Raw genomic sequence first — 57,671 nt, 5'->3', positions numbered from 1 at the left:
ATCTATTACTCCTTCCGAAGCATCTTCTCCCATTACTGCGCCTCCTAAAACATGCGCTGTTGACGGAATACCAGCAATTGTTTCTAGCACAAATGAAGTACTTACTCCGTTTATTGCTTTACTATACTCATCTACTAGTTTACGAGACTCTTTTATAAATGGACTCGGTTTTTTTCCTGTGCTAACTTTTGAGCTCATAAAACCCAAAAAATTTCTCTTAAATAATAGTGTACTGTCTAAAGTTTGCATAAAAAGAAGTACCACTGTTTTTTTTGCCCAACTATTCGTTACGTAAATTTTAAAATACTTCGTGGGTGATTTCACTAAAGACACAAATATCATTGTTAAGCGAGATAATACATTATTATTCGTAACATAAGGTAAATGCAAAAATTTCCATGCGTTAGAACCTTCTGCGTATCTAACTATCTCTAAATGGCTATTTTCATCGGTGTCTAGAATACTTCCTATAGCTACACCTTTCGAGTAATTTTTGTCTTTTTCGAGACCAGATACACTTACCAATGTTTCATTGTTAGTTCTTATATCCTGTCCTACTCTATTTGAAATGTTCGGCAATGAACTTTCTTTTAACTTTAGTAAAAGCTTTATAGTACCTAATACACCTCCAGAAAAAATAACAGCAGTGCTTTTAATTTTATTTTTCTTTGTAAAGAATTTTGTACTAGTTTTTAGTGCTATTTCATAGCCAGTAGCTCCATCTTCAGCATTTATAGGCTTTACATCATACACCTCATTCTCTGCTATTATTTGTGCTCCATACTTTTGAGCTAAATATAAATAGTTTTTATCTAAAGTATTTTTAGAATTATTTCTACAGCCTGTCATGCAGGCACCGCAAAAATTACAACCAGTTCTTTCAGGTCCCAAACCATTAAAATAAGGATCGGGTTTTGTTACATTTTCTTCTCCAAAATACACCGCTACGTTAGTTGCATCAAATTTATTTTTGATATTTAGTTTTTGAGCAACTTTTTTTAAACCTAAATCAGCATCAAATAATTTAGGGTTCTTTGCTGCTCCAAGCATTTTTAGAGCTTCGTTATAATAAGGTGTTAATTCATTCTCCCAGTCATTAAGTTTACTCCAGCTGCCAGTTTTAAAAAAGGTTGATTTAGGTATTGGTAATGTATTGGCGTAGACTAAAGAACCACCACCAACACCTGTTCCTGAAACGATTGCAACATGCCTAAAAATGGTTAATTTCATAATACCGAAAAATCGCAAACTAGGCATCCAAAGCCATTTCTTTAAATTCCAGTTTGTTTTAGGGAAATCTTTAGGTTTAAACCATTTTCCTTTTTCGATAACTAAAACCTTATAGCCTTTTTTTGATAATCGCAAAGCACTAACTGAACCTCCAAAACCACTTCCTACAATAACATAATCATATTCTTCTTTTAAATTCACTTATAACCATTTTAAGGATCTGGTTAAAAACAGATAACATTCGATAGCAAGTTAAAAGAATTTATAGTAAGAATCAAGCTGTTTTATTTCCAATATAAATTGAATTTATACGGCTATGCTTCTTTTGTTTCTGTTTTAAAAACCTTATCCCATAGTGCCGTATAAAATCCATAGTTTTTATTATTTAACTCATGGTGTTCTTTATGAAAAGCGTTCGTTGTAAAAATTAAAAAGAATCGCCTGCTTTTTTTTACATTTAAATGTGTGATTACTCCATAAAACCAATTAAAAATCAAAAAGAATATAAAACTATAAAGGTTAAAAGAAAATAAGATAGTTATTGTAGTTAGTAACAACCCAAAAAATATAGACTCCCAAGGAGACATGTAGTACAAACTAACAACATTAAATTTAACTGAATGCTCATGATGCTTAGCATGAATACTTTTTAAGTAACTAATCGTATGAGAAAGCCAATGTAGTACATACATTAAAAAATCCATTAACAAAAAAACTGCTATAAACGATACTAAAAAGTTATTATTAGAAAATACAATTATTCCTTTAGACCATAATAAATAACCAGGAATGGCTATTAAAATATTTATGCCTAATGTTAATAAAGAATAAAAAAACTCTTTTTTAGATGTGGTTGTTTGGTGCTTGAATGTATTATCCCAAATTTTACTTATAAGTATATTTAATATGTAAGAGACTATATTAGCTACTACCAATAGAGTGAAAAATATAAAAGGTTCTTTTAGATTCATTTAGGTTAGGATATGTTCTATATCTTTTTAGTATGAGTTTAATTGATTTATCAGTGTTTAAAAGTATGGTTAGTGAAAAATTGAAACAACTGATATATCTTTTGTTTAATTTATTTCTGTCAATAATCTTAATTGACTATGACACCAGTCAGTCTCTTTCTTTATTAAGTTGTCAATTTTTCTTTCATATTCAATTTCTGATAATTTTGAAATATTATACTCATGCTCAAAATTATTTCTGATTGAAGTGATTAAAGTTAAGTGAGCTTGTTTTGCTATTGTTGTTAAATCTGAATAAATTTCACCTTTATTAATTTGATTACAAATATTTTTAAATTTATAGAAAACATGAGTATAATCGCTTGAATCAAATAAATCGTCTCCCTTAAATACTAAAATACTTGTTGATTTTAAATTCTCTATATTCACATTGATTATTGTTTTTCTTGCTTTAACTAAATGTGAAGTCAAACAACTTGGCCAAGTAGGTTCAGGAGAATACCATAAAAGAGACCTTTCTAAAACTATAGTTATAAAATTAAGCAAAACATTATTATTAGAAGATTCTATTTTTAAATCAAAATTGTTCTCTAATTCTGATTTTTGATAGCAAAATAAGTTAATTAGTTTTAAGTGAGGTTTAAATAATTTGAATTTAGAATTTTCTAAAAACCATTTTAAAACTTCTGATTTTGAATCAAAAGATATACACAGATAAAATAATCGTATAATATCATTTCTTACTGCCCATGGATAGTTTAAATTAATATCAGGTATGTAAATGCTAACCCAACTATACCTTTTTATTAATGTATGTTTCTCTATATTCAAATATGACCAATCCGAAACATTATATTTTTCTATTAATTCACTTAGCATAGAAATTGATAAGATTTTTTATTATTACCATATTTAAACAGTAGTATTTACCCAACCTCTTTAATATCAACCTTAAAAAGGTTGTCAAAAATATCAAATATTGTTTGTGCATCTTTTTTACGAACTGCAATAGTGTATTGGCAATCCATTTCTAATTTTTGTGCAATAATATTTAAGTTTCGCTCTTTTACAACACGCTGTACTTTATTCATCATATCGTAACCAAAAGATAAAACATATTCAACATCAATTGTTTTCTCTTTAATTTCAGATGCTTCTAAAGCATATTGGGCAGAAGTACGATAGGCGTTTATTAATCCTCCTACCCCTAGTTTTGTACCGCCAAAATAACGCACAGAAACGATTAAAACATTGGTAACATCAAAAGCTTGTATTTGTCCGTAAATAGGCATTCCAGCAGAATTACTAGGCTCACCATCGTCATTTGCTCGAAATCGAATTTTATCGGTACCAAATTGCCATGCATAACAAAAATGACGGGCAGAATGGTGTTTCTTTTTTAAACCTTCTATAGCTTCTTTAACTTCTTCTTCTGTAAATACAGGAAAAGCATAACCAAAAAATTTACTATTTCTGTCTTTAAACAATGTTTCCTCAGAAGGAACATCAATTGTTTTATATGTGTCTTTTATTTCACTCATTATGCCGAAGCTACTAATAAAATACTAATTATTGCTAAACCTATACCAATCCAATTCTTTTTAATCAATTTTTCCTTAAATAATAGCAGTGCAAAAACAGTAGTTAAAATAACAACAGATACGTTGTTAATAGTAAATAATGTTGAGCTTTCTAAGCCTTCTGTTTGTAATGCTTTTAATAAAAATTCCATTGAATAATAATTCGGAATTCCCAAAGCGATTCCCCCTACAACATTCTTCCATTCAAAATTAATCTTTCCTTTAATTATTTGAATTACCATAAATGATAATCCAAAAACAAAAGCACATCCGAAAATAGTAGCTAAAAACATAGGAACAGTTTCATTAGAAACATAGGTAGTCTCTACATATTTCAAGCCTGTATCAATACAACCAGACCCTAAAAATAATAACAATGGAAATAGTAAATTTTTTAATTTAACAGGCGTAACATCACTCTTTGCTGATGATAAATACACTGCGACTAACGCCATTAAAATCCCACTAATTTTCACAAACCCAACACTTTCATTATATACAATAATTCCAAAAATAATCGGAATAACAACCGACATTTTCCCTGCAACTGAAGCTACTGAAAGTCCGTTTCTTTGTGCTGTAATACCCATTACATTAAATATAGTAATGAATAAAAAGCCTAAGCAAAAAGCGCCAAAAAACCAAGGTTGTTTCGGAACTTCTACAATACTTAAAGATATATTAGATGTAAATAAACCAAAAGATAGTGCTATAGCATAGTTTATAACAATGGCCTGTGAAGTGTTAATTTTAAAAACATCAAAAAATTTAAAAATTACAAATAGTAAACTTGAAACTAAAACACTTAACATCAAGTAAACCATGTTAAAACTCTTTTCTATTTAATAAACTAACTACATCTTCTTTTCCTGGAACTAAATTCCACACGTGTATATCTAATGCTTTTGCAGCATCAGTATTTTCTTTTAAATCATCAACAAAAATTGTTTCAGAAGCTTTTAAATTATTTTCACTCAATACAAATTCATAAATATTTGTATTTGGTTTTCTAAAATTTATTTCATGAGATAAATAAAATTGCTCAAAACAGTTTTTAAATTCACCATATAAATCAGCTCCCCAATTATTCTGAATCCATGAAATGTGTAAATCGTTAGTATTACTTAATAAAAACAACCTGTAATTACCTGAAGCAGCTAATTCTTTTAAAAATTTTAATCGGTGCTTTGGGAAATCTAATAAAATAGCGTTCCAAGCATTTATTAAGTCTTCACTACTTAATTGCGGAAACTTAGTTTTATAAAAACCTACAAACTCATCAGTAGTAATTAAACCCATTTCATATTTATAATAGGTTTCGATCATGTCTTGAGAAACATTTGTTACTCCTAACTTCGCTAATTCTTTATAAGTTGCTTCTTTATCTAAATTGATGAAAATATCACCAAAATCGAAAATAATATTCTTAATCATTTATATATGTTTTTAATACATCTCCCTCGATGTTTTCTTCCTTTTCTAATTTACCTTTTAAAATAGGCCCTACTACTCCACTACCAAACACTATTTTACCTACAAAAATTTTAGCTTCATCCCATAAATTAGCATCTACAAATGTTTGTAATGTTTGCGTACCCCCTTCAATAATTACTGATTGAATGCTATGTTTTTGTAATACTTCGCAAATTTGTTCCGCTACGCGGGATGAAAAATCTATTTGCTCAAAAATTAGTTCTCGACTATGCTCAAACTGAGAATCATTTATTGTTGATTCTTCACTATTATTTCTTTTTTCAGTTATAACAATTGTCTTTACACTTTTATCAAAAACAGTTGCATTTCCTGGAATTCGTTCGTTTTTATCTAATACTATTCTAATAGGATTATTACCAGTCCAATTACGAACTGTTAATGAAGGATTATCTGCAATTACAGTATTTGTACCTACTAAAATTGCATGTTCTTCACTTCGCCATTTATGAACTAATTGTTGTGAATATTTATTCGAAATCCAAACAGGTTTTTGTTCATCCTTTGTTATCGGAGCTACATATCCATCAGTAGTTTCTGCCCATTTAAGTATAATATAAGGGCGTTTTTTATTTTGAACCGTAAAAAAACGTTTATGATGTTTTTTACATTCATTTTCAAGAATCCCCACTACTACGTTTATTCCTGCTTTTTTTAAACGTTCAATTCCTTTACCAGCAACCAAACTATTTGTATCTACACAACCAATTACAACGTTTGGTATATTATTCTTTACAATTAAATCGGCACATGGTGGTGTTTTACCAAAATGTGAGCAAGGTTCTAATGTTACATAAATTGTTGCTTGCTTTAATAACTCTTTATCTTTTACTGAATTTATAGCATTTACTTCTGCATGACTACCACCGTAAGGATTCGTATAACCTTCTCCTATAATTTTATTGTCGTATAAAACAACAGCTCCTACAGAAGGGTTCGGACGCGCAGTTCCAATACCATTACTAGCTAATTCTAAACAGCGTTTTATATATTTTTCGTGGTTCAAAAGAATTATAATTTAATTTTAATATCTTCAGTTTTATCAATAGCATACACATCAGAAAACCCTAAAACCTTATATTTTAAATCTCCTTTAAATTGAACTTTAACACTTTTATTTAATATTGAGTTAATTAAACCTCCTAAAAATCCATTTTTATTATTACCAAATATTTTATTCGCAGGTATTGAAACTTTTAAAGGAATACTAAATTCTTTACGAGCAGGAACCTTAAATTCTTCTGACGAAACTTGAGCAACTTCCACTCCATTTACAATTACCTTAATTTCATCTGTAGCTAATTTACCTCCAATATCATTCGGATTTTTAAAAAATGCATTTGCTTTTAACTGAATAGTATCTAATGCTACAGATATAATTTTAACATCATCAACTTTTATAAATATTGGCTTCTTTTTTACAGAACAGCTAACAATAAATAACACAGCGATAAAAAACATTAAATTCTTCATATAGATTCTTATTTTTTAGGTAATTTGCGGTACAAAAATAAGGTATTCCTATGACTACTTCTGATTTTATTATTCGAGAAATAAAACCTAGTGATAATGAGCAACTAGCACAGGTTATAAGAACTGTTCTTATTGAATTTGGTGCTCCTAAAGTTGGTACTGCTTATGAAGATAAAGCTACTGACGAAATGTTTGAAACTTACCAAGAAGAAAACACTGCTTATTTTGTAATAGAGCACCTAAACAAAGTAGTTGGCGGTGTTGGTTTTGCTGAATTAAATAGTTTTGAAGGCAAAATTTGTGAACTTCAAAAAATGTATTTCTTACCTATTACGAGAGGAAAAGGACTGGGAAGTAAATTAATTAATTTCTGTTTATCTAAAGCAAAAGAACAAGGTTATAAGCAGTGTTATTTAGAAACCATGCCTTACATGGATGCTGCACGAGCTTTGTATGCTAAAAATGGATTCATAAACTTAGATAAACCAATGGGAAACACAGGGCATTACTCTTGTAATGTTTGGATGCTTAAAGATTTGTAGAAATAAAAAAGCTATGATGATACCAATATTACTATTATTTAATATTAAGAAAGGCTTAATCAAGTTTGAAGAAAAATATATTGATGAGCTTTACAGAGAAAGTTTTATTACATCTGTTTTTTATGGAATAATTCTTTCGTTTCAACAAGATTTATTCAATAAGACTGAAAATTTAATTCTCAATATTTTTCTGTTTATAATCAGTATCTGTTTATTACTTTTATTAGCTATTTTGTTTAGTTACTTTACATATAAAATGATTGTTTTTTTTAAAGGTGAAATTTACTATGAAGAAACATTTTCTTTACTTGTTTATTCTTATTTCCCTATGTTTCTACTTTCTTTATTGATGTTTTTTTTGAAAAACCCCGATTTAGAACATTTTGATTTTAACACGATTCATTTTAGAAATTTAATAACTATTTTGATTAGTTTTATTTCTTTTAGAATATTATTTAAAGGTTTGAAAAGAATATGTAAAATTAGCTTTGTAAAAACAGTTATAGTTACGCTACCTATTTTATTAATACCTACTATTTTTTTTATTTATATAATATATTTATATAGTTTTAATTAAAAAGGGATGATTTTATTTAAAAACAAGATTATGAAAAAATTTATTTTCAGTTTCTTCTGTTTTATACTTCTACAAAAACCAACGTACAATCCTTTTGATAATCAATTTAAGATTGAAGAATCTTATTTCAAAAAAGATAAACTAGATACTATCTGGGATACTTGTGGGTATTATGCTTTAGTTAAGAAAGAAAAAAGATATACTGTTGAATATATTTATCTTTCTGATGATTTTTTAGCTAAAGGTTTTTCTTTCAATCTTGATACTCTAAAATTAAATAGTAAATATTCTCTTAAAAAGAGAGACTCAATTAGTAGTATTTCTTTTAACCCTGAAAATTTAAATATTGCGTTGAAAAAATTCAACTATAAATTTCATAAACAAATTCGTAATCATGTATTACTTATTAATTTAAAAAATAACCAAATAGATACTTCTGTAATTTATTCAAACAGCACTGATTATATTAATTTCTATAGAAAATTAAGTTACTATAATGAAAAGCCCTAAATTTATGACACTCAAAAACTACAAAATATATTTCACAGAGCAATTATCATCAATTTATCCTCAAACAGAAATAGATACTTTTTTCTATTATTTAATTGAGGAGTATATCGATTTACAACGAATTGATTTAATAATGCAGCCTGATTTTGAAATAAATTTTGAAAAGGAATTGCTTTTTAATAACGCTATAAAAAGACTTCAAAAAGAAGAACCAATACAATATATTATAGGAAATACTGAATTCTATGGTTTACCTTTCTTAGTTGATGAAAATACTTTAATCCCAAGACCTGAAACAGAAGAATTAGTAGAATGGATTATAAACGAAGTTAATTCTGAAGTTAAAATAAACATCCTTGATATCGGAACAGGAACTGGTTGTATTCCTATTTCACTGAAAAAAAAATTACAAAATGCAACTGTTTCAGCAGTTGATGTTTCTATAAATGCTTTAAAAAAGGCAACGGAAAATGCAACATTAAACAGTGTTGAAATTAATTTTATTGAACAAGACATTTTAAAAACAACTAGTTTAAACGTTATTGCGAGTAAAACGAAGCTGTTTTCTATAGAAAAAGAGAGTACTTCGTTGAAAATTCCTCGTAATGACCTGAAATTTGATATAATTGTTTCAAATCCACCTTATGTTAGAGAATTAGAAAAAGCTGAAATAAAAAATAATGTTTTAGAAAACGAACCACATTTAGCGTTGTTTGTTGAGGATAATAATCCGCTTATCTTTTATGATAAAATTGCTGACTTAGCAAAAAATCATCTTACTAAAGATGGATATTTATTCTTTGAAATCAATCAATACTTAGGAAAAGAGACTGTTGATATGTTAAAGAAAAAAGGGTTTACAAATATTGAATTACGTAAAGATTTTTCGGGTAACGATCGAATGATTAAAGCTTCATTATAAGTATTTAATCAAATCACTCTTCTACTCAATTTAAATAGAAAAAAAACATAAAACCTTCTCAAAATGAGAAGATTTTATGTTTTTACTTCAATTTACATAATAAATTGACAACCAACTTGTGATATTTTTTACTCTGTAGGAGGAACCAAAATACAAGCTGAATGATTTTCTGTAATAGATTCTAATCCGTAATTATACTTTAACATTTTTTCAGAAGATCGAAGTGAACCATTTACCCATCCTTGCATGTCAGACCAAGTTTCATTACAGGTAAAAATATCTTCATTATGTAATGGTTTTGTCATTCGAGAAATAACTTCTCTATCGTTAGTATTAAGCCCCCATTGATGATACGCATGAGGGAAATCATTTTCCCCGTCCCATGAGCGATAACTTGTTAATACAGGTTCAGGTACATAATGTGTGTTAAACAAACTTTTAATTTGTTTTATGGCTTCTACTACTACTTTTTTTGAAGCAGGAAATAGGGTTTGTGGTTTTTTAGAATGTTCTTTTTGCAAAGGGCTGTCAAATTTCTCACCTACATTTTGTAATCCTTGCCAGAAAATAGTATTCGTAAAATCACAATAAATAGTTAATGCTGCTGGCTTACCTTTATTTGGAGCTCCAGGTTCTGTTTGTACCGTATAAAAAGGATAAATAGAATTAATAGGTAAATCAGCAAATGAAGGACCTGCTAATACTAAAGGTTGCCCTGTAGAACCGTCTGCCCACCAAGGTCTATCAAAATAAAGATTGATTTTTAGCAAACTCATAGGTTGAATAGAATTAATATCTTTCCAAAATGTTCTTGAATTTTTATTAATATTCATCAATGGAGAGGCTGCAAATAACAAAGACATCGCTTTACTTGGAATTGCAAGAATAACTTGTTTGGCATCCATAATAGATGTCTTAGTATCTTGTTCAAAAACGTATGCTGAATTACCTTTTTCAGCGATACTTAAATTTACTTTATAAGTTCCTTTTTTACCATTAACCGTATTTACATTGATTCCTGTATGAATCACACCTCCTAGCTTGGTTACTTCATCTTCTAGTTTACGTATTAAGGAACTGAACCCACGTTTTAAAGTGAAATATTGTGGGTTTTCTGGGAAGTCTTCCAAAATTTGCCAAGCTGCACCAGCATTTGGTAATCCTTGAAAAGGACCACGAAAACCAAGTACTTCGGTTAACATCATAAGACATTCTTCTGAATATCCCATGCTTCTTATTAAACCACCAAGTTGCCATTTATAAAGAGGAATTCCAGCCCACTTAAAATCAAGCCTAAATGTTTGCCAAAACTCAGGAGTAGGTTTTGTTGGTACATTTTCGATTCCATTTACATTAAGAATTCTTTGATAAATTACCCCTAAAATTGCACCAGGACTTTGATTTTGTTCTGCAGGTTCGAGGTCATATAATTCACCCCAAATAGCATTATTATTCTCTTCAGATTCAGCGACTGTAAAACTATGGCCTCTAAAAAAATACCTATTGGTTGTCATTGGAAAGTAAACCGCATCTTTACATAATCCAAGCGCAGTGAAAAGCGACATCAATTCGGTCATTGAATCTTCAAAACGCATTCCTCCTTCCTCTTCTTTTACTATAGATTTTTTAGTATCATAAGGATCTTTAATAGCAACCAAATCGGAGTCGAGCCTACCACCTGTACGGTTTAAACGATCAAGAATAACAACCTTTCTTTTGCTATCTTGTTGAAGAAGTCTATAAGCAGTATATAAACCTGAAACACCTGCCCCTACAATTAACACATCTGTATTAGTTGTAAGTATTGAATCTGTTTTCATAAGTAATATTGTTTAAATTATTTGTGATTGTTAGTGTAGCCATTTGAATTGCTACATATTTTTGAATTAAGTTATCCTTATCCACGACGAGAATGTCCCATTGGGCAAACTACAGAACCAGTTTCTTTACTTACTTCATCCGGAGCATCCATTGGTAGCTCAATCGATTTAAAACGCTTGTTTAGCGGAATGTCCTTTTCGCGTCGTAACGTATTAACTTGAATATGCGGCCACAACGTCGTGCCTCCAGTTGAACCAAACATAAACTCAAAATCTACAATTTGCTCATATTGTAGTTGCTCAATAATATTCCCTGTTTCTTCGTCAACAATCTCTTCTAACCACATACGATAACGCATTCTAGTTACTTTACAATAACGATCAATCATTACGTTATTTATTGTACCACCTTGAAGACCTGTCTCATGAAACGTATCTAACTCGATCATATCATATTTCTTAAACTCCAATCCTTCGTTAGCATCACTCAACTTCAAATTTGGCTGAACTGTAAATGGAAACTTAGCACCAAAATCATCATAATTAAAAATACTTTCAAAATAAGCACGTCCACTATTAACACCACCATCTTCTTGCTCTTCACGAGGTAACTCAGTCCATGCTGGCTTCTCGCGAGATCCTTGAATTAAATCTTTCTCGGGGTTAATACCCATACTTGGCGATACTGCCAGATATTGTTGTTCCCAAAGATTTGCTATATGAGGAGCACTATCTTTTCCCGACTCTTTTATATTACCCGTCAAATGAATGGTTGTACCATGTGGAATTACACCTGATCGCGAAATTTGATATGGAGGTACATACTGTGGTCCAAGTTCGCCAGGTCCCATTACAGGCTCACCACCATCAGTTTCTATCGATTCTTCATCGGATGTATGCTTAAACATCGTTGGCGGGTTTTGATACGGACTATCAGAACGCCAAGGCATCTCGTGGTCGCCCAGCCAGAGGTACATACCATTTTCAAAATGTTGAAGACCTCCTTCATTATCTACGATTGCTGTTTCATATTTAACGGCAGCATTAAACTGCTCATTCGATCCTGCACGGTTACGAACTGGTGCGTTCACCTTTGTGAACTTCAGCTGCTCTCTATATTCCTGAGATTTAAAATGGAAAACACCAAAGATAGTCTCTGAAGATGTTCCTGGTGAAGGCATAGGAGTGGTATGTAACCCAGTAGGGCCACCCTTCCAATTAACCCATGTACCATGGAGTTTAGATAAAATACCGAACTGTGAATCTGTTGGAAGCCCTTCCTCCCATTCTTTATAAGGTTTCACTGATGATTTTTGTGGATTTTTCATTTTGTTAGTTGTTAGTTTATAACTGGTTACTTTATAATAATTAATTTATTTTGTTCATTTGTTGTAATAAAATACGCCTCTGAAAATTATGTTCAGATTATATCCATTTTCGGAAATTCAGTAATAACTACACTTAAATCTTCGAATGATTTTCATGAGTTTTCTTTATGTAATTTCACGAAAAAGCAAGTTGAGTTGTCCTTAATACATTAAAAATCAACTCATAATATTACCGTTCACTTTATGAACTAAAGTTAAAATTTGAAAACAGAAGAAGTAAAAAAAATGTCACGAACGTATGATTTTCCATTGTGAGCGAGTAATAATTTAGATATGAAAGTTTGACTTTATTTCATAATGCAACTTTTGTAGAATTGTTTACGTAACATTTTAGTCATTAATGGAATGGTGTTATAGCACGAAGGACTGTGCAATGGTTACGTAAGTATCTAATTCTGTTACTTACTAATAACTGATCCTGTTATTTTATAGTTAAACGATCTTCTGTTTGTTTTTCTACAGGTTCTAGAAAACTTGTTTTAGAAATGTAAGATGTTCCCAATATGGTATTTTGGTCTATTTTCTATTACCAAAAGGCATTAAAATGGGAAATTTTACTTTTATAATTCGATTATTCCTTTTTATAAAAAAACATATTGCTCACAATTATATAATTCTAACTCATTTCCGTTAACAAGCTTTTTTTATTTTGACCTCCATCAATAACCTGCGAACAGTACACAATTTTGATGCATTGTACCAAAAATAGAGTATGTTATTTACTCATTTTTATTTATTATAAATGATTGTAATGTTCTCAGAAATAAAGTTAAAACTTCAATCTAAGAACATTTACATATTGTTTTCACCTTATTAAGATATGTGAAAGATTTGAATTATTAATTTTTACATTATAATTAATAAACTATTTCTTTTTTATCAACCTCAATCTTTTCATAAGGAATAATCGGATTATCAGGTTTGCTATTAACAGCAGCAAGTTTAATATTGTCTGGGAGCAAACTTATAACTTCACTCAAGGTAAGAATATCGAAATCTTTTTTATCAAATGTAAGGTCAATTTCAAAATCTTCATTTCCTGTATTCATAAAGTAATGAAAATAACCTTGTTGTAAAAACACACTATCACCTTCTTTTAATGGATAGGTAGTCGGGATTGCTGTCCCTGGATTTCCTGGATATTTTGTATTGGGAGCTATGATGGTAACAGTTCCTTCACCTTTTATACACGTGGTAATTTCATTTGAATTTGGGTGCCAGTGTGGTGTAAGTAAATGGTTAGAAGGTATTTTAAAATCAGGATTAGGTTTCATTACGTATCGATAAGGTGCTGTGGTACCTTCTGGAGCTTTGTTTACAAATTTAAGTTTGGTTGATGTTTTCATGATATAAATCTTGAGTTAGTGATTAAATTGTTTTAATGTTGTTTTTATTATAAGAAAGAATACTTTTTCATCTATAGAATACTTTTAATTTGGCTTAGGAAGAAAATGTGAAGACCTGAATTTTAGTAAAAAAAAACTTTCTTATGCTTGATGATTTAATGATTCTCTACTGAGGTAATTAGTTGATTAAAATAATTTTAAGCGCGAAATGTTTAATGTCTACAATTGAATAGTTATAACCTTATTCATAATAATTTATTGACATGTATATTTGAAAGCAACACTTTTAAGAAGTACCGCTTTTAAATATAAAACTACCGTTTACACTTGTTTAATTAAATTTAATCATACTAATATTTTCTAATGTTACTTTTGCTTCTCCAATACCATTCTTTTTAATAATAATTTCAAAGTTTTTATTAGAATCCTTCAAATCATCTGAAATATAATAAGAGAAATTAAGTTTAACTCCATTTTCCCCAATCGTATGGTTTTCCCCTGTTCCATGATCGTGAGCAACACCAAAGAAAGTCATCGTTCCAAGGTATTCATCCTTTTGATTTGGATAACGAAGATGGACGGTGTAGTAATCACTAGGTTCTTTATAAACGACAACGTTTAAACTTAAAAAGATAAATGATTTTTTTTCTGATTTAAAATTCTTAGTTACTCTTTTAGATATTTTTTTAGTTACCTTATGTTTAAATGCATTACTACCAATAGTTTTTCCTATTTTTTGTTTCCAAATTATTTTATGAGTTGAGTCTTGAAATGAAACATTTTTATTTACAGAAGGCTTAATAGAAGCCAAAACAGGAGACTCTGATGTATATAATAAGTTATTATAACGATAACCTAAATTAAATACTATATCATACATTTCTTTAATAGTATATGTTATTTCTTTTCCATTTGGCTCAATAAAATTGTATTCCCAAGGACTTGCTTCTAATTGCGCTAAAGTTGGACGTTGTTCTAAATGATTTACCTCCCAAGATTCCCAAATACGATCTATCATACTATGATGTAACCAAAATACAGAATCAAAACCAGCAGAAGGCACATTAGCCATTAATCCAGGAAAATCTTTTTTCTGGTAAATTTGATTATAAAATGTTTCTTTGGGATTCGCATACTCTCCACCAATTAAATCATGCATGTAACCATGAGGAGATTTTTCCAATTCAGGACTGAATCCAAAATATTCTTTTTCACCATCTTCATTAGTTCTTTCTCTTAAAAAAATAGGCGAATTTATTATTTCTCTTAGTGTTCTTTTTATGTTTTTTAAATTGGTGGGAGGTATAGGTTCACCGTTATTAAGAACACTGTATCTAGCCGCCTCATATAAATACCCTTTTGGGTCTCTGATTTTTTGAGGCATTATATTTTCATCTAAAATATTACTTCCATAATTCCAATAAGGTAAAGCAAAATCTTTTTTACCAGATAACTCTCTAATAATTTTTTCAAAATGCCAAATGTACATTCTGTGCCATAGAAGAAAATGCAACTTAGCACTTATACCGCTTTTATGAGTACAATCTCCCCATGCAAATAATTTGTCCTTACTCGTTTGATATTGAGAACAAAGATTATTTTTTCCTTTAATTTCACTAGGAATATTATGTATTGCCCCTTGGTAATACCATGCTAAACCATTCTCGCAGTCCATTTCTCGCATTTTTTTGAAAGCTACATTCATAGCTTCTAAATCGGCTTGAGCTTCTGGAGTACTAGCATTTAACCGGACGTATTTTGCATTGTTTTCATTTTGACTATAGCATAGACTAGTAACCAAAAATATAGATAATAAAAGAATAACGTTTTTCATTTTTGTTAGTTTGTTAGTTTGTTAGTTTGTTAGTGGTGAATATGTACTTTTTATTAGAGTATTTCAACTTCAAAAGTGAGAATTTCAGAATGGTTTGGGTTTTCTTTATCATAAATTTTAAACTTAACCACTCCTACTCCTCTTGTATTCACAGGAAGAACATGAATTGCTATAAACCCTTGTTGATCGGGGTTCAGTTTCTTAAAGAATGATCCTTTAGGAATTCCTATTTGACAAGCTCCATATTGACACATAGAACAGTCCCATTCTTTTGGAAAAGAATTCGATATCGTTTCCCATACCAGATATATTGGTTTGTTAGAAATGTTTTCTACTTTAATTTTAGAAATCTCTAAACGTTTTTCTTTCGATAAACTTTCTTTATTTATGGCATTACCTACAACTGAGAAAGTAGGTTCGCTTTGTGCCAACATAAAAGAAAATGGCAAAAGAATAATGAGGTGGAATAATATTTTTTTCATAATTATTTGTTTAAATATTAATAAAATACATTAATGTTTGCTTTATGTTTAACTTCTTTATTTATTGGATCTATATACCGATAAACAATATGATCTCTTTTATCCATATCTTTAAGAGAAACAGATAATTCTACACATTCTCCTTTATTTAACATCACTTTAAAATATTTTATAGATTTGATTAAATTAGCAGACTTACCAAAAATAAGTTGTGGATTCATTTTTAATGGAAATTCTATTTCATGGTGATACAATCCTGCATTAACTAAACGAACAAGTAAAGTGGTATTATTTTTCCTGTTCTTTAAAGGTTGCAATCCTTTTAGCTTTTTTGCTCTTTTACCATTAATTAAAAAATAGTTAGGTAGATAATCAGGGAGTATAATTTGTTCATTTATTTCATTATGTTCTACATTCATGATTGCATCAGTATGCCATTCAGTATCTATTTCATTACTACACCATAATACTTCATTATTTGTTTTTTTATTCAAATAATCACTTTTTTTATCACGAATAATAATGGTTCCAAACATACCTGCCTGAATGTTAAATGGATAATTTTCAGGACTATAATAAAAGTAAGTTCCAGGTTTTTTAGCTGTAAAAGAATAAAAACCATGCTCCATATGATCAATTACCTCCTGGTTTGGTAGTTGTTCTTTGTTCTCATTATATTGTAAAAAGGTTATATTATTACAGGTTAATGAAACTGGATTTCCTTGTGAAATATTCCAGAGATCAATATTTATACTATCATTAACTACGACATCAATACATGGGCCTGGTAATAAAATTTGCCCAGAAAGAGAATTGCTAAACCCAAAAACTCTTAATCCCATATTTTTTTTAATAAAAAGGTTACCTGTTGTTCTTCCTATAATTAATTTATCATTTTGGGAAAAAATGGTATTACTAATGAGTAAAAAAGAAAATATAAGTATGATTTTATTCATTTTTTTTTGTTTCAAAACTATATTTATTTAAATTCATTTATTCTTTTAGCTAAAAACTGAATTCAGTCATTAATCACAATTCACAAGATTCATAAAACCCTATAAAACAAAACATTAATATATCTTTGTTTCTGTAATAAGCCTCAAAAAAAACTCATCACACTATCTTCAAGTTCTTTGAAATAAAATTACTATTAGTATATCAGAGAAGTAAAAAAAATGTCATGAACGTTCTTTTTTCTGTTGTTAATGGGCTCAATTTAGATATGAATGTTTGACTTTATTTCATAATGCAAATTTGTGGACTATTTAACCAAGACTTAATATGAAATTTTATTAATATAGATTCAACTTTTAATTATCACGTTAGAAAAAAATTTGTTATTATTTATACCTAAATAGTTTAATACGATTGATTAAATGGAGGTAATGACTAAGGAATATATTTTGTTCCTAATAGCTCAGAGCTATTGAATAATCAGCTTGTAGGCAAAAATGTAAAACAGCTAATTGTTTGCATAACATTTTTGTTAATAACTGGGTATTGAAGTACTTGGTTCTTCTAATGGTTATAGGTTTCTTAATATTTGAATCTTACACGTAGCTTTTAGTCCCTAACTCAAGTGCTTTACAAAAATGTAGAATATTGAATTACATAAAAAAAATTCAGGTAATAACAGAATGATTAAAGCTACTGCATAAGTAATTTCATTGTGTTTGTTAATAATCTGTAAATAACCTTTATCATTAAGTAATCTACAGGCTTTCATTTGATTCTGAATATTATGTACAGAAGCTTTTGTTAAATCGAAGTGTTTAGAAAATTTTATTTATATTCGCGGCCACAAAAAAAAATCGTAAAAAATGAAAACAAAAACAGTAATATTTTTATTATTTATTTCTACATTTTTAAATGCTCAGAAAAATAAAGAATTCTCTCAATACTTAAATAAAAAAAATGAAATAAAAATTAACCTGGTTAACTTAATTGATTCTAAATTTATTGATATTTCTTATGAATATTTAATTAATGAAAAATCTTCAATTGGAATAGAGACTTTGTTTAATTTTAATTCAAGAAATAAAGATATTTCTAAATTAAATAATCTCACAAAATTCTCTTTAACGCCTTACTATAGACGTTATTTTTCAAAAAAATATGCTAGAGGTTTTTTTATCGAAGGGTTCAGTGTATTAAAATCATATGAACATTATTCTTTTAATGAGACCGAACATCATCCTTATAAGTATATAATTAGAGATAAAATAGAGTTTAGTTTAGGTTTATCTATTGGAGCTAAGTTTGTAATAAAAGAAAAATTTGTTGCTGATATTTTTTTAGGAGTTGGTAAGAATTTTATAAATTATAATGATTACTATTTTAAAGATATTGGTAGAGGCGGTATTTCTTTGGGTTATAGATTTTAAGCTAATATTGACTTAAAAATATTTTTATGGCATTGGAGTTATCTTCTTAGATATTTCTCTCATTTTATTTATACCTGACAAAACTGATTAATAAATGTTAATGGGCTAAACTAAAAAGAGGGTAATAGATATTTTGTGCCATTTTTGAAGTAAAGCCAATATAATATTATTTGGTTTTACCTTAATAAGAATTGAGTTATCTTATAAATTATACTTTATTATAATTAATCTAAAATTGCTATGATTTTAATAAAAATGAAAATAAACAAGAAAATGAAAATAATAATATTATTAATAATATCATCTACCTCTATTTTTGGTCAAGTAAAAATAAGTAAAGAATTTGCTTCATATAATATTAAAGGAAGCACAACTATTTATGATCTTAAAAATGATAGATACTATTACAGTGATAGTCTTGATGCTAATAAAAGAACGTTGCCTGCTTCTACTTTTAAAATAATAAACTCTTGTATAGCTCTAGAAGAAGGAGCTATAAAAGATGAAAATGAGGTGTTTAAATGGGATGGGGAAATAAAATATTTTAACGGAAAGGTTATTGACACTTGGAATACTGATACAAATCTTAAAAGTGCGTTTAAAAATTCTACAATTTGGTTTTATGAAGAACTTGCTAAAAAAATTGGAAAAAATAGGTATAAAAATTATCTGAAAAAATGTAAGTATGGTAATCTAGATTTATCAGAAAAAGGAGTAGATTTTTGGAATTATGGTAACCTAGGAATCTCTCCTAAAAATCAAATCAAATTATTAAAATCTTTATATAAAGAGGAACTACCTTTTTCTAAAAGCACTTATACTATTGTAAAAAAAATAATGATTTCTCATGAAATGGACAACTATATAATAAGAAGCAAAACAGGTTGGGCTAACACTAGTAAACAAAGTATAGGATGGTGGATTGGATATGTAGAAAAGAAAAATAACACATACTTTTTTGCAACAAGACTAATCAAAGATGTAAAAGAACATAATCCAAAATTTTCTTCTCTTAGAAAAGAAATAACCAAATCAATGTTAAAACATATTAAAGCAATTGAATGAAAAGGGTTTTAAAAACGTACTTCATTTAATCCTGCTGTAGCATTAATTATGTTCTTTTAAATATTCTTAAATTTAGGGTTTCAAAAATTACTTTATGTACAAAGGACCATCGATATTCAAAGATAGTTACTGAGCAAGTAGTATCATAGAAACACATTCCTTCCTTGTACAAGGAAGGAATTTTACATAAATATACAGTCATTAATTTTTTTTCTCCAGTAATAAATTGAGCTAAGAAGAACAATATTCCTAATAATCATATTTGTTGATAATATTTAAAGCTACTCTATATAAAGGATTCTTATCTATGTTCATTTTATTGGGTGCTCATAGGGTTTGAATTTACCAAGTACTAGCCTAAGAAAAGGATAAACTGCATTAGTATTTTTGTATGCTGCAAAAAATTAGCTTACCCAACGTTCTCCAATAATCTCTTGAGTAATCATTTCAGCGACGTAAGATCCTTCTGAGGCTGAGCCAATAACTCCTGTAAAATTGTTTTTTGCATCTCCCACTATATAGACTCCATCCACTTTTGACTTCCCCCATTCATTTGTTAAGTATGTTCCACCCCAATCTCCAAATTCAACTCCTAATTTTGCTGGAATATCTGTTGATTGCTTTTCTCCAGTACTAAATAAAAACCCTCCTGTTCTTTTAATACTATTTCCATCAGCAAGTTTAATTTCTTTTAGATTTCCATTTTCAGAAATTAATTTTAATATTTCTTGTTCAACAACTTTAATGTTGTTCTTTTTTAAATTTTCTTTCTCTTCATTTCTTATAGGTTTTTTACCATTAGTAAAAATAATTAAATCGTCTGTCCAATTACTTATAGTTTTAGCAAAGTGTCCAACACCTTCATCTTTTCCAAATAAAGCAAGAGGTTCGTTCCGTCTTTCCCATCCATCACAAAAAGGACATGGAAATACCGTTTTTCCGTATACTTTTTCAATTCCAATTAATCCAAGTTTAGACAAATCATCTTTATAACCAGTAGCAAAAACAATTCGCTTTGTTTGATACTCTGTACCATCATTAGTTTTTACTTTAAATCCTATTTCTGTTTTATCTACTTGTTTTACAACATCCATTTTATAATTTACTGTAACATACTGCTCTAATTGTTTTTTAGCAACTTGAAGAAATTCGCTTGGATGAAAACCATCACGAGTGAGAAAACCATGCGAGGCTTGTGTCACAAGATTTCTAGGTTTTTCCTCATTTACTATTACAGTATTCATAAGCGCTCTTCCAAAGACTAATGCTGCATTCATTCCAGCTGGGCCACCTCCAACTACTAAAACATCTAAGTTTTTATTTTTTGTCATATTCTTTTTATTTTGACTACAACTTTCAATTGCAGTCGTTGGTATTAGCGAAAATAATATTGCGAATTGTGAGTTTATTTTTATAAATTTCCTGCGCTTCATATTTATTCACTTTTAGTAATCATTCCGTTTGAAAAAGCATTCCATGCTAGTTCATTTACTTTGTTTGGTGCAATTACACCTTTTTTCAGCGCTTGATTGGCACTCCTAACCAACCCCATCCAAACATATGATAACCATTCATTTGACAACTGTTTATCTATTATTCCATTTGACTTTAATTTATCTAAAAGACCATAAAATAAATCGCCCATTTCTTTGAATGAAGCTTGAATATCTTCTTCTGAAAAATGATGCGAAAATTTTTGAACGAATTCAAAATGTTGCCCTTTTTTAACATCATCTTCAAACATTTGTTTCAACTTATCAATAAGCTGCATCTCTGTATCAAGAACCATTTTTACATCTATTAATATCCTTAACACAATAATCTCTACACATTCCTTAATCATATGATCTCTAGAACTGAAATAGCGATGTAGTGTTCTTCTTGTAACAGCTGCTTTTTCAGCTATAACATCCATATTACTTGATGGGTTTTCAATAAGTACCTCAATTGCAGCTTCTATTAAATTATTTTTTGTTTTCACGTCTCTAAATTAAGTAATTTGTCATATATTTGAGTCAAATATACAATTAATATGACAAATAGAATAATAGAATTGTACAATAAATATTATACATATAGAAAATTTGAAAGAGAAGAAGTTTTTTCTGTACTAAGGGAAAAATACGGTATCAAAAACACATTGTACCCAGGAAGTTATGTACATATTACTCCAAGCTTCATTTTCCCAACAACAGTTTATGTTGATTGCGATAAAGGAGCTAAGTTTTTTTTTAATGATATGAAGATTGTAAAAGAAATAATTGAATCAAGAAAGAAATATAGTCAAGAATCTAATATTGAGTTTTTAGGAAAAAGTTACAATGCGCCTCTATCTTTAGAAGAAGAGTCGTTTGATTTATTAATTTCTCATTACGCTGGAATAATCTCACAGCCATGCAAAAAATACTTAAAAACAGGTGGCTTATTACTAGTAAATAATAGTCATGCAGATGCTGGCGTAGCTTCATTTGATACTGATTTTAAACTAATAGGCACAATAAATATTCACCGTAAAAAATTAATTTCTGAAGAAAATTTGGAAACTTTTTTCATTCCTAAAAAAAAGCAGAATGTTACTATGGAAACATTAATCAGTACTCAAAAAGGAATTAGATATTTAAAAACAGCAGATTTGTACATCTTTAAAAAAACAAAATAAAAATCATATAACGCAAGCAACGTACAGTCTTTACATTTGATTTTGAATATCTTTCAAATAATGAATATCATGTACAGATATTTTTAAATAATCAACGTGTATACCACATATCATTATAACTAGCAAAAGTTACTTAAATTTTAGTTGCTTCAGTATCCACATGGATCTAATTAAAAAAGGTTTTATAAATATTAAATTGCGTAAATATTTTTTGAGCAATAGCAGAATGATTAAAGCTAATTTGTAAACAACTTCATAGTGTTTGTTAATTTATAAATAAGTTCTTGTATCTCGTTGTTATTATAAGCAGCAAATCCAATTCTTATTCCGTTGTGTTTCGTATTGGCAAAATCATAACGTTCCCATTGCCCTATTGCTAATTTCTGTGTTCTTGCTATTTCTGAAACTTCTTTCCATGAATATTGTTTGTTTAAAATAAGCCATACTGCCATTCCTCCTTTAGGAATATCAAAATGAAAATAGCCTCCTAAATGTTCCGTCAACAAAGAACAAAATAAATCGCGACGCTGTTTGTAAATTTTCATCACTTTTCTAATATGCCTATCTAAATCACCCGATTTAATAAATTCAGCAAAAGTAAGCTCCAATAAAGCATCTCCCTGCCTATCTACATAGCGTCTGTGATTAGAGGCTTCATCTATAAATGTTTTTGAAGCTATTAAATAGCCAATTCTAAAAACAGGAGCAACCGTTTTACAAACAGAACCTATATAAATAACATTTCCGTTAACATCATGACTCGCTAATGGTAAAATTGGTGAATGATTATAGTTAAAATCATAATCGTAATCATCTTCTATAATTGCAAATTGATAAATATTAGAAAGGTTTAATAAATGAATTCGTCTTTCTGCTGATAATGTTACTGTAGTTGGATGGTGATGATGAGAGGTAACATACAGCGCTTTTATCACCTGTTTTTTACATAATTTTTCTAATTCAGAAATACATAAGCCATCTTTATCTACAGGAATACGCATAATTGTTGCTTTTCGCTCTATAAAAGTTATATCTGCCGAAGGATAATTTGTTTCCCCTACCACTATAACATCTTCCTTTTTTAATAACAATTGAGCACTAAGCCATATTCCCATTTGACTTCCTCTAGTTATCAGTAAATTATCTTTTGTTATTTGTAAACCTCTTGTTTCATTTAAGTATGTTACTAAAACTGCCCGTAAATTATCGTTTCCATAAGTAGAACCATAAGATAAATGCAGATGAATATCTTTTTTACCAGCTATTTTCCTGTAAATTCTAGCTATTTCGATAGTTGGTGTTAATCTTCCATCAGAAATCCCATCATTTAAAAACAACGTATCGTTCTCTTTTTTATCTAGTAACTTTAAATTTTCAAATCCATTACTGTAAAAAGAAAACCCTGTTGTAGTATTTTTTTTACTCTCATTAATTTCTTCATTATTTTCACGCTGTAGTAAAGGTAAATCAGCTCTTACAAAGGTTCCTTTTTTAGGTACAGATTCAATCCAACCTTGTAAATCTAATTCTTCATATGAAGATACAATTGTTTTTCGATGTACATTTAAAAGTTCTGCTAAACTCCTCGTTCCAGGTAATTTAGTGTTTGCAGGAAGCTTACCTTGGTTTATAAAATAAATAAACTGATTAGATATCTGTATATAAATTGATTGACTATTATTTCTATCTATTTTAAAACTGGTTTTGTAAGGAAACATCTGGACTACTAGTTATTTTAATTCTGGATTACTTAAACACTCCATAAAACTACTAATTTTGATGAAATAAAATTATCATTACTTTTAAAAATAACAAATTTTAATAAAAGTGTTTAATTAGCTTTTAAAGAAATGAAGCCTTTTACACCTGTAGTAATAAAAAACAATAACATAATGATTAAAAAAGATTTACAACAAACAGAATATAACGAGTACTTTGGAAGGTACCTTGGTAAAGTTTCTGATAATACCGAATTAATTACTGGTTTAGAAAACGATAAAAAAATGGTTATCGATTTCTTCTCTACCGTACCTAAAAACAAATTAGAATATCGTTATGAACTAAAAAAATGGAGTGTTAAAGAGGTTTTACAGCATATTATTGACACTGAACGTATATTCATGTACCGTTTGTTAAGAATTGCTAGAAAAGATACAACTGCCTTAGCTGGATTTGACCAAGATATTTACATAGATCCTTCTCAAGCGAATAATAAAAAATTAGAAACATTAATTCATGAATTTACAATAACAAGAATGTATTCATTAAACCTAATTAATAGTATTTCTGATGAAAATTTACAAAACATAGGTACTGCTAGTGATAGCAATGTTTCTGCAAGAGCTTGTGCTTTTATTTTATTAGGACACAGTATTTGGCATATAGATATTATTAAAGAGCGCTATTTATAATGCTAGCTATTAGACCCAATTGCGAACATTGCAATAAAGATTTACCAAACACCTCTACCGAGGCGATGATTTGCTCTTTTGAATGTACTTATTGTAAAGCATGTGCTATTGAAGTTTTTAAAAACGTATGTCCTAGTTGTACTGGTAATTTTGTTGAACGTCCAATTCGTCCATCAATACTAATTAAAAAATATCCTGCTGCTACAAAACGAATTTTTAAGCCAAAAGATTTAGAAAAAACTAAAGTAAATTCAGAAGAGTTTAAAGGTATTCTTCCAGAAAAAAGATAAATGATTAATATAAAAACAGCAAAAATAGCTGACACAGAAGTCTTAGCGCTATTGGGAAGAATAACATATTCTGAATCTCACGGGCATTTTATAGATGATAAAAACGATTTATTAAAATTCTTAAATAACTCTTTCTCTATTACTGAAATTAAAAATCAACTTAAAAACACCAATAATCTTTTTTACATTTTATATGTTGATGATTTTCCTGTTGGTTACACAAAATTAGTATTAAATGAATTACATGAAAGTGTAAAAGTTAACAGTTCTTGCAGATTAGAAAAAATTTACATTTTGAAGGATTTTTTGCCTTTAAAATTAGGTCAAAAGTTATTTGATTTTATAGTAGGAAAAGCTATTGAACATCAATTTAAAAACATTTGGCTTTCAGTGTACATAAAAAATATTCGAGCAATTAATTTTTATAAAAAAAATGGGTTCGAAATATCAGGAAAGTTAGATTATCTAGTGAATAATAAAAAATATGAAAACTTTGTTTATGTTAAAAAAATATAAGCATGAAAGATCTAATTAATAATAGTATTTAAAAGAATGAAAAATATAAGTATTAGAAAAATAACAGTAAATGATATCAACCAATTAAAAAAGATTGGAGAACAGACTTTTTTCGAAACATATTCTTCAGGAAATAGTAAAAAAAACATGAAAGAATATTTGGGAAATGAGTTTTCAATTGAAAAACTAAAAACCGAATTAACAAATCTAAATTCTGAATTTTATTTTGCTGAACTTAAAAATGATCCTATCGGATATTTAAAAATTAATTTTAATCAAGCACAAACTGAAATTAAAGATGGAAATTCACTTGAAATCGAGCGAATTTACGTGCTAAATAAATTTCAAGGAAAAAAAATTGGTCAAATACTTTATGAAAAAGTTTTAGAAGTTTCAAAACAAAAAAACGTTGCATATGTTTGGTTAGGTGTTTGGGAAGAAAACCCAAAAGCAATCAGATTTTACACAAAAAATGGGTTCGTAGCATTTGATAAGCACACTTTTACAGTAGGAGAAGATAAGCAGACAGATATTATGATGAAATTAAAAGTAAATCAATAGAAATAATTAAGGAGTATAAAAGTAAAGTATTCTTTAAAAATATATAAGCATGAAAGAATATTCAAAATCTAAATTAAATAGGGTAAAACGTGGTCAAAACAGAGCAACTTATGATGTTGAAAAAATTAACACCATTTTAGACACTGGGTTTATTGGCTACATAAGTTATGTCTATCAAGATCGTGCAATTACATTACCTATGGGGTATGGTCGAAAAGATGATAAAATTTATTTGCATGGATCTCAGGCTAACAGAATGTTACTCACTTTACTAGAAGCTAAAGAAATGAGTATGACTGTAATGCATTTAGATGCATTGGTTTTAGCAAGATCTGGATTACATCATTCTGTAAATTATCGTTCTGCTACATTATTTGGAACTGTAAAAAAACTAGAAGACTCTAAAGAAAAATATTTAGCTCTTTTTTGCTTTATGGAGCACATGATGAAAGGTCGTTGGGACGGAATTAGAAAAATGCATAAAGAAGAACTAGACAGAACTTTAGTTATTGAAATGACTATCGAAACTGCTTCTGCAAAAATTAGAGATGTTGGCGTTGCTGATGAACCTGAAGATTATGATTTAGATATTTGGGCTGGTTTGGTTCCTTTAAAACAAATAACCCTACCTCCTATTTCAGATGAAAGGTTAAAAGAAAAAACAGCAATTCCTAAACATGTTATTGATTATTATGAAATAAATAAATAGTACATTCGTTCGTCTTATTTAAACCCCTTAAATTAATTAATTATGACCTTAAAAAACACAATTCTAGCGCTATTTACTACAGTTTTATTTATTTCATGTAGTAGTGATTCTTCAACTGATGATTTAAATTTAGAAGAAAATTTAACAATCACACAAGAAATACACAAACTAGTTAATGAATATAGAGTAAGTAAAGGAAAAGCAACCGTAGAATTTAATGATGCTGCAGCCAAAATTGCTTTAACTCATACAGAATATATGATAAGTATAAATAAGATAAATCATGATAAATTAAGTGAACGCTTTAAAGAATTACAAGTTTTAGATAATGCTAAAGCAATTGCTGAAAATGTTGCTTCTCGTCAAAAAACTGCTTTTGATGTTGTACAAGGTTGGATAAATAGTGATGGACATAGAAAAAATATAGAAGGTAATTACACACACACAGGTATTGGTGTAAAAAAAGGAGCTAATGGGCATTACTTTTTTACTCAAATTTTTTATTCAAAATAAAATTATAGAGGTCAATAGATAATTACCTATACTTTAATTAAAACACCTTGAGGAATGTCAGATTGAGCACAACTTTCAATAAGCTAATAGCTCTTGGTTGCCCTCGAACTAACAATAAGAGTTTCGATACTCTACTTAAAGTCAGATGTCTAATTAAATTTATTTAACTACTGACCTCTATAAAATTAATTGTTTTAAAAAATAAATCATGAAAAATTATGATGTTGTAATCCTTACTGATAAAGACCATGTACAACCAAAAGAGATTACTGTTTACAAGCAAAATGTCTTAGATGAAGATAATTATGTAAAAAATGCTCTAGAAAAATTAAACTTAAAAGTAGGACGATTTTCTTGGGATGATACTACTTTCGATTGGACAACCACCAAATATGTACTCTTTAGAAGTACTTGGGATTATTTTAATCGATATGCTGAATTTTCTATCTGGCTTAATAAAATAAGCAAGCAAACCACTTTATTAAATTCAGAAAAAACCATTCGTTGGAATATAGACAAACACTACTTATTAGATTTACAGAAAAAAGGAATTCATATTTGTGAATCTTATTTTATTGAAACTTCAGAAATTAAAAGTTTACAAGAATTAGCTACTGATTATGAACTTACAGAATTTGTTTTAAAACCTTGTATTTCAGGAGGTGGAAGACACACCTATAAGATTAACCAGAACAACATTCTTAAATACGAAGCTGTTTTTTCAGAATTGATTGCTAAAGAAGCGATGATTATTCAACCTTTTCAACATAACATAGTTACAAAAGGAGAAATTTCATTAATGGTTATGAATGGAAAGTTTACACATGCTGTTTTAAAAATTGCAAAAAAAGGAGATTTTAGAGTTCAAGATGATTTTGGAGGAACAGTAAGTGATTATTCACCTTCACAGATTGAAATTGACTTTGCTGAAAGTGCAATAAAAGCATGCAAAGAGCTTCCTATTTACGCTAGAGTTGATGTTTTTACAGATAACAATGGTAAATTAGCAATTGCAGAACTAGAATTGATAGAACCTGAATTATGGTTTAGGAACAATTCAAAAGCTGCTGATGAATTAGCAAAAGGCATTAAACTATTAATAAATGAAGAATAAATTACTTAAAGCACTAGGAGTTATAATAGTAATTATAATTGTTACAATCGGTATATTTTACATTACCAATGATGAGAAAATGCCAATAGGTAATAAAGGTTCTGAAGCAGATACTTTAGCTAATAAAATGCTAAATGCCTTAAATTATGAAGCATATAAAAGCACACGTTTTATAGAATGGAGCTTTAGGGGCAAGCATTTTTACAAATGGGACAAACAACAAAATATAGTTGAAGTTTCTTGGGATAAAAATAAAGTAATCTTACACACAAAATCACCAGAAAAAAGTAAAATTTTCATTGATGGAAAATTAACGAATGATTTAGCTATTTTAAAAAAAGCTACTGATTATTTTAATAATGATAGCTTTTGGCTAATTGCACCTTATAAAGTTTTTGAAGATGGTATAGAACGAAAAATCATACAACACAAAAACAAAGATGCATTAATGATAACATATACAACTGGTGGTTCTACTCCTGGAGACTCTTATCTATGGATTTTAGATGATACAGGAAAGCCTACCGCCTTTAAAATGTGGGTTTCAATAATCCCTACTGGAGGAATGCAAGGTTCTTGGAGTGATTGGATAACAACTAAATCTGGAGCAATTTTACCAACAAAACATAAACTACCTATAGGAATTTTAGATATGGGAGAAGTAAAAGGATATAATTAATTTTGAATACAATTATTTTACAAAAAGAAATTCAGCGTTTTATAAACGAGAACTTAAAATCTGATATCAATAAACTTATTTTAAAAGGAAGTCCTTTTAAAGGTGTTTCGATTCAAGAATTAGCTAATCAGATTATTGCTAAACAGAAATCAGAAATAAAACTCCCTACTTGGTTTAATGCTGAAAAAATTTATTACCCCCAAAAAATAAGTATTGAGCAAACTTCATCTGAAATTACTGCTGAATATAAATCGAAACTAATTACTGGTGACACTTTTATTGATATTACTGGTGGTTTTGGTATAGATTGTTATGCTTTTGCTAAACAATTAAAAAAAGTTGTTCATTGTGAAATAAATGTAGCGCTATCTGAGGTTGTAGCTTATAATTATCAACAACTAAAAATCACTAACATTGCAACTGTTGCTAAAAACGGAATAGATTACTTAAAAAGTACTGATCAAAAATTTGACTGTATTTATATTGACCCATCAAGAAGACATGATATAAAAGGTAAAGTATTTTTATTAAACGACTGTTTACCTAATGTGCCTGAAAATTTAGATTTTTTTTTTACAAAATCAGATACAATACTTATTAAAAATTCGCCAATACTAGACATTACATCTACAATTAATGAATTAAAATTTGTTAAAGAAATACATGTTGTCTCAATAAAAAATGAGGTAAAAGAATTGCTTTTTTTATTAAAAAAAGAACACAAAGGGTTTATTGAGGTAAAAACACTTAACGTATTAAAAAACAATAACGAAGAATTTAATTTTAAACTTAACAGAACTCTTAATACAACATACTCAGCACCTTTAAATTTCCTATACGAACCTAATGCTGCCATTTTAAAATCAGGGGGATTTAATGAGGTCTCAAATCAGTTAAAAGTAAATAAACTCCATCAACATTCCCATCTTTACACTTCTAAAGAATTAATAGAATTCTTCCCAGGTAGAACATTTAAAGTTAACACCATCATTCCATACAATAAAAAGAAAATAAAAAAACTTATAACAAAAGCAAACATAACAACACGAAACTTTCCGAAAACTGTAGCTCAAATTCGAATAGAAACAAAACTAAAAGACGGAGGTGATACCTATCTTTTTTTTACGACAAATGTTAATAATGAGTTAATTGTAATCAGTTGTACTAAAATCAAATAGCAAATACCACAATATATATAGATACTTCCCGTTAAAATTAGAGTAAACACAAAAGATTAGTGTGTTTTATTAATTAGGGGAAATAAAACACACCATAAAGCCTTGTTGCAAAACAAGGCTTTTCATTTAACTTACTTTTAAGTACATTTGTTTACAACATGAAACAAGCAAGTATTTATCAGTCTATAAAATTATCTGAAAACTCTTCTCAAAAAGTTGAAGATAATCTTGTTATTGAAGCCCCTTTACAAATAAATATAAACAGTGAATCTTACACCGTAGTAATGAGAACTCCTGGTAACGACAAAGAACTTATTAGAGGTCTCTTATACGCTGAAGACATATACAAAAGCAATGATCAATTAAGAATTGAAACTATTGAAATAAATAGTGATTCTTCATCAATTCTAAATGCTATCATTCCTAAAGAAAAATTACGAAAAGGATACTTAAATAAAAGAACACTTTTATCTGTTTCGTCTTGTGGTATTTGTGGAAAAAAAGAATTGAAAGATTTAGAACCAAGCGGCAAACCTCTAAATATAAACAGTAATGAATCAATTGATATAACATTCGATATGTTTATAAAAATGAACAACTTACAGTTTCTTTTTAAAAACACAGGCGGTAGTCACGCTTGCGCATTATTTGATAAAAAAAAAGAACTATTAACAATAAAGGAAGATATAGGTCGTCATAATGCAGTTGATAAATGTATTGGTGATTTAATTAATAAAAACAGCTTAAAAAAAGTAAGCTACATGCTTGTTAGCGGACGCGTTTCTTATGAAATTGTATCCAAAGCTTTCTTTGGTAAAATCCCTATTATTATTGCTGTTTCTGCTTGCTCTTCTCTAGCTGTTGATTTTGCAAAAGAATTTGGAATCTGCTTAATAGGTTTCAGTAGAAATAAAAAAATGACTATTTATTCAAATCCTCAATACATTAACTATGAGCGATAAAAAAACACATGCTCAACCCCCAGAAAAATTAACAGGTATAAAACTTATAGACATCCCTAAAAAAGCTGTAGGTACAAAAGCAATACAATCTGCCCTAAACCATGTTTTTTCTGAAACAGGAATATCGAAAGGGATTAGTTTACTAAAAAATATTAATCAGTTAGATGGTTTCGATTGCCCAGGTTGTGCATGGCCAGATCCTGATGAAAAAAGAGCTTTTTTAGCTGAATACTGTGAAAATGGAGCAAAAGCAGTTGCTGAAGAAGCAACTAAAAATAGAGTATCCCCTTTATTCTTTGCGACACATTCCGTTCAAGAAATGTCAGAATGGTCTGATTATGAAATAGGAAAAAGTGGACGCATTACACACCCAATGATTTTACGTGAAGGTTCTAATAATTATGAAGAGACAACATGGGAGGAAGCTTATAAACTCATTGGAGAAGAATTAAATTATTTAAAATCTCCTAATGAGGCTATTTTTTACACTTCAGGTAGAACTAGTAATGAAGCTGCTTTTTTATATCAACTTTTTGTTAGAAAATTCGGAACAAATAATTTACCAGACTGTTCTAATATGTGTCATGAAAGTAGCGGTAGCGCACTTTCTGAAACATTAGGTATAGGTAAAGGCTCTGTTACTTTAGATGATTTTAATCATGCCAATTTAGTTATTGTTATGGGGCAAAATCCAGGAACTAACCATCCTAGAATGCTTACAGCTTTAAAGGATACTAAAAAGAATGGAGGAAAAATAATAACAATAAATCCACTACCAGAAGTTGGTTTAATGAATTATGTAGATCCTCAGAATCCTTTAAAATGGATGGGATCGGGTGATAAATTAACAGATTTGTTTCTTCAAGTGAAAATCAACGGAGATGTTGCTTTGTTAAAAATCATCTTAAAATTGATGAAAGAAAAAGAAATGAAGCAACCTAATACTGTTTTCGATCATCAATTTATCAAAGAAAAAACACACGGAATAGATGAGTTTTTAAGCCAATTAGATAACTATACCATTAATGAATTACTCCCTCAGACAGGACTTTCTTTAGAACAAATTGAAGAGGCTACCGAACTGATTATCAAAAATGATAAAATTATTATATGTTGGGCAATGGGACTAACTCAACATAAAAACGGCGTTGATAATATTCGTGAAATTGTTAATTTGCTTTTATTAAAAGGAAGTATTGGTAAAAAAGGCGCTGGTACATGCCCCGTAAGAGGTCATTCAAACGTGCAAGGAGATCGTACCATGGGAATATGGGAAAAACCAAAAGACAGTTTTTTAGATAGCTTAGAAAAAGAATTTCAATTTAAAGCTCCTCGTAAACACGGCTATGACGTTATTGATGCTATTAAAGCAATGCATCAACAAAAAGCAAAAGTATTTATAGGTATGGGTGGAAACTTTATTTCTGCAACACCTGATACTGAATACACAGCTGAAGCTTTAAAAAACTGTAGTTTAACTGTACAGATTTCGACAAAACTAAATAGAAGTCACTTAATTCATGGTAAACAGGCATTAATTCTACCTTGTTTAGGTCGCTCAGAAAAAGATACTCAAGAGACAGGAGAACAATTTGTTTCTGTAGAAAATTCGATGGGAGTTGTACATCAATCTAATGGTCATTTAACTCCCGCTTCGAAACAATTACTTAGTGAACCTGCTATTGTAGCTGGAATTGCCGAAGCAACATTAATAAATACTAAAGTTAATTGGTCGTCGTTAATAACGAATTATGATCTAATTCGTGATAAAATTGAAGCTACCATTCCTGGATTTGAAAACTACAATCAAAGAGTTCGAGAAAAAGGAGGTTTTTATTTACCAAATAACGCTAGAGAAAACAGCTACACTCCTACTTCAACAGGAAAAGCAAATTTTTCTACAAACTTACCTTCAGATATTATTCTAAAAGATAACCAGTTTATGATGATGACGATTCGTACTCACGATCAGTATAATACTACTATTTATGGTTTAGATGATCGTTATAGAGGTATTTTAAATGAACGCAGAGTTATTTTCATGAATTCTGATGATATGAAAGAACAAGGTTTATCTAAATTAGACAAAGTGAACTTGACTAGTCATTTTCAAGGAGAAGAAAGAAAAGCTATCGGTTTTTTAGTAATTCCTTACAGTATACCAAAACAATGTACAGCAACTTACTTCCCAGAAACTAACGTATTAGTACCTTTAAATAATAAGGCTAGAATTAGTAATACTCCTGCTTCAAAGACAGTAACAATTACTATAAAAAAGCAGTAGTAAAAAAAGAATTGTACTTTCGTATAATATTTCTAATAAAAATCAATCCATAATTATGCCTTTCATAGAAGAAGAAAAGTTTAAGTTAATGCAAGAAGACTTAGATAATGCTAAACTAAAAAGAGAAGAATCTGAAAATGAATTAAATAGCGTTAACGAAAATTTCACTTCTTTCAAAAAAAAATCTAAAAGAACCCCAATATTATTAGGATTACTATTAGGTTTAGCTTTAGGAGCTTCTTATTACCTATACACTAATAATGGTGTTGTGAAAACTACTTCAACAACAAGTAGCGACATTGTTCTTATAAAAAAGAATGAAAGTCTAAGAATTTTAGATAGCGTTAAAAGAGCACAAGTAAAAATAAAAAAAGTAATTAAAAGTGGTGTTAATGAAAACAATTTAGATTCGACCATTTTGAATGTAAGTGAAAATACAACAGGAGAAACAATGTATTCTGTGCAAATAGGTGTGTTTTCTAAAAATAAGTATGCTTTATTATCATCTAAAACAATTCCATCTATAGTAAATAGTGCCGATGGTTATTTTAAGTATTCATTAGGGTTGTTTACAACTTTAAATGAAGCTAAAAATTTAAAAAATGAATTAATAAAAATTGGTTTTAAAGATGCTTTTGTAGCTTCTTATATTGACGGAAAAAGACAAAAAATACACAATTAAATTTTATAACTAATGCTATTAAAAATTAGTAAACGAGCACTTATAATATGTTTTATTATGAGTGTTCATTTTTTTTACGCGCAAACTACAACTCCTCAAAAGGAAACTCAAAATGGTTTTGGTCAAATAGATTTCTTATCCATTAAAATGCCTGGTAATGAAAAGAATATGGACTTTACAGGTATTCATTATAACTTAAAAATTAATGACTGGAGTTATGCAGGTGTTGGAATATATGGTGCTGTTGGTGGAATTCGCGGTGGTTTTTTTACTTTAGGTATTAACGCTGGAATTCAACAAAAAATAACGGATAACTTATTTATAGATACAGGTTTTCATTTTGGTGGCGGTGGCGGTGCTGCAGCTCCAGATGGTGGTGGTGCTTTTATCTTGCCTCACTTAAATTTAGGTTATAATTTTAAGTATTTTTCTACAACTGCGGGTTATAGTTATGTCAACTTTTTTGATAAAGGAGCTATTAAAAGTAGTCAATTTAATGTAGCTCTTCAAATACCACTATCTTTTGAAAATGCGAACTTTAAAGAACGTGAAAACTCTTTTAAAATAGATGATTTTAAAAATTCTTCATGGAACACACGTAGCAACAGAATTTCTTTATTAATGCATTTAAATAATTTATCTGTAACAAAAGGTAATTATAAAGGCAAAACAATAAGATTAGCTGGTTTTGAGTTGAATTCATATTTAACTGATAATATATTTTTCTTTGTAAAAGCTGATGGTGCATACCATGGTATTAAAGCTGGATACATGGATGTTCTTTTAGGTGGTGGTTATCATTTATCTATGAATAAAAACCGCACAAACATACTCGCTAAATTTGGTATTGGTGCTGGTGGCGGTGGAGGTGTTGAAACTAAAGGAGGTTTTTTAATTTACCCAGATATTTCGATAGAACAAAAATTATTTGAGAATATTTACGCTTCAATCAATAAAGGTTATTTAATGAGTCCAGATGCTCACTTCTCCTCTTCTACCCTAGGTTTTGGATTGAAATATTATATTGATAAGGACGGTACTACATCAAAAGAAAACGATTTTTCAATAGGTAAGTTTAAAGGCCTAGAAACTATTATAAAACAAGATTTATATTTTAATGCCTCAAGAAACACAGGTATAAATGAAAATATGCATCAAATATCATTACAAATAAATTTTTTCCTAAATAAATACGTGTATGCCTCAGGACAAACATCATTTGCTAATTTTGGTGATGCTGGTGCCTATGCTGAAGGAATTGTAGGGCTAGGAATACAATCAAACTCATTTTTTAATAATACAACATCAGTATTTGCACAATTATTAGGAGGTGCTGCTGGTGGTGGTGGTATTAGTACAGGACAAGGTTTAATAGCAAAACCTAGTATAGGTGTTAATTATAGATTAGGTAATAAATTAAATTTACGCGGTGGTTTGGGATATGTTAAAGCTCGTGGCGGAAGTTTAAGTAGTGCTTATTTAAATTTTGGAATAAATTATGACTTTTCATTTTTAAGTGTTAAATAATTCATCGTGCAAACATATTTTCAATACTTTTCGAGCTCTATAAAAGATATTAAAGTTCCAACCAAGTTTACTTTTCCTTTTTACTATGAGCCACATCCGCTATGTAAATTAGCCACAATAGAGGTTCAAAATTATTTAAAAACACAAACTGATTTTAAACATAATTTTGGGTTAGATAAATCTAATAAAGGATTGCCTATTGGAAAAATGTTCGGGGTTTTAATTGTTCAGAATCACCAGAATGAAATAGGATACATCACAGCTGTATCAGGTAAATTGGGCGAAAAAAATAATCACATAAAATTTGTTCCACCAGTTTATGATATGCTAGCTAAAGATTCTTATTATTTAGAAGAAAAAAAAGAATTAAATGATATTAATACATCTTTAGAAAATTTAACCATAAATAGAATGTACTTAATCTTAGCCGCAGAACACAAATCAACAACTAAAAAAGCGACTGATGATATTCAAAATAAAAAGGAAGAATTAAAAATTGGTAAAAAAGAGCGTAAAAAACGAAGAGAAAAAGCACAATCTGAATTATCCGTAGATGATTATCTAGTGTTTAAAGAATCTTTGAGTAAAGAAAGTATGGAGGCTAAACATTTTTTTAATAATGTAAATCGCTATTGGCAACATACTTTAAAACCTTTGGAAGAAAAACTTTCAGTTTTCACAAATCAAATAGAAACATTAAAAGAACAACGTAGAGCAAAGTCAGTTGCATTACAACAATATATATCTGATCAATATCAATTTTTAAATCAAAAAAAAGAAGTTAAAGGGTTGTCAGATTTATTTGTAAATACTTCTGTTCAAAATTTACCTGCTGGTTCTGGTGAATGTGCAGCTCCTAAATTATTGCAGTATGCTTTTTTGAATGATTTGATACCCATTGCAATGTCCGAATTTTGGTGGGGAGAATCGCCTAATAAAGAAATACGAAAACACCAACAGTTTTATCCTGCTTGTCAAGGAAAATGTAAACCTATCTTAACACATATGCTGTCTGGAATAGAAATGGATACAAATCCATTACTACAAAACCCTGCTATCGGAAAAGAACTTGAAACTATTTTTGAAGATGATCAATTAATTGTTATTGATAAACCTACAGAATTTTTATCAGTTCCTGGAATCCATATTCAAGATTCAGTATATTCACGAATCAAACAACAGGTAAAAAATATTTCTGGGCCAATTATTGTTCATCGTCTAGACATGTCTACTTCTGGATTATTGGTTTTAGCAAAAAATAAAGAGTCACATAAGTTTTTACAAAATCAATTTATTAATAGAACTGTTAAGAAGAGATATACTGCTTTGCTAGATGGTATTATTAAAGAAGATAGTGGAACTATAGATTTACCGCTGCGTGTTGATTTAGATGATAGGCCAAGGCAATTAGTATGCTATGAACATGGTAAACCTGCAAAAACTAAATGGAAAGTTATTGAACGTAAAAACGGTAAAACAAAAGTTCACTTCTACCCTATTTCTGGTCGAACACACCAATTAAGAGTTCATGCTTCTCATTCATTAGGTTTAAACACTTCTATTGTTGGTGATGATTTATATGGCGTAAAATCTGATCGCTTACATTTACATGCAGATACTTTAGCGTTTTCTCATCCTACAACTAAGCAAAAAATGATATTTAAGAAAAAATCAGATTTTTAACTTCTTCACTCCTATTACAATCATAAAACACTAATTTTATTAACCTAGTATAAACAAGGTGGTTTTAAATTATCGAAGTCTATCTATTTTTATTTATTTTGCATGTTCTATTAACTTTTATTACGCCCCCGAAATGTTATGTTAAAATATCTTTATTTTTCTTTAGTCCTCCTTTTTTCTTACACTTTATGTCATTCACAAGTTCATACTAAAAAAGAGCTAGAGCAGTTTAAAGAAAAATTTTACTTAAATAGTAAAATAGGTGTAGATAGCTCTTTATACTATATGAATAAGATGTTAAATACTAATATAGCATCTTATAAAACATTTGCTTTTTCTGCAATAGAATATTTAAAAACAAGGGAAAAACAATTTGTTGATCTACAATTTTATAAGGATAGTATTCAAAATTATCTTCCAAAGATATCAGAAACGAAAAAGAATCATACAATACTTTTCGATATACATATATTATTAGGAAATACTAATAAAAGAAGAGAACTTATAAAACCAGCATTAGAAAACTATATAAAAGCTGAAAATTACGCTATCGCAGCAAATGATATTGAACGAATTATTAAAATAAAAGGAAATATTGCTTTAATACACCAAAACATAGGTGAGCTTAGCAAAGCCTTAAACGAAGCAAAAAAAACACTTAGTCTTATAGAAAAAAACAAAGACTTTTTAGCAGACAAATACCAACTTAGAAAATATAAAACAGTATTAAATGTAGGAGCAATATATACTACATTATTAGATAACACAATGAATCACCAATATGCAGATTCAACTTTGTTCCACTACAATTCATTACTTAAAGATAAAAATATTGAACTTAGTTCTTATCGTTATGCCAGAATCTATTATAGCTTAGGAACCGTTTATACTTTGAAAAAAGAGTATTCAAAGGCTAGTTATTTTCTTAAAAAGAGTATAGCACTTTTTAAAAAAAATAATTCGTTTTCCTACTTATATAAAAGTCATTATAATATTGGCTATAATTATTTAATGGCAAATAACTTAGAAAAAGCAAAAAAAAGTTTTTTTTCGGTACTTCAAATAAAAAAAGACACCCTTTTAGATACTAAATATGTAAACACACACAAATATCTTTTTGAAATATATTTAAAACAGAATAAAAATGATTCTGCTAGTTATTATTCAAATCGTTATCACAAATTGCTTAACCTAGCATCAACAAAAGAGAATAAACAAATTATAGGGGCTGTTAAAGTAGACGCTGAAAATAATTATAATAAGAAAATTGATACATTAACAAAAAATACTACTAAAAAAACCTACTATTATATTGCTATTATTTTAGGTTTAATATTAGCACTAGTAGCAAGTATTTACTTAATTATTAAAAATACTAAAGAAAAAAAGGAAACTAAAAAAAGATTAAGTGAGTTATTAAGTAAGGTTTCAAAAAACGAAAAATTAAAAGACAAAAACTTTTCACTTCCTAAAAACTTAAACATAAAAAATGAGCAACACCAACAAATTATCAATGGTTTGTTAAAAATAGAAGACAAATTATACTATTTAAAAGAAGAATTTAATTTATATAATGCTGCAAAAAAAATAGGTACTAATACTACCTATCTCTCTAAAGTAATAAAAGAATACAAAAAGATGAGTTTTAGCGAATACACTAATGAGTTAAAAATAAATTATATTGTAAATGTAATGAGTAACGATAAAAAAGTAAGAGCTTATACTACTCAAGCTATAGGAGAAATTGGTGGCTATAAAAATGCGAAGTCTTTTACTAGAATCTTTAAAAATTACACAGGAATAACTCCTTATCAATTTATAGAAAAAATTAATAAGGAGTTATAATTTAATTGCTCTAAATACAATCTATAAACATATTGCAGGTTCTCCTTTCTTATTAATATATGTAGATCCTAATGGTAATTTAAAACAATTTTCTTCTCCATCTGTATCTGGTCCTCCTTTCAAACTAGGACCTTCAGCTTTAACATTATACTGCTCTTCCCTTGTTAATTGATAAGCCTTTAAAGTATCAATAAATAATAGTTTCATAATTTATCTGTTTTAGTTAGGTGAAGTTATGTTTTTTATTAAATAATTTTCACAAATTAACCCCCTTCAAAACAAAAGCAACATAAGTAACTGATAGATAATTACTTAAACATGTTTTTAGTTACCACAATTTTAAAATAATACCTCCCTTTTTTATAAATAACAACCTTCGATACTTCTTTTATCTTATTAAAAACTCAATATTTGGAAAAAGAAACACCTAATAAATAGATGTTATTTTAAAAATATAAAGATTTAATAAAACATATTAACATGGTTAAATATCTATAGGAAGCTGAAAATATAGGTATCATTTTTTTACAAAAACTATAGAGTAAGCATTTAAACTAAAAACTTATAAAAATGAAAAAAGCATTTTTTTTATCAAAAGGATTGGAGAAATTTTCAAACTTAGAAATTAACGATTTAGCACCTATTAAAGGGGGGGCGCTATATATTGAAGAGAAGATATATTACCCTACTAGTGGTGGTGGTAAATTATGTCCTTCTGGAATGGTTTGGAGTAATAGTCTAGGTAAATGTGTTACTGTTATTCTTAAAGATGTAAATCACGCAGTAAGATAATATTTCTTTTAAAATACTCAAGGAAATTGTAAAAACACAATTTCCTTGTTGTTATATTAATAAATCATAAATCATGGATTTTAACTCATTAGCTATCAAAGTAGCTAGTCGATGCAACCTAAATTGCTCATATTGCTTCATGTACAATTTAGGAGACACTACTTATAAAAAACAACCTAAATTCATGTCGTATGAAACAGTTGATCATATAATTGAAAAAGCAAAAAATCATATAAAAAAATATAATAAAAAAGAGTTCTCTTTTCTATTTCATGGAGGTGAACCTTTGTTAGCTCCTAAAGAATTTTATATTGATTTTATTAATAAAGTTAAAAAAATACAAAACGAACTTAATGATGTATTTTTTTCTTTTGACTTACAAACAAACGGGGTTCTACTGGATGAAAGCTGGATTCAATTATTTAAAGAATTAAACATTTCTCCTAGCGTTAGTGTTGATGGTACTAAAAAAGCGCATGATATGTTTCGAGTAGATCATAAAGGTAATGGTAGTTATGATACTGTCTTTAAAAGCATCGGATTATTAATAAAAAAAATGACTTTTGCTGATATAGCATGTGTTATTAACATTAAAGAGACTCCAAAAGAGATATATGAAAGTTTTAAAGAAATGAACGTTAGTTATGTGAATTTTTTAATCCCTGATTACACTCATGATAATTTTCCTTTTAATAGTAAAGAAGGCTTAATGGGAGATTGGTTAATTAAATTATTTGACATTTGGGTTAATGATGCACAACGATATAAAATTCCATTATTTATAGGTTTATTAAATACTTTAATGAGAGTTAATGAGAATACAAAAAACGAGTCGACTGTTTTAATTATTGAAACTAATGGCGAAATTGAAGCTATTGATTCTTTAAAAGCCTGCGGTCATGGGTTTACTAAAACTGGCTTAAATATTAAAGAAGATAGTTTTCAAGATATTGAAAAAACATCTTTAGGTAAGTTATATTTTAATGATTTTAATTCTAAACTTTGTAAGCAATGTTTAGAGTGTCCTTTAAAAGAAGTTTGCAAAGGAGGTAGATTAGTTCATCGTTATAGTAAAGAAAACGGATTTAATAACCCTTCTATTTACTGCAATGATTTGATTAAATTGATAGCTCATATCCAGAAATTTTTTATCTCATGTTACCCTGATTTAAACAAAAAAGAGAACATAGAGGAAATATCACCTGATGAAATCATAAACTACCTTACTTCTATTCATGAAAATTCTGAATCTATCTACAAAAAAGAATTAGAGCTGTTTTCTGAAATAAATATGAGAAGTGCGTCATAATAATTGTGAGGTAAAAAATTCTAAAATATTTCTGACCAGCTCAATATATTAATTAATGCGAAACCTGAAAAGCATATAATAGAGTAAGGAACAAAAAAATAGAAAACATGTTAGAATCAATTTCAAAACTAGGTACTGTTTTAAACAAAAAAACGCAAAAAACAATTAATGGAGGAGCAGGCGCACCTTGTAAATTACGTTATTGCCCGCCAAAATCTGGAGGTAAAATCTATATGCTACCTGATGGCACTTGTAGATGTGGATGGCATGACAACTTTCCTGTAGGCCTTTAATTAGACTATAAAAAGCCGCTAGTTAATCTACCATAAACTTAATTATGTGAATTCTATCCTTAATATTTTATAAAAACTGTATTTTCTTATGCTTTAGATTACAGTGAAAACCTGTTTAAATAGTGTAAAAAAGAACAAAAAAAATTAAAGATAGACAGATACAATGTCCCTAAAATCACGTACTCGTTTGTGTTTTTTCTGGTTGCTATTGTATTTAAACCAAGTAAACCTCTTATAAACAAGGTAAAATAACTTAATCATATTGAAAAACTCCTAATTAATATAAAAATTAGTTAGGAGTTTTTTATAATTAAATTAAAATTTCTATTACACTAACTTCTTTGCATTTTTTACTTTTTGCTTAGTAAGTGCAATATCAATTACTTCATGCATTTCGGTTACATAATGGAATGTTAATCCTTTTAAGTAACTTTCTTTTATCTCTTCAATGTCTTTTTTATTATCAGCACATAAAATTAGTTCCTTAATATTTGCACGTTTTGCTGCTAATATTTTTTCTTTAATTCCACCTACTGGTAATACTTTACCACGTAACGTTATTTCACCAGTCATGGCTAATCTATTTTTAACCTTACGCTGTGTAAATACCGATACTAAAGAAGTTAACATCGTAATACCAGCACTTGGCCCATCTTTAGGTGTTGCTCCTTCAGGTACGTGAATATGTACATCATATTTTTCTAACACTTCAGGTTTAATTCCAAACTCTTCAGCATTTGCTTTGATGTATTTCATAGCTATTGTAGAAGACTCTTTCATTACTTTACCTAAATTACCAGTAATAGAAAGATTTCCTTTTCCTTTAGACAAAATAGATTCTATAAATAAAATATCTCCACCAACACTTGTCCATGCTAACCCTGTTACTACACCTGCAACGTCATTATTTTCGTATTTATCACGTTCTAAACGAGGAGCTCCTAAAATACTCTCAATATCCTCATTTGTTATCGCAATATTATACTCTTCTTCCATCGCGATAGATTTAGCAGCGAAACGAACAACTTTTGCTACTTGCTTCTCTAAACCACGTACACCAGATTCACGAGTATACCCTTCAACAATTTTTTCTAATTGCTTTTTAGCTACTGTTAAATGCTCAGGCGTTAATCCGTGTTCTTTTAATTGCTTTGGAAATAAATACTTTTTAGCGATTTCAACTTTTTCTTCAATTGTATATCCAGTAACATTAATAATCTCCATACGATCACGTAGTGCCCATGGAATTTGCCCTAAATTATTCGCTGTAGCAATAAATAATACTTTAGATAAATCATAACCTACTTCTAAGTAATTATCATAAAACTCAGTGTTTTGTTCAGGATCTAATACTTCTAACATTGCTGAAGAAGGATCTCCTTGATTACTCTGACTTAACTTATCAATTTCATCTAATACAAATACAGGATTTGATGTTCCAGATTTTTTAATATTTTGAATTAAACGCCCTGGCATTGCACCAATATATGTTTTACGATGCCCTCTAATTTCAGCCTCATCACGTAAACCACCTAATGACATACGTACATATTTACGCCCTAATGCCTCTGCTACCGATTTACCTAATGAAGTTTTACCAACACCTGGAGGTCCGTATAAACAAAGAATCGGTGATTTCATATCTCCACGTAATTTTAAAACAGCTAAATGTTCTATAATACGTTCTTTAACTTTTTCTAACCCAAAATGATCTCTATCTAATATTTTCTGAGCTCTTTTTAAGTCGAATTTATCTTTAGAATATTCATTCCAAGGCAATTCTAACATTAACTCTAAATAATTACGTTGTACACCGTATTCTGCCATTTGAGGATTCATTCGTTTTAAACGACTTAATTCCTTCTCAAATGTCTCAGCAACATCTTTATTCCATTTTTTTGTTTTAGATTTTATTCTCATTTCATCTAACTCCTGATCATGAGAAACACCACCTAATTCATCTTGAATAGTTTTTAATTGCTGATGTAAATAATATTCACGCTGTTGCTGATCTAAATCAGAACGAGTTTTAGACTGAATATCATTACGTAATTGTAATTTTTGGAGTTCTTTATCTAAATTTTTTAATGTTAATAGTGCACGCTCTTTTAAGTTGTCTTTTTCAAGTAAAACTTGTTTTTTAGCAACACTTAATTCCATATTAGATGAAATAAAATTCACCAAAAACGAATTAGACTTAATATTTTTAATCGCAAAAGAAGCTTCTGAAGGTAACATTGGGTTTTCTTTAATAACCTCTAACGCTAACTCTTTAATAGATTCTATAATTGCATCAAATTCTTTTTCATCATCAACTTCTTTATCATCTATTGCTTCATGAACCTTTGCCTTTAAATATGGTTCTTCTTGCGTAATTTCATCAATTTCAAAACGTTTTTTACCTTGAATAATTATTGTTGTATTACCATCAGGCATTTTAAGAACACGTAAAATTTGCGCTACAACTCCTGTTTTATGAATATCATTTAAGCCAGGATCCTCAACATCGCCATCTTTTTGTGCTACTACTCCAACTATTTTGTCACCTTTATTTGCATCCTTTATTAACTGAATAGATTTGTCTCTACCAGCAGTTATAGGGATTACAACACCTGGAAACAATACCGTATTTCTTAAAGGTAAAATAGGTAACTCAGCAGGTACCTTTTCTTTATTTATTATCTCTTCATCTTCAGGTGTTAATAATGGAATTAATTCTGAATCTTCATTAAAAGCATCTTGAAGCGACAAATTGTCTAAATGTATTATTTTTGATTTACTCATATCTTTTATATCTGTCATAGTGACATTTTTATAATGTATATAACATTACAAAACGCACTTTTTAAACTGTAAATATTTGATAAATAGTCAACTATATTGATTTCAACTATTTCAACTACTTTTATAAGTCAATTGTTATGCCAAGTAAAAATTTATTTATTTTGTAACTAATTACTAAATGAATCGTCATAATTAATATGTTTTACAAAAAAGCGAACTAACAATGAAAACTAAATTACTATTTTTTTCTATCATTTTACTTATAATTAGTTGTTCTACAAGTAAAAATTCAGATGATTTTATAAAAAGCGCTACAGGGCGTTATTTTTTTAATGCTGATGAAGTTATAACCGTTAAATTTAATGACAGTAAACTACTGTTAAAATGGCGTAACCAAAACTTAACACCTTTAAAAATAAATGACACCACTTTTTATGTTAGTGAATTAAATGAAAAACTAATTTTTAATACTTTTAAAAATAAAATTGAATTAGCAAAAAAACGGGAGCATAAAGATAAATTATATGTTTTTAATAAGTTAAAAAATGGAGAAAAAACACCTAGTGAATATCTTGCTTTAAATAACTTTAAAGCTGCTTTAAATGGTTATAAATCGATTAAACAAAAAGACAGCTTAAACCCTGTAATCAAAGAAAACACTTTAAACCGTTTAGGATATAGCTATCTTTCTAGAAAAGAATATGAAAAAGCAATTAATATATTTAAAATTAATATCGAGTTATACCCAAAAAGCTCGAATACTTACGATAGTACAGGTGATGCATATTCTAAAATGAATGACACTTTAAAAGCCATAACATATTATAAAAAATCGTTAGCTGTAAATCCTGAAAATAGAGGTTCTAAAAGAGCCTTAAATAAATTAACGAAAAAAGAATAATTTTAATGGAGCATTTAAAATTTCCGATTGGTAAACCTAATATTCCTAATGAAATAGCTTCTATTCATATTTTAGAATGGATTGAAACTTTAGAAACCTTCCCAACCAAGTTAGGCACTTTGGTTGAATATTTATCTGAAGAACAATTAGATACTTGCTACAGAAAAGAAGGTTGGTCTATAAGACAGGTTATTCATCATTGTGCAGATAGTCATCATAATTCATATACTCGTTTTAAATGGGCATTAACTGAAGATACTCCTGTGATTAAGGTATATTATGAAGATCGTTGGGCAGAATTATTTGATTCGAAGTTTGCTCCTATTAAACTTTCTCTAGATTCACTAAAAGCGTTGCATGCTAAATGGGTATACCTTTTAAAAGGATTAACAAATGATAATTTAAATAAGTGTTTCATTCATCCTGATGGGCTTGAAAAAATTAGTTTAAAAGAAAATATTGCTATTTACGCATGGCATTGTAATCATCATTATGAACACATAAATCAGTTAATAATTAAAAAGAAATGGTAATAAAAGTTAACTAGAATTAATAATATTGATTTGGCTGTAATTATCAATAATTATTATTTTAATAAACTTTATATCTAATATTATAGGCATTCATTACATTGAAAATGAAGTTTATTTGTAAATGAATTATTTTAAAAACTATAAATATTTTTTAAAGGTATTTATAGTTTTTTCTTCTTTAAAAAGTTACGATTATTCATTTCACAGTTTCTTAACTCGTTTCAATTCAATAATTCTTATTTTTGCTTTATGCAAAAAACATATTTATTTCTTATCGTATTTATATTTGTATCAATAACTGGGTACTCTCAAAATCAAAAATTAAAAGGTCAGGTTGTTCATGCTGACACCAAAAAACCTTTAAGTGCAGCACATATTTTAAACTTAAACTCTGTTACAGGTACCATTACTAATGAAAAAGGTGTATTTGAGCTAACATCAAAAGCAAACGATACTATTTTAGTTTCATTTTTAGGTTTCTCATCAATCAAACTAAAAGTTACAAATGACCTTTTAAAAGGAAATGAAGTTGTAATATCTTTAATAGAAAAAGATGAAGAAGTTAAAGAAATAGTTATTAAATCTACAAAACTTATTGGTGTTTTAGAAGTTGATGTTAAACAAGTTCCTAAAGATAGGTTTACAAGAATACATATAAATGGTTTACCACAAACTTATGAAATTGGTAGACCTCAAAAAATATCATCTCCAATCGCAAAATTATTAAATCCTGTTGATTTAGTTTATAATCTCTTCAGTAAAAAACCAAAGCAACTTAAAAAACTTAAGAAGTTGAAAAAAGAAGACGACTTACGTAAAATGTTAGCAGGTAAGTTTGATAGAGAAGTTATGATGGAATATCTAGAAATGGATAGGCAAGAACTGAATAAACTTTTATCAGACTGTGATTATTCTGAATATTTTATAAAAAAAGCAAGTGATTTACAAATGATTGAAGCAGTATTAAATTGTTACGAAAATTATAAAGCTTTGAAAAAAGGTAAAATTGAAATAAATAGATTACCTGAGAATAGGAATTAACTAATAAAAAGCAGCAAAAAAATGCTGCTTTTTTTATACAATTATTTCGCGCAAAAAAAGTAAATTTGCATTTTTACAACAATAAGCAAACACAACACTAAAAATGATTCATTTCTTTGGAAACAAAAACAGTAAAGTATTCGCTGTTCAAACAATAAAAGAATTAACTACAGAAACAACTTCTAAATTGACTTGGCTTTTTGCCAATCAACCTAAAATAGAACAAGCATCAATAGATGCTTTTTTTGTTGGTCCTAGAGCTGCTATGATTACTCCTTGGAGTACAAATGCTGTAGAGATTACTCAAAACATGGGTATTTCTGATATTATAAGAATTGAAGAGTTCTCTGTAATTACTGAAGATTTTTCTGATTTTGACCCAATGATTTCTGAGAAATTCAATGGTTTAAATCAAGATTCATTTAAAATTGAAATTCAGCCCGAAACTATTTTAGAAATAGATAATATCGCTGAATATAATGCACAAGAAGGTTTATCTTTAAGTGACGAGGAAGTAACATATTTAGAAAGTGTTGCAACTAAAATTGGAAGAAAATTAACCGATTCTGAAGTATTTGGGTTTAGTCAAGTAAACTCTGAACATTGTCGTCATAAAATATTTAACGGAACTTTTGTTATTGATGGAGAAGAGCAACCTACTTCTCTATTTAAAATGATAAAAGAAACATCTAAACAATTTCCTAACGATATTGTTTCTGCATATAAAGACAACGTTGCTTTTATAAAAGGTCCAAAAGTGGAACAGTTTGCTCCTAAAACAGCAGACAAACCAGACTTTTATCAAACAGAAAATTTTAATTCTGTTATTTCTATAAAAGCAGAAACACATAATTTCCCAACAACTGTTGAGCCTTTTAATGGTGCAGCAACAGGTTCTGGAGGAGAAATCAGAGATAGACTTGCAGGAGGAAAAGGTTCTTTACCTTTAGCAGGAACAGCTGTTTATATGACTTCTTACTCTCGTTTAGAAGCTTCTATAGATACTGTTAAGAATATAAGATATTGGGAAAATAAATTTGAAGCTAGAGATTGGTTATACCAAACTCCAATGGATATTTTAATAAAAGCATCTAATGGGGCTTCAGATTTTGGAAACAAATTCGGACAACCTTTAATCACAGGTTCTGTATTAACTTTTGAACATGAAGAAAACTCTTCTTCTAGTGAAGCTAAACCTAGAAAATTAGGGTTTGATAAAGTTATTATGCAAGCTGGTGGAATTGGTTATGGAAAAGCAGAACAAGCTTTAAAAGATACTCCTAAAAAAGGTGATAAAATTGTAATTCTTGGTGGTGAAAACTACAGAATTGGAATGGGTGGAGCCGCGGTTTCATCTGCTGATACAGGGGCTTTAGATTCAGGAATTGAATTAAACGCTGTACAACGTTCTAATCCAGAAATGCAAAAACGTGCTGCTAATGCAGTTCGTGGAATGGTAGAAAGTGAAGAAAATTTTATTGTTTCTATTCATGATCATGGTGCTGGTGGACATTTAAATTGTTTATCAGAATTAGTAGAAGATACTGGAGGTAAAATTGATTTAGATAAATTACCTGTTGGAGACCCTACCCTATCTGCGAAAGAAATTATTGGTAACGAATCTCAAGAAAGAATGGGGTTAGTTATTGCAGAAAAACATATAGATACTTTACAAAAAATTGCAGAACGTGAGCGTTCACCAATGTATACTGTTGGTGAAGTTACAGGTGACGATCGTTTTACTTTTGAATCTGAAACCAAAGGCGATAAGCCAATGGATTTAGCTTTAGAAGATATGTTTGGTTCTTCTCCTAAAACTGTTTTAACTGATAAAACTGTAAAAAGAAACTATAAGAACTCAAGATATAAAGTTAAAAATTTAAACAACTATTTAACACAAGTTTTACAGTTAGAAGCTGTTGCTTGTAAAGATTGGTTAACAAATAAAGTAGACAGATGTGTTGGTGGTAAAGTAGCCAAACAACAATGTGTTGGCCCGTTACAAATTCCGTTAAATAACGTTGGTGTAATGGCGTTAGATTATAATGGAAAAGAAGGTGTTGCAACTTCAATTGGACACGCTCCTATTGCAGGATTAATTGATCCTGCTGCAGGAAGTAGAAATGCAATTACAGAATCTTTAACCAATATTATTTGGGCTCCTTTAAAGGATAATTTAGATTCAATTTCATTATCTGCAAACTGGATGTGGCCTTGTAAGAATGAAGGTGAAGATGCTCGTTTATACAAAGCTGTAAAAGCTGTTTCCGAATTTTCTATCGATTTAGGAATCAATGTACCAACAGGAAAAGATTCTTTATCAATGAAGCAAAAATATGCTGATGATGAAGTAATTTCTCCAGGAACTGTTATTATTTCTGCTGCAGGAAACTGTAGTGAAATAACTAAAGTTGTTGAGCCTCTTTTAAAAATTGATGGAGGAAATATTTATTATATTAATATTTCTCAAGATGAATTTAAATTAGGAGGAAGTTCTTTTCACCAGGTTTTAAATACCATTGGAAATCAAGCTCCTGATGTAAAAGATCCTGCTTTTGTAAAGAATACTTTTAATACCATTCAAGAATTAATTAAAGGTGATAAAATTACTGCTGGGCATGATGTTGCTTCTGGTGGTTTAATTACAACTTTATTAGAAATGTGTTTTGCCAATGTTAATTTAGGAGCAGATTTTAATATTTCTGCCTTAAATGAAGAAGACTCTATAAAAGTATTATTTGCTGAAAACTCAGGAATTGTTTTTCAAGCAGATGCTTCAGTTGAAACTATTTTATCAGAAAATAAAATTGAATTCTTTAATATTGGAACTGCAAATAATACAGGAACTGTAAATATTGAAAATAACGAAGATACTTTCTCTTTTGATGTAACTGAAACGAGAGATGTTTGGTATAAAACTTCTTATTTATTAGATCAAAAGCAAACAGCTAACAATTTAGCTAAAGATCGTTTTGACAATTATAAGAATCAACCTTTACAATACACCTTCCCTACTCACTTTACTGGTAAGTTACCTGTAAATTCAAATGAAGGAAAGCGTCCGAAAGCAGCAATTATTCGTGAAAAAGGTTCTAACTCTGAACGCGAAATGGCTAATGCAATGTATTTAGCTGGTTTTGACGTAAAAGATGTTCATATGACCGATTTAATTTCTGGTCGTGAAACATTAGAAGATATTCAATTTATTGGAGCTGTTGGTGGTTTTTCTAATAGTGATGTTTTAGGTTCAGCTAAAGGTTGGGCAGGAGCATTTAAATACAATGAAAAAGCGAATACTGCATTAAATAATTTCTTTAAAAGAGAAGATACCTTATCTGTTGGTATATGTAATGGTGCACAATTATGGATGGAGTTAGATTTAATTAACCCTGATCATAAAGTTCATGGTAAATTAGTTCATAATGACTCTCAAAAACATGAAAGTTCTTTTACATCTGTTAAAATTCAAGAAAATAATTCTATAATGTTATCTTCTTTAGCTGGAACAGAATTAGGTGTTTGGATTTCTCATGGTGAAGGTAAATTTAACTTACCAGAAGCAGAAAGTAATTATAGTATTGTTGCTAAGTATGGTTATGAAGGATATCCTAATAATCCAAATGGTTCAGATTTTAATACTGCAATGATGTGTGATACAACTGGGCGTCATTTAGTTACAATGCCACATATAGAACGTTCTACTTTTCAATGGAATTGGGCAGATTATCCTACTGGAAGAAAAGATGAAGTTTCTCCTTGGTTAGAAGCCTTTGTAAATGCTCGTAAATGGGTTGAAAACAAATAATTTTCAGCTTTAGTTTATATATTTAAAAGGGCTTTTCTTAAAGCCCTTTTTTTTGTTCTTATATTAGAAAAATAAAATTATTTATAAATGAAAATTCCAAAAAAATATCAATTTATAGTTGAACTAGGAAAAGCTCTTCATATATACGGTATACCTTCATATAAAATTGAATCTTATTTAATCGAAGTTGCAAAGACTAAAGGAATTGTAGGTAGCTTCATGGATTTTCCAACATGGATAAATTATGTTTTTTACGAAGATCAAAAATCTTATAACTATATTGAATGTATCCCTCCTGGTCAGCTAAACTTAGGAGCATTTTCTAAAATTGCAGAACTCACTAATAAAGTAATTAATTCTGAAATTGATAACGATTCTATAACTAACGAATTAAATATTATTCATTCTAAAACTAAAGAGGTAAATCATGTATTTTTAACCTTTTCCTATGCATTTGCAGCTGGTAGTTTTAGCCTATTAATAGGCTCAAATTGGGTGTCTTTTGGAGTTTCTTTATTTTTAGGGGCATTTATATACCTTCTAGTATATTTAGCTACAAAATCAAAATATATAGAAAATATATTCGAATCTTTCAGTGCGTTGATTGCAACCATTGTAAGTTGTCTTTTAACTTTAGTTTTTCCAGAACTTAATTTAGGTTTAACCATATTAGCTTCCATCATTATTTTTATTCCGGGATTAGCAATTACTACTGCTTTAGAAGAAATAACGTCTAAAAATTTAGTTTCTGGAGGAGCAAAGCTTTTAGACTCAATTCTCTTATTATTTAAACAGTTTTTTGGTGTATTACTTGGTTTAGGCTTAATGACATCTTTCATTGATATCGATTTAACTTATCATGTTTCTGAAACACCAAAATGGACTATCTTTTGTGCTGTACCACTGCTTTCAATTTCTCTCTTCCCCATATTTCAGGTACGAAAGAAAGATATGTTTTTTGGTGTATTAACAGGAGCTTTAGCTTTTTTTATAACTGTTTTATTATCAGGATATGGAATATTAGTGAGTACTTTTATTGGAACCTTGGCTGTAGTTGGAATAAGTCGTTTATTTGGTAGAATTTCTAAAACACCAAAAACAGTATACTTAACGCAAGGTATTATAATGCTTGTACCTGGAAGTAAATCTTTTATGGGATTAAGTAATTCATTATTAAACTCTTCTATTGCAGGTTCTGTAAACTTATTTGAACAAGTCGCTTTTATACTAATGGGTATAATTGGAGGGCTTCTTTTTGCAGGTACATTTAGAGAAAGAAGTAATAAAAAACACTAAATCACAATTTGGTCAGAAGCTTTTGTAAATGAGCTGAAAGAAACCAGTTTTTGAAATACTTCAAAAACTGGTTTTTATTTTAAAATTAAGTCCTTTACTCTTTCTAATAAAAAAGCCAATTCCTTCCTCTCTTCTTCTTCTAAATGGTCAGTAGTTGATAACACTAATTCTGCAGACAGCTTATTTAATTTTTCATATACTTCTCCCCCTTTTTCTGTTAAACTTAATAAATATATTCTTTTATCCTGTAAAGATTGCTTTTTAGTGATCAGTAATTCATTTGTTAATTTTTTAACGATACGACTTAAATACCCTTCATCTAAATTTAATTGTTCATTTATAACAGTTGCAGATGAGTTTGGATGAAAAGACAGTTCGCTTAAAATATGAGCTTCCGTAAATGAATAATTACTGTCGAGAAAACTGGTTTGAAGCATCCCTATCAATCTAGCATACTTTTTATTAAAATCTATTATTTTATTTATATCATTTATTTCCATAAATCAAATATAAACATTTTACTTGCTTAAGTCAATTAAATTTCAATATATTTGACTTAAGCAAGTAATTTAGATTATAATGAAATATAAAAACGGTACTGGAATATTATTTTCATTTCTTTGGGCAACAGCTGCTATAGCTATGAAAATTGGTATTTTATCAGTAGATCCATTAATTTTAGCTATCATTAGGTTTCTAATTTCAGGGTTAATAATGATCATTATATCAACGTTTTTATTAAAAGAAAAAATATCAAAGAAAAATGACTGGTACCAAATATCTATTTTGGGTTTGCTTAATATTACCATTTATCTAGGTTGTCTTTTTACTGCTATTATGACTATATCTGCAGGACTATTAAATTTATTTATAGCTATAAATCCTATTTTAATCACTTTATTTACCAGTTATTTTCTTAAGAGAAAAATTTCAACCAATGAAAAATTAGGTTTCTCTATTTGTTTTATTGGCTTACTTATAGCCACAATACCAACGCTAAAAGAATCTAAATCAAATTTTTTTGGTATCTGTTTATTAATTTTAGGAATGACATCCTACTCACTAGGAAGTGTATATTATAAAAAAAATGAATTGAAACTATCTAATTTAACAATTAATGGTTATCAGACTTTTATTGGTGGTTTATTTTTACTTCCAATAGCGTATTATTACAAGTCTCAGACTATTCTCTATGACACTAATTTTTATGTATCCTTAGTTTGGTTAACTGTTGTAATTTCAATTTTCGCTAATAACATTTGGTTTAGTTTATTAAAAAAAGATACAGTAAAAGCTAGTAAATGGTTATTCTTAGCTCCTATTTTTGGATATTTTTTATCATTTGTTTTACTAGGTGAAGAAATAACTATATATGCTTACCTTGGAATAGTATTGGTTCTTTTGGGTTTAAAAATAAATAAGTAATGTAATATAAGTAACTAGTTGTTTCATAATTAATTACATAATAAAATAAGATATACTACATGAAATTCCCCCTAATTAAGAAAAAGTAAAAGTGTTTTTAAATAGATTGAAAGTAAAATTTAGTGTTTTATTAACAAATGTTTATAAAAAAGTTACTTATTTCATCGTATATTTGCAGTACATTAATACTATTAATCTATTTTTGAAGGGGTAGATTAAAAAAAATAAGAAGGCACATTGTAATAATGTGTCTTCTTTGTTTTTACTGTATATTTAAAACTTTGCGTTATATTGTAACTTTTACAAATAAAACATGACCAAAATAAATACTCTTCCTCGTACTTTAAATGATTTAAAAACACCAAAAGGTAGTTTTATTCTTGGCAATTTAAAAGATTTTAAAAAGAAAAATAAACATCGAATTTTAGAGGAATGGGCTAAACAGTTTGGAGAATTATATACCATAAGACTAGGGCCATTGAAAGTTTTAGTATCTGCAAACACAGATTTAAATACTACCATTTTACGCCAAAGACCTACAAAATTCAGACGCCTTTCTAAAATTAATGAAGTATTTGTTGAAATGGGGTTTCATACTGTGTTTAATGCAGAAGGAGATCATTGGAAAAAACAACGTAAGCCTGTAACTGAGGCTTTAAATGTAAAAAAAGTAAAAGGATACTTCCCTGTAATTCAAAAGAAGACAGAAAATTTTATCTCCAAAATTAAAGTATATAGTTCTACTGAAGAGACTGTTGATATTATACAAGATTTTATTGCATTTACGATTGATGTTACAACAGAAATAGCTTTTGGTTATAAATTAAATACAATTCAGAATAAAGAGGATAGTTTTCAAAATCATTTAGAAATTATATTTCCAATGATTAATGATCGAATTACAGCCCCTTTTCCTTTATGGCGTATATTTCCTAAAACTAAAGATAAGCAATTAAAAAAATCATTAAAAGCTATAGAAAACATTATTCATCAGTTTATTAAAGATGCAAAATATAGATTAGAAAAAAATGAAGAATTACGAAATAATCCTTCCAATTTTTTAGAAGCATTATTGGTTGAAAGTGAAAAAGAAGATAGTGTTTTTGATGAAAAAACTTTATACGGAAATGTTATTGCTATGCTATTAGCTGGTGAAGATACTACTTCTAATACCTTATCTTGGACTCTTTTCTACCTTGCCCAAAACCCTGAAGTAGTTGAGAAAATAAGAAATGAATCTAATCTTACTTATCAAGATGCTATTCCTGAAAATTATGATCAATTAAGTCATTTAAAATACACCAATGCCGCTATACAAGAAGCTATAAGGTTAAAACCTACTACTCCAATATTATTTTTTCAAGCAAATGAAGATGTAGTTTTAAATGATTTATCTATTCCAAAAGATACTAGTATTATTCTACAGAATAGCTTTGCTTCTATGCAAGAAAATAATTTTTCTGATCCCACAAAATTTGATCCTAATCGTTGGATAAAATCAGAATGTCCTTATCAAAATCATAAACCAAAAACAATAAAAGCTTTTGGAGGTGGTGCTAGGCTTTGCCCTGGTATGCATTTATCTATGATTGAAATGACAACTGTAATTGCTAGTATCTGTAAGCAATTTGATATAAGTCTTGCTGTTTCACCTTCTGAAATCAAAGAGAACTTTGCTTTTACAGTACACCCAGAAAATTTAAAGGTTCAATTTAAAAAAGTAAAAACTTAACGAATATCTTTTTTAGCCTTTTCTAGTAAACCTAAAGCTACAGAATCCATAGCATTATTTTCAATTAATTTAGCATTAGAAAAAGTATTTTTAAAAAGTTCTTTTATAAATGGCATTTTACTAGTTCCTCCTGTTAAAATGAGATAATCAATACCTGTTTTGTTTACCCCTGCTTGTTTACAACATTCACTAGCTGTGTTAAGAATTTTTTGTATACTGTTTTCTATTGAATCTTCTAAAATGCTTTTTGTAATACTTAAATCAACTGTATTAGGTATAAAATTACTATTAAAATATAATGATTCTTTTTCAGACAACTTAATCTTTGTATTTTCTATTTCACCTAATAGTGAATGTGCATTCTTGTCGTTAATTAATTTTTGAAACTGGATGATTTTTTCTGGATATTTTGAATTTGCTACCATTTTTCTCACTAACATTTCTGTTTTTTTTGAGTATAATGATGTTGTTATTTTATTCCAATCAGCAGCATCTCTATAAGGTGTACTTGGTAATGTTATTCCTTTAAATTTGTCAATACTATTATAACCTAATTCTGGAAAAAATACTTTTAAAGCAAACTGACTATCAAGATCAGTACCTCCTAAAGAAATACCAGATGTTGATAAAATGTTTAATTCATTCTCTCCTTTATTAACCTCTACAATTGTAAAATCACAAGTTCCTCCTCCTAAATCTGCTACAATAGCTAACGATTTATCTTTTAAATTCTTTTTATGGTAGTAAGCTGCTGCAATGGGCTCTTCTAAAAAAGAATAATTTTTATAACCTACTTTTTTTATAATAGCTTCTAATTGAGCTATTCCAGAATTAGCTCCACTACTATTTTCAGAAAGACGTACAGGTTTTCCTATTACTACATAATCTGTTTCTTTTGCTGTAAATTTTTCGGTTTTATTTTTTACATACTTTATATAATTAATAATAATATCTTGAAAAGAAATATTGTATCCAGGTCTTAAAACTGTTCTTTGTTCAAAAAAAGTGGTTCCTAAAATTCTTTTAAAGCTTTTCATGTACCTACCATAACCATTATTTATGTAAGTATTTGTTGCAATGTCTCCGTAAATAGGATTTTCTATTTCATTAAAAGGAAAAAACACACAACTTGGTAATGATTTATTATTTTTCTCTAACGGAACCATTATATCTTTTCCGTCTTTATAAATTGTACTAATAGTATTAGAAGTCCCAAAATCTAATCCGCAAACATTATTCATAAAACTAATTTAAAAAACCTGCAATTTAAATGAATATTTATTGTAATGACTGCTAATGTTTCTTTTTTTTAAAGCATACAAGAATTTTATAACATGTAAATAAGAAAAGCTTATGTTACACAATAGTGTTACATAAGCTCCTTATAATAAACTTTCAACAATTAATTTATATTATTAATTATAGATTCACCTATAATAATTCCTTTTTTCAACTCAGCTTTTCCTTTATAATTTATCCTTGATTCACCATATGAGGTTACTTTTATTCTTTTAGATACATTAAATTGAAAGGTTCCATCTCCGTAGGCTGTTATTTTAGTTTCTTTTGATAAAACATTTAAAGCCATTATTTTACTCGCACCATAAGCTGTTATTTTTTGTTTATCAACAGTTCCTTTTTCTATATTTAAAAAACTATCCCCATAAATAGTTACATTAAGTTTATCTACATTAATTTTATTTATAGTAACTTCAGATTTACCATAAATACGTAATTTACATTCTTCTTGTATTAATGGACTCTGAAATGTTATTTTTTCTTCTCCTCTTAAAGAAAACGTTTTAACATCTGAATAAGTAATAATTAGTTTAACAACTCTACCTTTATATAAAGGTACCTTTCTTCTAGAATAACTATTAACTATCTTCTTATTTTTTGTGTAAGTTTTAGCCCCTTCCAAATATATTTGTAATGTTCCGTTAACTATTTCATACTTAAACTTCTCTTTAGAAACATTTATGTCTTCAATTTTAATGCTAGACTTAGTTCCTTTTTTAAAAATTGTTTCTATATGTGGACTTACAATGATTTTATTAAAACTTTGATTTAGTTTTATTGTTTCTTGTGCGTTTATACTATTATCTATAAATAATAAGAATATAAAAAAAGTAAATAATTTAAATTTCATAATTTTTATTTTTAAAATTAGTTTTGAATAGGTGTTTATTATACAAAAGACTTCATAATTTTTTGTCTGTGACTGTTTTTATAATTTATTCAAATTTTAAATATTTTATTAAATCTATTTTAGTTGCTCTATATGCTTTTAAACCAACCACTACAAAAACTAAAACAATTAAAATAATTGGTGTTATTATATAAGGAAGCAATGGCATTTCAATTCTATACACAAAATTATTTAACCAGTTTTGCATAAAATAATAGGCTATTGGAATTAAAACTATTGATGAAGTCACAACAATTTTTAAGAAGTTTTTTAATAGTTGAAACATTATTTCTTTAACAGAAGCTCCTAATGTTTTTCTTATTGCAACCTCTTTTAATCTTTGT

At 28.6% G+C, this 57,671-nt stretch carries 55 protein-coding genes (2 of these 55 cut by a window edge); 32 read left to right on the top strand and 23 right to left on the bottom strand.

What is annotated here, in order from left to right; translation table 11 throughout:
- The 8 genes from CXF68_RS14075 to CXF68_RS14040 form a co-directional block, all read right to left on the bottom strand.
- A protein-coding gene (locus CXF68_RS14075) for a GMC family oxidoreductase (protein ID WP_101045709.1) crosses the window boundary here: on the bottom strand, positions 1-1,431 show its 5' portion. The gene continues 147 nt to the left of window position 1, outside the view; 1,431 of the gene's 1,578 nt are visible here — the first part of the coding sequence; it begins with the start codon at positions 1,429-1,431; the stop codon falls past the left edge of the window.
- A gap of 113 nt (positions 1,432-1,544) precedes the next feature.
- The gene (locus CXF68_RS14070; protein WP_101045707.1) at positions 1,545-2,201 is read right to left on the bottom strand and encodes a sterol desaturase family protein; all 657 of its coding nucleotides are present in this window, start codon (positions 2,199-2,201) and stop codon (positions 1,545-1,547) included.
- A 105-nt stretch (positions 2,202-2,306) separates the two neighbouring features.
- On the bottom strand, positions 2,307-3,080 hold the full coding sequence (locus tag CXF68_RS14065; RefSeq protein ID WP_101045706.1) for a hypothetical protein: 774 nt from the start codon (positions 3,078-3,080) through the stop codon (positions 2,307-2,309).
- A gap of 47 nt (positions 3,081-3,127) precedes the next feature.
- Positions 3,128-3,742 (bottom strand): YigZ family protein, encoded by a 615-nt coding sequence (locus CXF68_RS14060; protein WP_101045704.1) that lies wholly within the window; start codon positions 3,740-3,742, stop codon positions 3,128-3,130.
- Positions 3,742-4,593 (bottom strand): EamA/RhaT family transporter, encoded by an 852-nt coding sequence (locus CXF68_RS14055; RefSeq protein WP_369800513.1) that lies wholly within the window; start codon positions 4,591-4,593, stop codon positions 3,742-3,744. Before CXF68_RS14055 ends, CXF68_RS14060 begins: the two co-directional genes overlap by 1 nt.
- Before the next feature lie 13 nt (positions 4,594-4,606).
- A complete protein-coding gene (locus CXF68_RS14050; RefSeq protein WP_101045700.1) occupies positions 4,607-5,215 on the bottom strand; it encodes an HAD-IA family hydrolase in 609 nt (202 codons plus the stop codon).
- Positions 5,208-6,278 carry a bifunctional diaminohydroxyphosphoribosylaminopyrimidine deaminase/5-amino-6-(5-phosphoribosylamino)uracil reductase RibD gene (gene ribD / locus CXF68_RS14045; RefSeq protein ID WP_101045698.1) on the bottom strand — a complete coding sequence of 357 codons (1,071 nt, stop codon included), beginning with the start codon at positions 6,276-6,278 and terminating at the stop codon, positions 5,208-5,210. Before ribD ends, CXF68_RS14050 begins: the two co-directional genes overlap by 8 nt.
- A gap of 5 nt (positions 6,279-6,283) precedes the next feature.
- Positions 6,284-6,745 (bottom strand): LEA type 2 family protein, encoded by a 462-nt coding sequence (locus CXF68_RS14040; protein ID WP_101045697.1) that lies wholly within the window; start codon positions 6,743-6,745, stop codon positions 6,284-6,286.
- Between the two features lie 50 nt (positions 6,746-6,795).
- On the opposite strand from CXF68_RS14040, the gene CXF68_RS14035 reads away from it, so the two are divergent.
- Genes CXF68_RS14035 through prmC form a run of 4 tightly spaced genes read left to right on the top strand, consistent with a single transcriptional unit; the run spans position 6,796 to position 9,296 of the window.
- Positions 6,796-7,287, top strand: coding sequence for a GNAT family N-acetyltransferase (locus CXF68_RS14035; protein WP_101045695.1), 492 nt, complete (start codon positions 6,796-6,798; stop codon positions 7,285-7,287).
- Entirely contained in the window at positions 7,262-7,864 is a 603-nt protein-coding gene (locus tag CXF68_RS21210) for a YIP1 family protein (RefSeq protein ID WP_101045693.1), read from the top strand. Before CXF68_RS14035 ends, CXF68_RS21210 begins: the two co-directional genes overlap by 26 nt.
- A gap of 30 nt (positions 7,865-7,894) precedes the next feature.
- Positions 7,895-8,374, top strand: coding sequence for a hypothetical protein (locus CXF68_RS14025; protein WP_157821937.1), 480 nt, complete (start codon positions 7,895-7,897; stop codon positions 8,372-8,374).
- Positions 8,375-8,378: 4 nt separating this feature from the next.
- Positions 8,379-9,296, top strand: coding sequence for a peptide chain release factor N(5)-glutamine methyltransferase (gene prmC / locus CXF68_RS14020; RefSeq protein WP_101047543.1), 918 nt, complete (start codon positions 8,379-8,381; stop codon positions 9,294-9,296).
- A gap of 128 nt (positions 9,297-9,424) precedes the next feature.
- Here the strand turns inward: prmC and CXF68_RS14015 are convergent, their stop codons facing one another.
- The 6 genes from CXF68_RS14015 to CXF68_RS13990 form a co-directional block, all read right to left on the bottom strand.
- The gene (locus tag CXF68_RS14015; RefSeq protein ID WP_101045689.1) at positions 9,425-11,116 is read right to left on the bottom strand and encodes an FAD-dependent oxidoreductase; all 1,692 of its coding nucleotides are present in this window, start codon (positions 11,114-11,116) and stop codon (positions 9,425-9,427) included.
- Between the two features lie 77 nt (positions 11,117-11,193).
- Complete coding sequence (locus CXF68_RS14010) at positions 11,194-12,444, bottom strand: peroxidase, FMP-type (protein ID WP_101045687.1); 1,251 nt, start codon at positions 12,442-12,444, stop codon at positions 11,194-11,196.
- 917 nt (positions 12,445-13,361) lie between these two features.
- The gene (locus CXF68_RS14005) at positions 13,362-13,850 is read right to left on the bottom strand and encodes a cupin domain-containing protein (protein WP_101045685.1); all 489 of its coding nucleotides are present in this window, start codon (positions 13,848-13,850) and stop codon (positions 13,362-13,364) included.
- A gap of 331 nt (positions 13,851-14,181) precedes the next feature.
- Positions 14,182-15,684, bottom strand: a complete 1,503-nt coding sequence (locus CXF68_RS14000) for a tyrosinase family protein (RefSeq protein WP_101045683.1) — start codon at positions 15,682-15,684, stop codon at positions 14,182-14,184.
- Between the two features lie 53 nt (positions 15,685-15,737).
- Positions 15,738-16,166, bottom strand: coding sequence for a hypothetical protein (locus CXF68_RS13995; RefSeq protein WP_101045681.1), 429 nt, complete (start codon positions 16,164-16,166; stop codon positions 15,738-15,740).
- 17 nt (positions 16,167-16,183) lie between these two features.
- Complete coding sequence (locus CXF68_RS13990; protein ID WP_232771661.1) at positions 16,184-17,122, bottom strand: multicopper oxidase domain-containing protein; 939 nt, start codon at positions 17,120-17,122, stop codon at positions 16,184-16,186.
- Positions 17,123-17,986: 864 nt separating this feature from the next.
- Between CXF68_RS13990 and CXF68_RS13985 the strand changes: the two genes are divergently transcribed.
- The gene (locus tag CXF68_RS13985; protein WP_101045679.1) at positions 17,987-18,550 is read left to right on the top strand and encodes a DUF3575 domain-containing protein; all 564 of its coding nucleotides are present in this window, start codon (positions 17,987-17,989) and stop codon (positions 18,548-18,550) included.
- A 273-nt stretch (positions 18,551-18,823) separates the two neighbouring features.
- On the top strand, positions 18,824-19,615 hold the full coding sequence (locus tag CXF68_RS13980; RefSeq protein WP_101047539.1) for a penicillin-binding transpeptidase domain-containing protein: 792 nt from the start codon (positions 18,824-18,826) through the stop codon (positions 19,613-19,615).
- Between the two features lie 404 nt (positions 19,616-20,019).
- Here CXF68_RS13980 and CXF68_RS13975 read toward each other — a convergent pair whose 3' ends face one another.
- Together CXF68_RS13975 and CXF68_RS13970 are read right to left on the bottom strand one after the other, a co-directional pair.
- Entirely contained in the window at positions 20,020-20,946 is a 927-nt protein-coding gene (locus CXF68_RS13975; protein ID WP_157821935.1) for an NAD(P)/FAD-dependent oxidoreductase, read from the bottom strand.
- 104 nt (positions 20,947-21,050) lie between these two features.
- Positions 21,051-21,596, bottom strand: coding sequence for a TetR/AcrR family transcriptional regulator (locus CXF68_RS13970; protein ID WP_101045675.1), 546 nt, complete (start codon positions 21,594-21,596; stop codon positions 21,051-21,053).
- Positions 21,597-21,647: 51 nt separating this feature from the next.
- Here CXF68_RS13970 and CXF68_RS13965 point away from each other — a divergent pair, with 51 nt between their 5' ends.
- A complete protein-coding gene (locus CXF68_RS13965; protein ID WP_101045673.1) occupies positions 21,648-22,274 on the top strand; it encodes a hypothetical protein in 627 nt (208 codons plus the stop codon).
- 236 nt (positions 22,275-22,510) lie between these two features.
- Here CXF68_RS13965 and CXF68_RS13960 read toward each other — a convergent pair whose 3' ends face one another.
- Positions 22,511-23,992, bottom strand: a complete 1,482-nt coding sequence (locus CXF68_RS13960) for a PLP-dependent aminotransferase family protein (protein ID WP_101045672.1) — start codon at positions 23,990-23,992, stop codon at positions 22,511-22,513.
- A 132-nt stretch (positions 23,993-24,124) separates the two neighbouring features.
- Between CXF68_RS13960 and CXF68_RS13955 the strand changes: the two genes are divergently transcribed.
- The 15 genes from CXF68_RS13955 to CXF68_RS13885 all read left to right on the top strand — a co-directional run bounded on the left by CXF68_RS13955 (position 24,125) and on the right by CXF68_RS13885 (position 39,228).
- Positions 24,125-24,685 (top strand): DinB family protein, encoded by a 561-nt coding sequence (locus tag CXF68_RS13955; protein ID WP_232771660.1) that lies wholly within the window; start codon positions 24,125-24,127, stop codon positions 24,683-24,685.
- Positions 24,685-24,975: a DUF1272 domain-containing protein gene (locus CXF68_RS13950; protein WP_101045670.1), complete on the top strand. Its 291-nt coding sequence runs from the start codon at positions 24,685-24,687 to the stop codon at positions 24,973-24,975. Before CXF68_RS13955 ends, CXF68_RS13950 begins: the two co-directional genes overlap by 1 nt.
- Positions 24,976-25,491 carry an N-acetyltransferase gene (locus CXF68_RS13945; protein WP_101045668.1) on the top strand — a complete coding sequence of 172 codons (516 nt, stop codon included), beginning with the start codon at positions 24,976-24,978 and terminating at the stop codon, positions 25,489-25,491.
- Positions 25,492-25,527: 36 nt separating this feature from the next.
- Entirely contained in the window at positions 25,528-26,052 is a 525-nt protein-coding gene (locus tag CXF68_RS13940) for a GNAT family N-acetyltransferase (RefSeq protein ID WP_101045666.1), read from the top strand.
- A gap of 49 nt (positions 26,053-26,101) precedes the next feature.
- The gene (locus CXF68_RS13935; protein ID WP_101045664.1) at positions 26,102-26,761 is read left to right on the top strand and encodes a pyridoxamine 5'-phosphate oxidase family protein; all 660 of its coding nucleotides are present in this window, start codon (positions 26,102-26,104) and stop codon (positions 26,759-26,761) included.
- A gap of 42 nt (positions 26,762-26,803) precedes the next feature.
- Positions 26,804-27,274, top strand: a complete 471-nt coding sequence (locus CXF68_RS13930) for a CAP domain-containing protein (RefSeq protein WP_101045662.1) — start codon at positions 26,804-26,806, stop codon at positions 27,272-27,274.
- Positions 27,275-27,482: 208 nt separating this feature from the next.
- Positions 27,483-28,388 carry a RimK family alpha-L-glutamate ligase gene (locus CXF68_RS13925; RefSeq protein ID WP_101045660.1) on the top strand — a complete coding sequence of 302 codons (906 nt, stop codon included), beginning with the start codon at positions 27,483-27,485 and terminating at the stop codon, positions 28,386-28,388.
- Positions 28,378-29,067: a hypothetical protein gene (locus CXF68_RS13920; protein ID WP_101045658.1), complete on the top strand. Its 690-nt coding sequence runs from the start codon at positions 28,378-28,380 to the stop codon at positions 29,065-29,067. The genes CXF68_RS13925 and CXF68_RS13920 overlap by 11 nt, the downstream gene beginning before the upstream one ends.
- A gap of 2 nt (positions 29,068-29,069) precedes the next feature.
- Entirely contained in the window at positions 29,070-30,245 is a 1,176-nt protein-coding gene (locus CXF68_RS13915; protein ID WP_101045656.1) for an RsmD family RNA methyltransferase, read from the top strand.
- 158 nt (positions 30,246-30,403) lie between these two features.
- Positions 30,404-31,207, top strand: a complete 804-nt coding sequence (fdhD, locus tag CXF68_RS13910; protein WP_101045654.1) for a formate dehydrogenase accessory sulfurtransferase FdhD — start codon at positions 30,404-30,406, stop codon at positions 31,205-31,207.
- Positions 31,197-33,491, top strand: a complete 2,295-nt coding sequence (locus CXF68_RS13905) for an FdhF/YdeP family oxidoreductase (protein ID WP_101045652.1) — start codon at positions 31,197-31,199, stop codon at positions 33,489-33,491. The genes fdhD and CXF68_RS13905 overlap by 11 nt, the downstream gene beginning before the upstream one ends.
- Before the next feature lie 55 nt (positions 33,492-33,546).
- Positions 33,547-34,173 (top strand): SPOR domain-containing protein, encoded by a 627-nt coding sequence (locus tag CXF68_RS13900; RefSeq protein ID WP_101045651.1) that lies wholly within the window; start codon positions 33,547-33,549, stop codon positions 34,171-34,173.
- A gap of 57 nt (positions 34,174-34,230) precedes the next feature.
- Positions 34,231-35,700, top strand: coding sequence for a hypothetical protein (locus CXF68_RS13895; protein ID WP_101045649.1), 1,470 nt, complete (start codon positions 34,231-34,233; stop codon positions 35,698-35,700).
- A 6-nt stretch (positions 35,701-35,706) separates the two neighbouring features.
- A complete protein-coding gene (locus tag CXF68_RS13890) occupies positions 35,707-37,383 on the top strand; it encodes an RluA family pseudouridine synthase (RefSeq protein WP_101045647.1) in 1,677 nt (558 codons plus the stop codon).
- Between the two features lie 138 nt (positions 37,384-37,521).
- On the top strand, positions 37,522-39,228 hold the full coding sequence (locus tag CXF68_RS13885) for a helix-turn-helix domain-containing protein (protein WP_101045645.1): 1,707 nt from the start codon (positions 37,522-37,524) through the stop codon (positions 39,226-39,228).
- A 21-nt stretch (positions 39,229-39,249) separates the two neighbouring features.
- Here CXF68_RS13885 and CXF68_RS13880 read toward each other — a convergent pair whose 3' ends face one another.
- Positions 39,250-39,435: a hypothetical protein gene (locus CXF68_RS13880; RefSeq protein ID WP_101045643.1), complete on the bottom strand. Its 186-nt coding sequence runs from the start codon at positions 39,433-39,435 to the stop codon at positions 39,250-39,252.
- Between the two features lie 363 nt (positions 39,436-39,798).
- Between CXF68_RS13880 and CXF68_RS13875 the strand changes: the two genes are divergently transcribed.
- From CXF68_RS13875 to CXF68_RS13865, 3 genes are all read left to right on the top strand, one after another.
- Entirely contained in the window at positions 39,799-40,020 is a 222-nt protein-coding gene (locus CXF68_RS13875; RefSeq protein ID WP_028889118.1) for a hypothetical protein, read from the top strand.
- Positions 40,021-40,093: 73 nt separating this feature from the next.
- On the top strand, positions 40,094-41,329 hold the full coding sequence (locus CXF68_RS13870; RefSeq protein WP_101045641.1) for a radical SAM protein: 1,236 nt from the start codon (positions 40,094-40,096) through the stop codon (positions 41,327-41,329).
- Positions 41,330-41,436: 107 nt separating this feature from the next.
- Positions 41,437-41,622 (top strand): hypothetical protein, encoded by a 186-nt coding sequence (locus tag CXF68_RS13865; RefSeq protein ID WP_101045639.1) that lies wholly within the window; start codon positions 41,437-41,439, stop codon positions 41,620-41,622.
- Positions 41,623-41,949: 327 nt separating this feature from the next.
- Here the strand turns inward: CXF68_RS13865 and lon are convergent, their stop codons facing one another.
- Positions 41,950-44,424, bottom strand: a complete 2,475-nt coding sequence (gene lon / locus CXF68_RS13860; protein ID WP_101045637.1) for an endopeptidase La — start codon at positions 44,422-44,424, stop codon at positions 41,950-41,952.
- 205 nt (positions 44,425-44,629) lie between these two features.
- On the opposite strand from lon, the gene CXF68_RS13855 reads away from it, so the two are divergent.
- From CXF68_RS13855 to CXF68_RS13835, 5 genes are all read left to right on the top strand, one after another.
- Positions 44,630-45,307 carry a M48 family metallopeptidase gene (locus CXF68_RS13855; protein WP_101045635.1) on the top strand — a complete coding sequence of 226 codons (678 nt, stop codon included), beginning with the start codon at positions 44,630-44,632 and terminating at the stop codon, positions 45,305-45,307.
- Positions 45,308-45,312: 5 nt separating this feature from the next.
- Positions 45,313-45,840: a YfiT family bacillithiol transferase gene (locus CXF68_RS13850; protein WP_198553824.1), complete on the top strand. Its 528-nt coding sequence runs from the start codon at positions 45,313-45,315 to the stop codon at positions 45,838-45,840.
- Between the two features lie 249 nt (positions 45,841-46,089).
- Positions 46,090-46,881 (top strand): carboxypeptidase-like regulatory domain-containing protein, encoded by a 792-nt coding sequence (locus CXF68_RS13845; RefSeq protein WP_101045631.1) that lies wholly within the window; start codon positions 46,090-46,092, stop codon positions 46,879-46,881.
- A gap of 103 nt (positions 46,882-46,984) precedes the next feature.
- Positions 46,985-50,686, top strand: coding sequence for a phosphoribosylformylglycinamidine synthase (purL, locus tag CXF68_RS13840; protein ID WP_101045629.1), 3,702 nt, complete (start codon positions 46,985-46,987; stop codon positions 50,684-50,686).
- Between the two features lie 87 nt (positions 50,687-50,773).
- A complete protein-coding gene (locus CXF68_RS13835) occupies positions 50,774-51,982 on the top strand; it encodes a threonine/serine exporter ThrE family protein (RefSeq protein ID WP_101045627.1) in 1,209 nt (402 codons plus the stop codon).
- A 74-nt stretch (positions 51,983-52,056) separates the two neighbouring features.
- On the opposite strand, the gene CXF68_RS13830 is transcribed toward CXF68_RS13835, so the two are convergent.
- Positions 52,057-52,482, bottom strand: coding sequence for a MarR family winged helix-turn-helix transcriptional regulator (locus CXF68_RS13830; protein ID WP_101045625.1), 426 nt, complete (start codon positions 52,480-52,482; stop codon positions 52,057-52,059).
- Between the two features lie 79 nt (positions 52,483-52,561).
- Here CXF68_RS13830 and CXF68_RS13825 point away from each other — a divergent pair, with 79 nt between their 5' ends.
- Positions 52,562-53,407 (top strand): DMT family transporter, encoded by an 846-nt coding sequence (locus CXF68_RS13825; protein WP_101045623.1) that lies wholly within the window; start codon positions 52,562-52,564, stop codon positions 53,405-53,407.
- Between the two features lie 313 nt (positions 53,408-53,720).
- A complete protein-coding gene (locus CXF68_RS13820) occupies positions 53,721-55,139 on the top strand; it encodes a cytochrome P450 (RefSeq protein ID WP_101045621.1) in 1,419 nt (472 codons plus the stop codon).
- Here the strand turns inward: CXF68_RS13820 and CXF68_RS13815 are convergent.
- The 3 genes from CXF68_RS13815 to CXF68_RS13805 all read right to left on the bottom strand — a co-directional run.
- Positions 55,136-56,380 carry an Hsp70 family protein gene (locus CXF68_RS13815; RefSeq protein ID WP_101045619.1) on the bottom strand — a complete coding sequence of 415 codons (1,245 nt, stop codon included), beginning with the start codon at positions 56,378-56,380 and terminating at the stop codon, positions 55,136-55,138. The two genes, CXF68_RS13820 and CXF68_RS13815, sit on opposite strands and share 4 nt — an antisense overlap.
- A gap of 161 nt (positions 56,381-56,541) precedes the next feature.
- Positions 56,542-57,288 carry a head GIN domain-containing protein gene (locus CXF68_RS13810; protein ID WP_101045617.1) on the bottom strand — a complete coding sequence of 249 codons (747 nt, stop codon included), beginning with the start codon at positions 57,286-57,288 and terminating at the stop codon, positions 56,542-56,544.
- A gap of 85 nt (positions 57,289-57,373) precedes the next feature.
- Positions 57,374-57,671 carry the final stretch of an ABC transporter permease gene (locus CXF68_RS13805; protein WP_101045615.1) on the bottom strand. It continues 2,114 nt past the right edge of the window, so only the last 298 of its 2,412 coding nucleotides appear in the window; its start codon lies off the right edge, out of view; it ends in the stop codon at positions 57,374-57,376.

Origin of the sequence: Tenacibaculum sp. Bg11-29, from assembly GCF_002836595.1 — a bacterium.
Classification (GTDB): Bacteria; Bacteroidota; Bacteroidia; order Flavobacteriales; family Flavobacteriaceae; genus Polaribacter.
Note: the sequence above shows the minus strand (reverse complement) of the source record. Positions and strands in the feature narration are given on the sequence as shown.

Coding starts and splice junctions, on each gene's coding strand:
- CXF68_RS14060 (WP_101045704.1), bottom strand. CDS start 3,742: ATGAGTGAAATAAAAGACACATATAAAACAATTGATGTTCCTTCTGAG.
- CXF68_RS13930 (WP_101045662.1), top strand. CDS start 26,804: ATGACCTTAAAAAACACAATTCTAGCGCTATTTACTACAGTTTTATTT.
- CXF68_RS13980 (WP_101047539.1), top strand. CDS start 18,824: ATGAAAATAATAATATTATTAATAATATCATCTACCTCTATTTTTGGT.
- CXF68_RS13820 (WP_101045621.1), top strand. CDS start 53,721: ATGACCAAAATAAATACTCTTCCTCGTACTTTAAATGATTTAAAAACA.
- CXF68_RS14025 (WP_157821937.1), top strand. CDS start 7,895: ATGAAAAAATTTATTTTCAGTTTCTTCTGTTTTATACTTCTACAAAAA.
- CXF68_RS13955 (WP_232771660.1), top strand. CDS start 24,125: ATGAAGCCTTTTACACCTGTAGTAATAAAAAACAATAACATAATGATT.
- CXF68_RS13885 (WP_101045645.1), top strand. CDS start 37,522: ATGTTAAAATATCTTTATTTTTCTTTAGTCCTCCTTTTTTCTTACACT.
- CXF68_RS13900 (WP_101045651.1), top strand. CDS start 33,547: ATGCCTTTCATAGAAGAAGAAAAGTTTAAGTTAATGCAAGAAGACTTA.
- CXF68_RS13895 (WP_101045649.1), top strand. CDS start 34,231: ATGAGTGTTCATTTTTTTTACGCGCAAACTACAACTCCTCAAAAGGAA.
- CXF68_RS13960 (WP_101045672.1), bottom strand. CDS start 23,992: ATGTTTCCTTACAAAACCAGTTTTAAAATAGATAGAAATAATAGTCAA.
- CXF68_RS14000 (WP_101045683.1), bottom strand. CDS start 15,684: ATGAAAAACGTTATTCTTTTATTATCTATATTTTTGGTTACTAGTCTA.
- CXF68_RS13935 (WP_101045664.1), top strand. CDS start 26,102: ATGAAAGAATATTCAAAATCTAAATTAAATAGGGTAAAACGTGGTCAA.
- CXF68_RS13850 (WP_198553824.1), top strand. CDS start 45,313: ATGGAGCATTTAAAATTTCCGATTGGTAAACCTAATATTCCTAATGAA.
- CXF68_RS13880 (WP_101045643.1), bottom strand. CDS start 39,435: ATGAAACTATTATTTATTGATACTTTAAAGGCTTATCAATTAACAAGG.
- CXF68_RS13990 (WP_232771661.1), bottom strand. CDS start 17,122: ATGAATAAAATCATACTTATATTTTCTTTTTTACTCATTAGTAATACC.
- CXF68_RS13825 (WP_101045623.1), top strand. CDS start 52,562: ATGAAATATAAAAACGGTACTGGAATATTATTTTCATTTCTTTGGGCA.
- CXF68_RS13870 (WP_101045641.1), top strand. CDS start 40,094: ATGGATTTTAACTCATTAGCTATCAAAGTAGCTAGTCGATGCAACCTA.
- CXF68_RS13810 (WP_101045617.1), bottom strand. CDS start 57,288: ATGAAATTTAAATTATTTACTTTTTTTATATTCTTATTATTTATAGAT.
- CXF68_RS14015 (WP_101045689.1), bottom strand. CDS start 11,116: ATGAAAACAGATTCAATACTTACAACTAATACAGATGTGTTAATTGTA.
- purL (WP_101045629.1), top strand. CDS start 46,985: ATGATTCATTTCTTTGGAAACAAAAACAGTAAAGTATTCGCTGTTCAA.
- CXF68_RS14055 (WP_369800513.1), bottom strand. CDS start 4,593: ATGTTAAGTGTTTTAGTTTCAAGTTTACTATTTGTAATTTTTAAATTT.
- CXF68_RS13975 (WP_157821935.1), bottom strand. CDS start 20,946: ATGACAAAAAATAAAAACTTAGATGTTTTAGTAGTTGGAGGTGGCCCA.
- fdhD (WP_101045654.1), top strand. CDS start 30,404: ATGAAACAAGCAAGTATTTATCAGTCTATAAAATTATCTGAAAACTCT.
- CXF68_RS14050 (WP_101045700.1), bottom strand. CDS start 5,215: ATGATTAAGAATATTATTTTCGATTTTGGTGATATTTTCATCAATTTA.
- CXF68_RS13875 (WP_028889118.1), top strand. CDS start 39,799: ATGAAAAAAGCATTTTTTTTATCAAAAGGATTGGAGAAATTTTCAAAC.
- CXF68_RS13845 (WP_101045631.1), top strand. CDS start 46,090: ATGCAAAAAACATATTTATTTCTTATCGTATTTATATTTGTATCAATA.
- CXF68_RS13835 (WP_101045627.1), top strand. CDS start 50,774: ATGAAAATTCCAAAAAAATATCAATTTATAGTTGAACTAGGAAAAGCT.
- CXF68_RS13995 (WP_101045681.1), bottom strand. CDS start 16,166: ATGAAAAAAATATTATTCCACCTCATTATTCTTTTGCCATTTTCTTTT.
- CXF68_RS13965 (WP_101045673.1), top strand. CDS start 21,648: ATGACAAATAGAATAATAGAATTGTACAATAAATATTATACATATAGA.
- CXF68_RS14070 (WP_101045707.1), bottom strand. CDS start 2,201: ATGAATCTAAAAGAACCTTTTATATTTTTCACTCTATTGGTAGTAGCT.
- prmC (WP_101047543.1), top strand. CDS start 8,379: ATGACACTCAAAAACTACAAAATATATTTCACAGAGCAATTATCATCA.
- CXF68_RS14010 (WP_101045687.1), bottom strand. CDS start 12,444: ATGAAAAATCCACAAAAATCATCAGTGAAACCTTATAAAGAATGGGAG.
- CXF68_RS13855 (WP_101045635.1), top strand. CDS start 44,630: ATGAAAACTAAATTACTATTTTTTTCTATCATTTTACTTATAATTAGT.
- CXF68_RS13940 (WP_101045666.1), top strand. CDS start 25,528: ATGAAAAATATAAGTATTAGAAAAATAACAGTAAATGATATCAACCAA.
- CXF68_RS14035 (WP_101045695.1), top strand. CDS start 6,796: ATGACTACTTCTGATTTTATTATTCGAGAAATAAAACCTAGTGATAAT.
- CXF68_RS13925 (WP_101045660.1), top strand. CDS start 27,483: ATGAAAAATTATGATGTTGTAATCCTTACTGATAAAGACCATGTACAA.
- CXF68_RS13920 (WP_101045658.1), top strand. CDS start 28,378: ATGAAGAATAAATTACTTAAAGCACTAGGAGTTATAATAGTAATTATA.
- CXF68_RS14005 (WP_101045685.1), bottom strand. CDS start 13,850: ATGAAAACATCAACCAAACTTAAATTTGTAAACAAAGCTCCAGAAGGT.
- lon (WP_101045637.1), bottom strand. CDS start 44,424: ATGACAGATATAAAAGATATGAGTAAATCAAAAATAATACATTTAGAC.
- CXF68_RS13905 (WP_101045652.1), top strand. CDS start 31,197: ATGAGCGATAAAAAAACACATGCTCAACCCCCAGAAAAATTAACAGGT.
- CXF68_RS13985 (WP_101045679.1), top strand. CDS start 17,987: ATGAAAACAAAAACAGTAATATTTTTATTATTTATTTCTACATTTTTA.
- CXF68_RS13815 (WP_101045619.1), bottom strand. CDS start 56,380: ATGAATAATGTTTGCGGATTAGATTTTGGGACTTCTAATACTATTAGT.
- CXF68_RS13830 (WP_101045625.1), bottom strand. CDS start 52,482: ATGGAAATAAATGATATAAATAAAATAATAGATTTTAATAAAAAGTAT.
- CXF68_RS14040 (WP_101045697.1), bottom strand. CDS start 6,745: ATGAAGAATTTAATGTTTTTTATCGCTGTGTTATTTATTGTTAGCTGT.
- CXF68_RS13865 (WP_101045639.1), top strand. CDS start 41,437: ATGTTAGAATCAATTTCAAAACTAGGTACTGTTTTAAACAAAAAAACG.
- CXF68_RS13945 (WP_101045668.1), top strand. CDS start 24,976: ATGATTAATATAAAAACAGCAAAAATAGCTGACACAGAAGTCTTAGCG.
- CXF68_RS21210 (WP_101045693.1), top strand. CDS start 7,262: ATGTTTGGATGCTTAAAGATTTGTAGAAATAAAAAAGCTATGATGATA.
- CXF68_RS14065 (WP_101045706.1), bottom strand. CDS start 3,080: ATGCTAAGTGAATTAATAGAAAAATATAATGTTTCGGATTGGTCATAT.
- CXF68_RS13950 (WP_101045670.1), top strand. CDS start 24,685: ATGCTAGCTATTAGACCCAATTGCGAACATTGCAATAAAGATTTACCA.